Source organism: bacterium, from assembly GCA_021371935.1.
Classification (GTDB): domain Bacteria; phylum Armatimonadota; class UBA5829; order UBA5829; family UBA5829; genus UBA5829.
The window spans coordinates 173015-230685 of record JAJFVF010000002.1 but is presented as its reverse complement, the minus strand read 5'-3'; the positions used below and the strand labels follow the sequence as shown (position 1 = coordinate 230685).

Here is a 57671-nt window from a genome sequence, read left to right as displayed (position 1 = left end):
GATATCTGAGGGACATGCAAGAGCAGTCCTTTCGATAGAGTCTGAAGAAGAGCAGATAGAATGTGCTAAAAGGATCGCAGAGGGAAATCTTTCAGTCAGAGAAGCTGAGCGGCTTGTGCGTGAGTGGTCAAAATACAAATCTTCTCGCAGCATCAGAAATGTTTCACGTGAAACATTTCCCCCTGCCAAGGACCCTAATATTGCCGAAATTGAAACGCGACTTCGAGAGGCTCTGGGGACAAAAATTAATGTGGTGCGAAACAAGGACCGGGGTAGGATTGAAATTGAGTTTTATACTGACGATGATTTAGAGCGTATCATGCTTCTACTTTGTAACTCTTGATAATATTACAGAGATGATTTGTATTGCATCTCTGATATCTATTTAGTCAAAAAAAGAGGGAGGCTGATAAAGCCCCCCTTTTTTATAGCACTATGGATTAACTATTCTAATAGTCCCATCTGTTGTTTTTGTCTCACCATTGCATTCGACCACCACTTTTACCGGCACATCACCGATCGCTCCGAGCGGTGGTTTTGCCTTGAATGAAACCCCAGCATCACTACGAGCCGCTGCTCTAAAATCTCTCGTGTCAATGTCTCTCCACATTTCCCATCCGGTTGGGAAAACGATTTTTGCGACGCCTGATATTCCCTCACGGCGGTTGTTGTGTATTTTTACTCCAACAGTCACATCCTTTACGTCAGCACGCACATCCTTATTGGGAAGCTTTAAGTCGATATCAAACGGTTCGACAACATCAAAACTTACGAGAGCACTCCCCAGCCTTCCATTGCCGGATTTAACTTCAGCTCCCAATGCCCAGCTTCCAACGCTCATTCCCGACAATAGCTTAGTCCTATACTCATTCGCTATATGTTTGCCTGGCGGCAAATTATCAACACGAACCATCTCACTGCTAAGATATTTCCCAGACCTACCCTCACCAGCAATAATGAAGCTCTTCACATCAACCGTCTCATTGCCATTATTAGTTAAATGGAATTTAGCCACGATATCGTCACCGCGCGCAATTACGCTATCCCGCAAGTCAAAACCCAATTGCAATGGTTTAAGAGATGCTATTTTCTTAGACACTAATGTGCATTCTTTCGTGTCACCAAGCTCATTATTTGGGACCCAGCCTGTTTCGTCCGAACCAGCGTTCACAGCCAGCTGTAAACCTATATTGTTGCCCACATTCGGCCTAAAGCCATTAAGGAGCTTGACCGGAACCCTCATCTCTATGATATACGAGCCACTGGACTGGCTGCATTTCGCTTCAACCATTGAGGCATCTTGAGAAGAAACCGGCACTGCTATGGGCAATTTAGTATTTCGAGATTCATACCTACTGACTGCAACATTCATGCTTTCGTCAGAGCTACGTATAGTCCTAAACTCGAAATTGTCTTCGCCATGGAACCAGCCATCGTTGTAACAATCAACCACAACCAAAAAGTCCAAAGGTCTGCTCGATTTTACCGCCGCATATAAGTAATTTGAGTCCCAGTCAGCAAATGTGGTGGCATTCCAACCCTGCACAGAAAAGGTATAATAAGCATCCCATTCACCGTCATCTACAACTCCATCGATTGTTGGCGTTCGCCTGAAGATTTGTGTATCGGGATCAATTGCAGGAATATCATATTTAAACTCCGTCACATTTGCACCCTCCGCAGGCGCTGCGCTCATTGCCTCGTCAGCAAAAATCTGACCAATCGCTAAGCCAAACAGGACCATAATAGTCAGAGCCGTAATCTTGTTTCGCATTAATCTCCTCCTTTGAAAATGCGGGCATTTTCGTTCCCTTCGTGGCGAACACACAGCGCTGCGAAACAGTCGCGAGAGCGTTCATGCCGCAATTCTTAAAGCCATCCAGTATTTGTAGTGATTATAGAACAGGTTAATTATGCAGTCAACGAATACTATACATCTGGAAATAAAACGACAACTGAGAATCTGCAAAATTCCTCCTCCCGTGCTACACATTATCATTGTCTTGGTTGTGATTTTTTTATGATGTTTGCTACCGTCAGCCTTTCCACACACATTGTGTTTGTTTATGCACACTCGACTCGCTATATAACTTTAAGAGTCTATAGCAAATTTTTGGTTAGATCACACGATAACATGCCAAATATTAGATGTGAGCAACGCACCGTGTTCGTTGACAGTCATATAGAAATTATGATAGACTTTCGAGACTGGAAAAGGGTGCACGAAAGGAGCATTACACCTAATGCTGATACAGATTAAGGGCAAAAACTTCGAGGTAACTGATGCCCTTAAAGCATATGTCGAAAAAAAACTTCCAAAGCTCGAGAAATATTTTCATGACCTGAAGGGTGCTGTCATCATAATGAGTGTACAGCGCGGCCTGCATGTAGTTGAGGTCCAACTTGAAGGCGACGGTATTCTTCTCAGGGGTGAAGAGCGCCGTGGCACCGACATGTATGGTTCAATTGACCAAGTCATCGAAAAACTGGAATCCCGTGTCAAGAAGTATAAAGGCAAGCTCTACGATAAGACCATCTCCGAAGGCCCAAAGGAAAAGGAGACTATTCGTGAGGCAATTAGGTCTGAGGCTCTGGGTACGGAGGGCTATGAAGGTGAAACCGAAGAGCTGCCAATGGTGGTTCGCACAAAAAAATTCGCGATGAAGCCTATGACCCCGGAAGAAGCAGCTCAACAAATGGAATTGCTCCATCATGACTTCTTTGTCTTCAGGAATGCACAGACTGAAGATGTCAACGTAGTCTATAAGAGAAATGATGGAAACTACGGCCTTATAGAGCCGCTCTAAACAATTGACGCATGTAAATTGTACGTATCGGTCTGAATTTCGTATATTCAGAACACGTATCTCTGATGCAAGTTCAAGGCCGTGATTTACTTAGCTCGTATTATGCGCTTTGCGCATAATACGAGTCTCCGAGAGCATTATTCACATTTCTCGTGAATAATGCGTGTTAGGGCTTTTATCTATGAGAATATAAACACGCAAGCCATCCTGGTACGGCCTGGACGGCGGTTTTTGGTGTACGGAAGGTCAGGCGGGGACCATTCCCGTCATTAAAATAAGGGGAAAAGAAAATGATAGTTACTACCAAGCAACTCTTCGAGCAAGCCTACGGTAAGTACGCACTCGGCGCTTATAATATCAACAACGCCGAACAGACAATGGGCCTTTTCAAAGGCAACATGGACAGCAATGCGCCATTCATTATCCAGATATCCAAAGGCGCACGCTCATACACCAACAAGCTTATGCTCGAAGGTATGATCCGAGCCGCCGATCAGATATTTCCTGATGCAGTCTTTGCGGTCCATCTCGATCATGGCGACGAAGCAACTTGCTATGACTGCATTGAAAGCGGTTTCTATTCGTCAGTTATGATCGATGCCAGCCACGAATCATTCGAGGAAAATATAGCCGCCACCAAAAGAGTGGTCGACAAGGCCCATGCAAAGGGCATCAGTGTTGAAGCTGAACTTGGTCAGCTCGGTGGAGTTGAAGAAGATATCAGCGTAGACGAAGACAAAGCTCATCTTACTGATCCCAAGCAGGCAGCAGAGTTCATTGAGCGTTCCGGCTGTGACAGCCTTGCATGTGCAATCGGCACAAGCCACGGCGCATTCAAGTTCACCGGCGGCCAGGGTCTGCACTTTGAGGTCGTAGAGGCTATTCAGAAGTTGGTCCCAGGCTTCCCGCTTGTTTTGCATGGCTCCTCATCGGTCCCACAGGACGAGGTCGAGAGAATCAATGCTGCCGGCGGAGCCCTGAAGGGCGCGAAGGGCGTTGATCCTACACAGTATTTCCCAGCAGCAAAGCTCGGCGTGTGCAAAATCAACATTGATACTGACGGACGACTTGTCTGGACAAGAGTCTATCGAGAATTCTTCCGCGATAAGCCCGAAGTCTTCGATTTCAGACCAATCGGCAAGGTCTTTATGGAAGAATATGCCAAGTTCATCGCCAGCCGCAATGAACTGCTCGGCTCAGCTGGCCATCTCGAGGAAGTCCGGGCAGCACTAAAATAAAAACCGTATATCAAAGTGGGGAGCGGCAGTCTGAGGTGGCTGTGCTCTCCACTCCAAGCACTCGACGCGCATTTCCACAAGGGGCGGCACTTATATGATATCGACCGTTACGCTCAATCCGGCACTTGATAAAACCATTTACATATCTAAACTCATTCCAAATGACACCAACCGCGTCATCAGCATCGAGGTAGACGCAGGCGGCAAGGGAATAAATTGCAGCAGAATGCTCAATCGTCTCGGGGTTGAAAACCTGGCAGTGACGTATTTGGGCGGCGATACAGGCAATTTCATCCGTATGGTTCTCGAGAAAGCGGGCATCGATGTTGATGTTGTGCCGACCGCGCGACCCACTCGAACATGCATAGCCGTCGAAGAGTCCTCAAATGTTCCCCCAACCACATTCAATGAACGCGGCGGTCCGATCGAACACAGCGAACTGGTGGACATGATCGAAAAAGTAAAGGATATCTCACGAAAGAGCAAGTATGTCGTCTTCGGTGGAAGCGTTCCCACAGGAATAAACCAGGACGTATACAAGGTGTTGATCGAGATTGCTCAGGCTGGTGGAGCAAAAACCGTGCTGGATGCCGATGGTGAAGCATTGTCCGAAGGACTCAAGGCCAAGCCTTTTATGATCAAGCCGAACCGTGACGAAGCCGAGCGAATACTGGGCGTCAAGTTTGAGAGTATTGCAGACGCGGCTCGCGGCGCTCTTTCATTAGCTGAACGGGATATCGAGCTTGTGGTCATTTCATTGGGCAAACAGGGAGCTATTGCCTGCTATGAAAATGTAATCTATTACGCGGTTCCTCCTGAAATAAAAGTCCTCAGCACTATTGGTTCGGGGGATTCGCTGATCTCTGGAATGCTGTGGGCTTTGGAAAACGGCCAGAGTGTCCAAGATGCACTTAAAGCAGGCTGTGCAGCAGGTGCTGCAACCGCAATGAGCAGCGGCACCGATATAGGCAGTAAGGAAGATATTGATAACCTTATTGGAGAGGTTAAGGTAACAGTCGTCCAGCCTGCACCTCGTGACCAGTAAAACCACGAAATATTGCCTCCGCTACCCATTGACATATAGCGTTCTTGCGGCTAAATTGATTATGGGTGGGAAAGAACCAGGAGTGCGAACACGTGAAACTGGGTGAATTCAGAAAAATCGTGCTCTCGGAGTTTGGTGAAAACCTTGCGCACGCCACACCAGCCAATGTCCGAGAGTTTATGGACCGCATGGAGAGCGACCTGCTGCCCGACAGATTTTCCAATCGCATTGTGCTCAATGAGCCGTGCAACTCATACGAAGAGGTCATTCGCGACTTCTTTGCCCAGATATTGGAAATGCCTTCGGACGAAGCAATCGTCTCACTCTGGACACTGTCTCTGTACCTCGCTTTTTCAGCGATAGAGTCCCAATATGCCGATCGCTTTGCAACTCTTTTCCAAGACTCAGACTAGCCCGGATTATGCGGGAAGCGCATAACCCATGGCTCTGATAGCATTATTCGCACTCCTCGTGAATAATGCGCGCTAGATCCCAATCTTACCGCAATTAATTCTGGAAGGAATAGCCCGCCTTCGCGCCGAATCGAATGCATATGAATACTGTCGTATTAATAGTTGCAATTGTGGTTGGTGCAGGGATATAAGTTGCTATTATTGAAGAACTCCGCGAATGGTGGTTGAAAAATCGCGAACTCAAGCTAAAAGAAAAGCAACTAAGCGTAGATGAAAAGCTGCGTACAGACGATCTTAATGCGCGAATTATACACATGGACGATCTTGAAATTTCAGCAGCCGAGATAAATAGTCTCGTGGAAGAGGTGCGCCAGCTCAGGCAGGCAGTATCTCAGTTAAGACAAGAGGTTGATCAGTCTAGAAAACTAAATTTATAGATCGGGGAAGGGGATAATGTATTGAAAAGGATATTTGTAGTAATCATATTGTTATCGATCCTAATAGTCGCATTTGCCTCATGCGGACCAAAGAATGGAGCCGAAAACGTAACTGTTGCGTTTGTCACAAACAATGTCTCCGACTTCTGGAAAATTGCTCAGGCAGGTGCCCAGCAGGGCTCCACAGACTTCGAGTGCAAATGTCTGGTCCAGATGCCCGTGCAGGGAACCGCTGGTGAACAAAAGAGAATACTCGAAGACTTGATCGTAAAGGGCGTCTCGGGCATCGCAATTTCTCCGGTGAACCCTGAAAAGGTCGATATGCTCGATAAGGCTGCTGGTCAAGTGAACTTGATTTGTATGGACTCCGATGCACCTAAGAGCAAGAGGCTCTGCTACGTCGGCACCAGCAACTATGACGCCGGCAAAGTCGCAGGGACACAGCTTATGAAAGCGCTGCCAAACGGCGGGAAGGTAATGGTCTACGTGGGCACGATGGACGCCCAGAATGCGGCAGACCGTTATAAGGGTATAGTCGATGCTCTTAAGGAAGGCAAAAGTAAAATCAAAATCCTTTCCATTATGACCGATAATGCCGACCACGCCAAGGCTCGCAGAAATGTCGAAGACACGCTGGTCAAATACAGCGATATTGCAGGTCTTGTCGGTCTCTGGAGCTATAATGGCCCGGCTATATATAAAGCCGTAGAAAGCGCAGGTAAATCCGGCAAGGTCAAAATTGTCTGCTTCGATGAGGACCCTGCCACTCTTGAAGGCGTCAAGAAAGGCACAATATTTGCAACGGTAGTCCAGCAGCCATATAAGTTCGGCTATGAATCGGTACGCATTCTTGCTGCTCTTGCTCGGGGAGACAAGAATGTCATACCAAAGAATAAAATCGTCGATACGGGGGTTCAGGTCGTCGACAAGAGCAGCGTCGCCAAGTTTTCCGCGGACCTGAACAAAATCCTCGGCAAGAAATAACAATCCACCTGACTCGCTTATGAGAAAGCCTCCGGCAAAGATTACCGGAGGCTTTTTCCATATATCGTCTATTGGATTATTACCATGTCGTCTTGCGTCGGCAGAACCAGAGCCCTGAACAGACTCTCGTTGTTGTAATATGTCGAGCTGATTGCATTCATTACGACATATCCGCCCAATGCAGGCTTTGTCAGTGTGCCGCTGATTACTCTGACACCTATATTGCCTGAATCATCCTCACAGTTGCTGCCGTCATTTATATAAAAATAGTCAGAACCGACGTAAGTCACTTCACCGGCCACCCTTACAAGCATACCAACATTATTGAGCCCGACTGCTGACATAAAGACTCTTGAAGTTACGTGGCTGACAGTATCTGTAATCTTTCGATACTCCATTACTGCCTGCTGGCCGCCGAACACGCTGCCTCCCAAATCGGTATTCTTCATTACAAACGGTGCCAGTGTCGATGAAACACCTGCAACCTCAAACGACTCGGCATTGATACATCGTTCACCATCAACAGTGCCGACGGTGCCGGTTACAGTCAATAGGTCGGATATTGTTGGTGAAACCGATGAGACTATGCGTATTCCGCCAAGCCGATTTGCGTCTTCGACATATATATATGAACCGTTGCTGCATGTCACCACTGCATCCGATATCTCAACAAGCTCGCCATCGCCCAGAGACTTAGCTTTGATAATCTTTATTTTGTTCACAATCGTAAATGTTGAGTCTGATGCATCAGTGACACTCCCGCCAACCAGGCTTGCCCTGACCATATAATTATGACTGCCGGGCAGCCCGGTCGTATCCCATGTAAAAGAACCTGCCGAATATGCCAATGAGTCCGCGCCTGAAATCGGACGCCAGACACTGTCCAGACCTGTGGTATACTCCAGTTTTATCTTATCCGCTGCCTGCCATGTGCCCGAAGTCTGGAATTTGATCGTCACTCGCTCACCGGCTGTGTATTTTTCTCCTCCATTCGGCGAGGTGACGGCAATTGCTTTGGTGACAGTCGCGCTCGGGCCCATACATGCTTCACGAATCATTGAATAATGGTCAGCCTCAACGGGAATGAACGGTCCGAGAGCGACTATGCGTCCATGGCCAGGAACATCTCTATATACAGCATAAGCGTAAACAGAATTAGCCTGCCGCACGGATAACACTTTTGCGTCAGACGGCAGCTTGCCCGCTATCAACTGGACATGATAACCTCTGGACTGGATCACTTCTCCGACGGTATATCCCGATGTGATCGGGTCGGCAAGAGATATGAGCTGGTCGTCCACGCCCGCATTATAGTCCCAATATGTGCCGTAGCCGTTCGACCCGGCGCAGTCAGGCCATAGCAAACCCGTATACGCGCCGTAGCAGACTGATGTGTCCATCAGCACAATTGTCTTGCCGGTCGTAAACCAGTTGGATACGCTGGCCATATCGGCTGCAAGAGGACCGTTGTCTGGCAGGACCAGAGTGTCCTGACCTGCGAGGTCGGCCGCAGTTAAACTGGTCACAACTGTCACTTGGAACCGCTGGCTCGCATCAGTATTCAAAATTGAAACCAGGCTGGTATATGCATTGTTATTGCTGCCATAGAAGTAGGACGGCGCGGTTGCGCAGTCGAGGACTGCCACGTTCTTCTTTGAGGAGATGGCAAATGAGTAGTAGCCCGCCGTATTCGGGCTGCGGCTTGTGTTTTTGGATAGTGACGTATCCACTGCGATGATGTAATAACTTATCGTATCGCCCGCAGTTGTGCCGCCGGGTATCTGAGCTTCATAGACGCCCGAGCCCTGAGCCGTCATAACCAGTGCCGTGTCAGACCCACTGTTCTTATGATAATAGAGCGTGATGCTGCCTACGCCGGTATTGTCAGTCACAGTGGCGCTGACTGTGTATGGCCCAGTAGTGTCACCGGTGTTGCTCAGTGGCGTGTGGTCGATATCAGGAGCCTCATTGTCTGCGCGCACATCAAAACTGTAGAGTTCGGTGGGAGCAAGTGAAGGGCTCAACGCCTGCTGGCCGGTCGTATCGACAGCCTCGATATAATAGTAGACAGTCGTGCCGTCCGGCTGGGCTGGGATACTGGCTGTATAGCTGATTGCTCCGGTCTTGGTCATCACAATTGAGCTGAACGCAGTGCCGCCGGTGGTATTCCATTTGACCACGGGCATGCCGCTCACAAGTGTATTGCGCGCTTCTATATCAGCCTGGACAGTGTAATAGCCGGTGGTGACATCTGTATCGGTCAATTGAGTATGTGAAATGGTGGGACCGGTGGCGCATACGACCGACGGGTCTCCATAAAGATTGAACACGCAGTGGTTCATCCATATGCCGTTGGGCACATCAACCATCATCGCGTAGTGTGCATCTCCACATGCGAGACCGTTTGTAATGAGCTGCTTGGCATAATTGTATGTCATCGACGCATTGGAGTCGGTTGCTGTGTAGGTCGCCTCGCCCGGATAATACCAGGAAACCCTGGTCGCACAGTCTGTTGCGACAGCGCCGTTTTTGAGGAGCGCATATCCCAGGTTACTCGATGACTCCGGGTAGCCATTGAGACATGAGCACTGAAACACGATCGACGGATGATTGTTATCCAGATACGGAGCCTGTGTCGTGGTCATTATATAAGCAGCCGTCGTCGCATTGCCATGCGTCCACCAGAAATGGAACCCCGCATACTGCTTCCATGCAGATAGCACATTATCATAGCTGCAGGGTGTATAGTCGGGCGCAGGGCTCAGATTGTATGTATCATCATATACTCTGGTAGCCTCAAGATCACTAGGTTCGGCTATATCATCTTTTATTGCCTCCCCCAGATAATAGCCCGGCGTGCTGGAGTCTGAAGGTTTCATGCTCAGAAGCACGTTGCGTACCCAAGTCCCGCCGTAAGTGCCCGATTCATAGTCGATTATTTTTTGAAGTATTGAATCGAGTTCGGAGATGGTGCCATAGTATGGAATGCGGCCCACGATGATCTCGGGATAAATATCAATGCCGCCTGTGCCGAAGTCCTGGCCATCCTCACCGTAATATCCGTCACCGTCGAGGTCCCAGTTCCCCGTGAGGTCGGCATAGAAGTAATCGGACGGCGCTTCTTGGTATGTGCTGGAGTTGTGCCTTGGCCATAGCATCTTCATCGGCACTGCGCCAGTGCTTGGATTGGGATCTCCGATCAAAAGGACGTAGTGAATGCCTTTGGATAGATAATTGGCCTTCAGGTATGCTCTTATGTTATTTGCGGCCGTGTCTCCAGTGCCGCCGCCCCATGCACTCTGAGTGACCACTGCAACGCTGTAGCCGCGGTTGGTCTTGTGGTTTACGAATGCCTGCAGCTTGGAACTGGCCGAGACGACGTCCGTGGTAGTGAGGATTACATAATCAGTGATCGCCTGAGGCTCAGAGTCGTCGGTTGCGCCAAGCAGGTGCACATCTTTGGATGATGAAGTTGCATACCATTCACTGGCCTGGTCATAGTTGACCGCAAGAGCCGCCAGACTCTTTTCCGCCGTGGTATCCACCGGATATGCAGGCGCGGCGGAATAAGCCGAGACTGACGCAGTCAGATGGTAAGATATTTGTATCATGCCGTCGGTAATTTGTTCCAGGCGTTTGGTGGACGGGTTATAGGTGAAAGGATAGTATTTAATCCGCACAAGCCGCCACTGACGCATATTGCCGACACTTGACAGTTCAACATTTGATGCCGGATACCGGCAGTCTAGGCCATAAACCAGAGTGTTCCGGCCATTTTCTATCACCTTGCCTGTTCCCCAATCGGTGACGATCTTACCGTCGACACTCGTCATAACAGGCGGCGACGGTGCGACATCATATTCGCCATCGACCCGTGTCGATGTTACTACACTCAATAAGACAACAACCGACGAAGGATCGGCGCTAAGCGGGAGCAGCACATGCATTTCCTTACATGGAAGTGCGGGATTACCGGGGGAAGCAGAGACTGCATATTCGGGGATCGATATCCGGGTGCCGGAGAGAGTTTGTTGAAATGAGGCTGTGCATTCCGGCAGCGGCACCGATATCGTGTCCGCCCATACGGGCGACACACATGCCGCGAATGCGAACAGCGTAACCACCAGCTTGTACAACTGACCTTTATCCTCCTTTATCTTGGAAAACGGCCGTCCATGGTGCTTTATTGTTGTGCCGTATAGTGATAGAATATAGTCGAGCTGTCAATTAGTCAACATTATCTATATGCCCGGCAGTCTACTCAGCGTGATTGGCAGGCATTTACTGCGGATATTTTGACAGCAGGCGAGCATATTGTGGCTGTGTTTAGGTATACCGAGGAGCCTATAATGCATTTTTGACGAACAATTCGTGTTTGTGTCGCATTAGGACAACTCCCATTTGGCATCCCGAAACTTATGATGCTGCCAATGCCTCATCTATAAAAGAACAATTCGAGAATTCTTTTCCTGCTGCAGACAGGCATAAATATTGCAATAATCAAAAGGTGGATAAGCACAACACCAACTTTCTTTGTGGTAGGACTTGCCGTGCAGGTTCAATCTGTTTGGGAGCAAAAAATATTTTAATTTTTTTGAGATTGGGGCTAAAGATCCTGATGCAGGAGTCCAATAATCAATATTGAAGATAATATAGGCGATAAGGGCAAACTCTTCGAAAGAAGGGGACGCAAAGCCTTCGGGACTACATTCCGCGCATGTGGAACAAGTCGGCCGGGCTGCCGTTTCCAAGCTTCGGGTTTGCCTTTTTGTGTGTCTGACTAAGGTGATCTCCGAAGCAGTAGGGGGATCACAAAATGAAAATCTCTCAAGTAGAATCAGGCAAAGCAGCACTAAAAACCACTGCGCCGCAATCTCGCATATTGCCTAAGGACAGGCCAAGGGGACTGGTATCCACAAGAGCACAGGATGCAAAGAATCTGTCTCCTTTGGAGCAGGGGATGGCCGTGGCCGAAGCGGCTATGGCGGATGTCCCCGATATCCGGGAGGATATCGTCAACAAGCTGAAAGACCAGATTGCAAAGGGCGAGTATAAAATCGACGGCAAAGAAGTCGCTGAGATGATGATCAGACGTCTGGAAGCCGATAGAATAAGATAAGGCTCGCCTTGACACAAAATAGAACCAAAGGGTATAATCTCTACAGACTAAGATTTTATGAACGGCTAACAGTAAGTGGGTTTAGCAGATTTGGCTATGTAGCTAGCAATAATAGCAGCGTTGCCAAACCTTTCCCGCCGCTGAAAAACGCAGTGACGCGCAATTCCAGCCGAACGCTGTCGATGGAGGAGGGATTATGGTTGGCACAGGTTCAGGTAAAACCCAATGAAAGCCTGGATAGCGCTCTGAAGCGGTTCAAGAAAGTGCTTCAGCAGACTGGTGTTCTCAAAGAAGCCAGAGAGCATGAGCACTATGAAAAACCAAGCGATAAGCGCCGCAAGGCGGAAGCCGCAAGGCGTCGCAAATTGAGCCGAAAGAGCTAAGATTCAGGATTCTGGACTATGTCGCTAATTGATACGCTTCAACAGAATATGAAGCAGGCTCTAAAGAGTAAGGATGAATTGACACTGTCAACCATCCGGCTTATTCTATCATCGGTGAGCTATGCCCGGATCGCAAAGGGCAGCCAGCTCACCGATGATGAGGTTATCGGCGTAATTGTCAAAGAAGCAAAACAGCGCCGTGAGACAATAGAGTCGGCAATAAGCGGTGGGCGTAAAGATATTGCGGACCGTGAAAAAGCTGAACTCGACATTCTGCAAACTTACCTTCCCCAACAGCTTGACCAGACTGAAATCGAAACAATCGTCAGACAGATTGTTGCAGAGGTCGGCGCGACCGACATCAAGGACCGAGGCAAGGTTATGGGTCCATTGATGCAAAAAGTCAAAGGCCGAGCCGACGGAAAGCTCGTCAGCCAAATCGTCGAAAATGTGCTGCGAGGGTAAAATCCCTTTATTATGAAACCACACTTGCCTCGAATTAAGCGGAGCGCAAAGAAAAACTCAGACAAACCCGCCGGACGTCCACTCCTGGATTTTCAAAGGGCTGGGCTGGCAGTCGCCACAGTGCTGGTGCTCTCATTCCTGCTTTCCATACACCTGATGCCGGGCAAGGTTACGCTCAAGCTTAGAGACATTGCTCCAGAAACCATCTATGCGCACCGCACTGTACGTTATGTGGACTCAGCCGAAACAGCTCGACGAGTTAAAGCTGCCATCCGGAGTGTGGGTGCAGTCTATGACAGCATGCCAAATGCAAAAACCGATGCCATCAAATCGGTAAAAATTCTATTCGGCGCAGTCAACAGTGCAAGGTCCAAGCCCACCCAGAAACAGTCTATTGGGCATGCGCGAGAGAAGTTGGGTAAGGAACTTAACTCAAAACTATCCGACGAAACTATCAAACGGCTGCTTGATCTGAATGCTAAGTCAACTAAAGAGATCGAAGATGGCACAACACGGCTGGTCAGTATTGCCATGGACAGGCAGCTGCGTGCAGACCAGTCCGATATGCTGGCTGCCCGCCGCGATGTGGTTGGAGCGGCGAAGAGGATATTCAAAGATTCCTCCGCAGCAGCGCTTGCGGGGCAAGCTGCTGCTGCGTCACTCGAACCAAACAGAATATACAACAAAGAGCAGACCATGGCGCTCGGGAGACAGGCGGCAAAAAGTGTGGTGCCGGCCAATAAGATTATCACACGGGGAGAACCGGTCATAGAAAAAGGCGAGCAGGTCTCGCGCGAACACCTGGATAAGTTCGATGCCCTCAAACTCAGGCATCCAAAACTCGATTATGTTTCTGTGTTCTCATACACGCTGCTTATGATCCTGATGGTGTGGATCGTAGTCGCATATTTGTGGCGATATCACAACGATGTCTACTCCAACACAAAAGCGATGTGGCTGCTGGCGCTGATCGTTATGTTCAGCACTCTTGCCCTGCGGCTCGGTGGAAGCACCCTTGGCCTTAATCTCAGCCCCACACAGGTCGGTTATCTGGGAATCTTGTGGGTCGTGGCGGCGGGGATGTTTATCTCAGTGCTTATCAATCCGCAGGTATCCGTTGTCATAGTGGCAATGCTTTCGATAGTGCTCTCGCTGCTGCTAAACAACGAACTCAAATACGCAACCAGCGCGCTGGTCACCGCAATGGTCGGCATCTACAGCGTAGCCAATATCCGTGACCGCAATGATGTTATACGCGCAGGCGGGGCCATATCAGCTGTCGGAATCATGCTCGTATGGATCACCGGCGGAATAGCCAACGACCCACTGCAGACACTAATCGAAGGCACCATATGGGCAGGAGTGGTGGTGCCGCTGGTGGCGACCTCATTATTTTTCTTCGGAATTGCTCCATTGGAAAGGCCATTCGACAGGACAACGCACATCTCACTGCTGGAGTTGGCCGACACAAACAAGCCACTGCTACGCAGACTGGTGGTCGAAGCTCCGGGCACATATACTCACAGTATGATCGTTGGACACCTCGCCGAAGCCGCCGCAGAAAAGATAGGGGCAGACTCTCTGGTAGCGAGGGTGGCATCGTATTATCATGATATTGGCAAAATCTGTCGACCGCACTTTTTTATTGAAAATCAAAATATTGAGAACGTCCATGACCGCATGAACCCGACACTATCGGCACTGGTAATTACTTCACACATAAAAGATGGTCTGGAAATTGCTCAGGAGTTTCGAGTGCCCAGGGTCGTGCTGGACATAATTAACCAGCATCACGGCACCTCACTGGTGCAGTATTTCTATAACCAATATACCGGCGAACAGGAACCGTCGACTGCACTGGAGCAGCAGTTCAGATACCCTGGTCCCAAGCCGCAGACCAAGGAAGCCGCGGTGGTGATGCTGGCGGACTCGGTGGAGGCTGCTTCCCGCGGGCTTTCCAAACCAACACTCGCCAAGATCGAACTGCTGGTAAATAATATTGTGGCCGACAAGCTGCGTGACGGTCAGCTCGACGAATGCGAATTGACATTCAAAGACTTAAGCCGCATTACAGATTGCTTTGTGCGCGGCCTTACAAGTATCATGCATGCAAGGATAGATTATGCCGACGCTATGAGCGTCGAAGACAGAAAGCCCACTGCAGATGAAGATTCTGATTCAGAACTCACAGAAAATACCGGTGAAAGTGAGCCGGATGCGGAGCATAGCTCAAAAGCTGCTGAAAGCTGAGGGCTGCCCGTATAATACCGAAGTAAGCGTACTGCTCACTGATGACAAGCAGATTGCCGGGCTAAACAAGCAGTATCGCGACGTGGAAGGTCCCACAGATGTACTCAGCTTCTCCCAAATAGAAGGTGATGATGATTTCACTCAAGAAGTGGATGACGGAGTGCTGGGAGATGTCGTAATATCAGTGGAGAGGGCACTGGCGCAGTCCCAGGCGCAGGGCAATACCCTTGACGAAGAGATAGATATGCTCCTGGTCCACGGCATACTCCATCTATTGGGCTACGATCATGCCAAACCGGAAGAAGAAAAAGCTATGTTCGCCCGCCAAAACGAAATACTTCGGATTTAGTAGTGATTATTTGATATTGATTATTAGTTGCATAGGATTATAGATGAGACTTTTTAAAAACCCTGCCAATGGGTTCAAATATGCCATAGAAGGTGTGGTGCATGTATTTCGCACTCAGCGCCACATGCGTTTTCACTTTCTGACGCTGGTGCTGGTATTGGTTGTCAGCCTGGTATTCAAGCTCAGTCGCGAAGAAGTGATCATACTGCTTTTTACCATCAGCCTTGTGCTCATGGCCGAAATGTTTAATACGGCTATCGAGGCTGTGGTCGATTTGGTCACACAGACCTATCATCCTTTGGCGAAATTCGCAAAAGATATAGCGGCGGGCGCAGTTCTGATTACCACAATCAACGCGCTGGCGGTGGGTTTCCTGCTCTTTCCAGGTGGAGACAGACTTCAGATGATGGGCAGTGAGATAGGTCTGCACACACCTGACTGGACAACCATAATGGTAGTTACTTTCCTGCTGCTTGCTGTTATGATTACCATGTGGAAAGTGGCGGGTGGAAAGGGAAAACTGCTAAAAGGCGGAGTCGTCAGCGGCCACACAGCTATAGGGTTTTTCCTGGCAACAACCATAATGTTCATGACGCAAAAAATCGCCGTAGCAATTATGGCGTTTTTGTTGGCTGTATTAATTGCACAAAGTAGAGTTGAAGGAGGTATACATACCCTCAGGGAAGTAATAGCCGGAGCATTGCTTGCTACGGGAATTGCATGCGTAGTATATATTGTGCTCTCACCGGTCTTTCCATTGGGATAGAGGGTAACACACAAGTGGACGAAGACCCAAACCGTATTATTACACAGCTTGCACTGATAGCCATATTGGTGCTATTGAATGCGTTCTTTTCCGCTGCCGAAATCGCATTGGTTTCAGTCAGAAGAACGCGCATCAAACAACTCGCCGATGAGGGCGATGCTAAGGCGAAGGTCGTCCAGGCTCTACTGGACAAACCGACGAACTTCATGGCCACGATACAGATAGGGATCACACTTGTTGGATTCCTTGCCTCCGCGTTTGCCGCCGTGAACCTTTCAGACTATCCTGCACGATGGCTCAGCCTGCTGGGCATATCTTATGCGACTGCACGCGCCGTGTCGGTGTTTGTTATCACGATGTTGATAGGATTTTTCACCCTAGTACTGGGCGAAATCGCGCCAAAGAACCTGGCTATGCAGCGCGCAGAAAAATTTGCTCTTTCCGTGGCGGGGACGATCCGCTTGTTATCATACCTGATGCTGCCCGCTGTGAAAATAGTTGGATTTTTCGCCGACCTCGCCGTGCGACCGTTCGGTCTGCGCGCAACTTTCTCTGCGCCGGTCCTCACTGAAGAAGAACTCAAAATGCTGGTCGAGGCAGGTGAAGAAGAAGGCGTGATCGAGGTCGAAGAAAAGGAGATGATCCATTCCATCTTCGACTTCACCGACACAGTTGCACGTCAAGTAATGAAGCCGCGGACCGATATCCATGCAGCTCCCATCACCAGCACTCTCGATGAGCTGCTTGATATCATAACGACCACCGGACACTCGCGCATTCCCATTTATGAGGAAAACATAGACAATATTGTCGGCATTGTCCATGCCAAGGACCTGCTACCGATTCTGCGTCAGGATAAACGCCTGCTGGACATCAAAACAGTGATGCGTGAGGCTTATTATATTCCTGAAACCAAGGACGTAGATGAACTTCTGGCAGAGTTCAAGCGCGGTAATATCCAGATGGCTATCGTCAGAGACGAATATGGCGGGACAGCCGGCCTGGTGACAGTGGAAGATTTGTTGGAAGAGATTGTCGGCGAGATCAGAGATGAGTACGATGTCGAAGAACCGCTTATTCAGGTCATTGATGATGACCACGCAAAGGTAAGCGCCCGCATGAACATAGACGAACTCAACGATGAAATGAACCTCGAAATCCCCTTAAGTGAGGAATACGAGACAATCGGCGGGTTTGTTTTCGATCTTTTCGGCAGGCAGCCTACCGAAGGTGAGATGATAAGCTATGAAAACTTGGACTTCACGGTTGAAAAAATAGAAGGAGGCAGGCTCCACACTATCTGTGTGACCCGAACAGACAGACCCAAAGAGACCGATGAAGACCCTGCCACCGCCAACGGCAAACCCAAAAAAAATTAGTATTTGATATTTTATATTAAGTAATTGAAAGACCGGAGCCTGCTATAATCAGACTCCGGTCTTTTGTCTTATCAAGTATCGGCTAACCCACATTATGCGGCGGGCGCATAATCCGGGCTAATAGCTCTTGGAATATGACCAAGTGAAATATCCGCCATCCCAATAGCCGCCGGCAGTTTCATCCGGGTCACCGCCCGAACATATGGCATAATAATGCGCCACTTCCAGCGTATCGTCTGTTATGTGCAGAACATTTATACCGCCAAAATATGTCGCCGACCCATCATCATACACATCATAGCCTTCCCAGGTGTAATGCATGGTGTTGTGTGTGTGGCCGTGCAATATTGCAATAATGTTGTAGCCGTCTAAAACATCGGCAAGCGCATCACGAACTGCATAACTCCACCACTCTTCATCATCGTTGAGCGCATAGTGCAAAAAGAGGACGACCGGTGTTGTCGTGCCGATACTCGCCAGGTAGGACGCAAGCCAACTGCGAACAGTCGCATCCGGATAACGACCCAGCGCAACAAAACGAATACCATTGATGTTATATGCGTAATAGTTGTTGCCCTCACCTGAGACGCCGCCACCGTGGCGGGTATAGAGCTTATTTGCCACATAGGTCGAAGTGCCCAGTGTGTAACCACACCATCTCCAGTAGTCGTGATTGCCGCCCACGGAATAGCTCGGATACCTGCAGCGATTGTTGTCGCCCTGCACTCCATATTGCGGGAAGTTATAATCGAACCCATTCCATTGGTGTTCATAATCGCGATTGGTATACCACGCATCAAGGTCGCTGGCATAGGTTGTTCCCCAAGCACCGCCATCACACAAGTCGCCACAAACAATCAGTCCGGTTGGAGTTCCAATAGTCCCATATGGCCATGACATGCCCGGCATGTTATTCATTGCCTGAACGCATGCCCGGCTTCCGTTGCAGATCATCCCACCGATGTAATGAGTGTCCGACGTCTGCAACATGTAGAAATCAGTTGCCCCAACACCTGTAACGACAAACATACAGAGCAATACAACAAACAAAAAACACTTTCCGTAGTTCATTTCTCATTTCCCTCCTTTGATAATCAAACAATTGCATGTTTAGCACACATGCATTAAGCAGCATTATATACCAAAAGTAACTTATTGTGGAGTTTATATTAAATATATTTTATACTATTAAATATGATATATTTTGTTGTCTCATGGCTAAATATATGATACGCTCTCTAGTAAGTGAGGTTTTTGCCGTATAGACAACGGTACGATACATGACCGAATGGGCAATAATAAACATATGCCTCCAGGAATCTTTCCTGGAGGCATAAAAACAAAATATAAAATACTCAATATCAATTACTAAATCCGCGGCACTTCGACCTCTGAGACTGTGGACTCAACCACTCTGTCGTGTGTGAGGCCTTCTATCTCGGCCTCTGGGCGGAGGATCAGTCTATGTCTTAATACAGGTGCGGCGAGCTGCTTGATATCGTCCGGTATTACATATGACCTGCCACTCATTGCCGCAACTGCTTTCGAGCCGAGCAGCAGAAATATCGATGCTCTTGGGCTTGCGCCAAGGACCAGGTTGCGGTTTTCGCGGGTCTTGCGAACCAGCTTGGCTGTATAGTCCACAACCGGCTGCTCGACATTGACATCCGATACTATCTTGCGCAGATGCGATATCTGTTCTATATCGATCACAGGCTCTATACCGGCCTGCTCTATATTGACAGACCTGAAACCGGAGTTACATCGCGAGAGCATCTCTATCTCAGTCTCATACGCAGGGTATCCGACTATTGTCTTGAACATAAACCTGTCCAGCTGAGCCTCCGGCAAGGGGTATGTGCCCTCATACTCGATAGGGTTTTGAGTCGCAAAGACTGTAAATATCGGGTCGAGTGTATGGTTTTCGCCGTCTATGGTAACGCGCCGCTCCTGCATGGCTTCGAGTAGTGCTGCCTGAGTTTTGGGTGGTGTGCGGTTTATCTCATCAGCCAGGAGCAGGCCGGTAAACACAGGGCCTTTGCGCAGCTTGAAAGCGCCGGAAGAAGGATCGAACACGTTTGTGCCTATCACATCAGAAGGCATCAGGTCAGGGGTGAACTGAATGCGGTTGAAGTCTGCTTTTATAGCCAGTGACAGGGTGCGGACCATCAGTGTCTTTGCGATCCCGGGAACACCTTCAAGGAGCACATGCCCCTCGCACAAAAGCGCCACCAGCATCTGGTCGATCACTTCCCGCTGGCCGACCACCACCTTCGCCATCTCATTTCGCACTCTATCAGCCGTTTGTGTTACTGCAGAAACATTAATTTCCAATGCCAAGCTCCTTCTCCAGTCTACGGACTTCTACAGCTATATCGACAAGTTCTTCCTCGGTAAGGCTCTCTCCTGCCGGCAACCCTGTAAGCAGCTTTTCCGCTCTGCCAACAGTCTCGCTGCCCACTTCTTCGGACAGGCGGAAAACTATCCTGTCTGTTTTGTCATCTGCTGAGACTCCCAGTTTTGCACACAGGCTCTGCCTGAACGAATCGCACAGTATCCCTGCGGCCATATCTGACGCATGAGAGCGCCGGTAGAGCCTGGCCACGGACTCTACATATTCAAACCCGGGTCTCACATTTTCGTCAGTCGAAATGTTTCTCACTGCCCCAAACCGCCTGCCCCTGCTGTAGATGAGCAGGACCCCGGCAAATACAATGATCCAAATTGCGATCCATACTTGTCTGCTGATATATGACCAGAGAGGCTTGGAGTCTATAACGCCGTGGTGATACTCGTCGAACAAGATCAAATTACCTTTGGCAGTGTGTTTGTTTATGATATCAATAAGCTCGACTGCATTTTTGGAGTTGCGCATGCCCTTGTTTGTAATCATCTTCCGGGAAGGATATGCGTATATATAGCCTTTACCTTGTCTGTGTGTAGAGCCGAAAGATGCAGGAACACCATTCAGGTCATCTGCCAGGAAAATTACGACTCCACCGCGGCTGACCCATTTGGCAAGATACTCCTGCTCTTTATACGATATCCCCGAAGCAGTGGCGCTACTGGAAAACTTGCCATTTTGAGGTTGGACGACAATCAAAAGTCTTGTGTTGTCCGGCAGTTCGGTGTATGGCCTGGTAAGCCTGTCCGCATTGTATCCAGCCCGATTGAGGAGAGTGTGAAATGCTTTTACACCCATCGGGTCGGCATTATATGTTGTGCTGATCTTTGACTCTTCGCGCTTTTGCGGGTTTGCTATAAATATCCCGCCTATAACCAGCATTGCAAGCAGGACTATGATAATCATCGAATCTTTTTTCATACCGCCGCCTCGCACTTGATGCGCTCGTATACGGCCATAGCGTTAAGATAGTCAGTCTTGTCGCAGCTCTCGCGCCCATAGAATTTGCGGTCGAAGTCAGAAGTCAAAGGCCGGAGTTGATCGCGGATATCCGGTTTGCCGTTCTTGTCCAGCTCACCCAGATACTCCCAGTTTGTCCGGCTCTTCTCATACCTCAGCACGCCTATCTCATCCAAATGCGATATAGAGGCCAGATACACACACCGAAATGCCCCGCGCCAGTCACTCGAATCCGCCAGCTTTTGCGCCTCGGATATAAGCGGACGTGACGATAGGATATCATAGTCGCCCGAGTCTAGTTCAATACCACTCTCGACATTTGTCCTGATGCCGCGAGATATCCTGTTAATTATCAGAGCCAGCAGCGCAAAAAACGCTATTATAACAAGGCATGCGAATACAAACGATGTCAGCCTGCCCGCCTGCTCACTGTGCAGACTAATCGATCTGTAAAACCACGCGAAAAACTTGCCCGCCACATCTATGACCTTTTTCCAAAAGTCCTTCCACCATTTAGGCACACTATCTTTGGCGTAGACTCGATTGTATTCGGGCTGGGATAAAATTTGCTTGATTTGGCGGCTTATTACAGATGGATTGACAGTTTCCGTCTTGTTGGAAATGCCTTTGTTCTCTGATGCAATGGTATTTTGTGCAGTGCAAGACGAAGCGTACACAAACAGAAGCAGCATTAGTATGGCGGCAAGACGCTTCATTGTCCGACTCCACCGAAATTGTTGTCGAGCTTAGTCAAGAGCGCCTTCTTATCAAAGCCTTCTTGTCTGGCACGGATGTCATAATAAAGGAAGACATTTGTAAGTGTAAACACCGGAGCTATTAGCAGGCCAATAATAGATGTAATGACATGTCCCAATGTTGTATTCGTCAGCATATTATCCCCTGTGGATGATAGCATATGTCCAAATTGCAATAGTATGCAATAAGCTCCGCCGAACATAAATAAAATTGCTGCATACAGCCAAAACGCTTTTCCCATGCTGCCTTTCATAAGGTTCCAGCTTCTTGTGAGTGTTGCTCTGGCGCCGGTTCTTTCCAACACACATATCGGCACAATTAGTAGAAGGCGAATGCCTACGTAGATCATAAACGGAAAATATATCAGCATTGCCGGCATGCAAAAAACTAATTTTGAAATGTCTAGAGACACTACCCACATAAGCAACATACATAGGGCAAAAGGAATCGAATAAGCTCCCATAAGTGGCAATACAAGTGATGAGTGCAATATGTGTTGATAGCTTTTGATTACTGACACCTCTCTTGAAAGGCACGTCTCATAAACTGCGAAGACAAGGGCGGCACTCAAAATAGGGTTTCTTATAAAAGTAGACATGTAGGCTATAGTAGAATTGCATCCAACATCTGTAAGCGCATAGTATAAGATAAAATAAGGAACACTGACCACAGCGGATATTCCAGCAAGCAGCAAGAAATGAGATTTGTACAGAGTGATCGCTACAGTGAGTATCTCCATACTGCCCAATGGAAGAATTCGCGACTCTTCTGTCCTGACCTTGGTCATCAGTCCCGCTTCTCCGGTTCGACAGACGGATATGTCTGTTCCTGAGGCAGGCTGGTAATATCGTGCGCAGAGAGTTCGCGAGTCTTCTGATCGAGTTCATTTGCCAGAAGCTCCAGATCGAAGCCCTCTTTGCGGATCCGCACATCGTAGTAAAGCAGAATCATTACTATCGATGACACAGGCAGCAGCAGTGTGCTTACCACTGTGTTTAGAATTGCACTGATAGCCGTCATCCACCAATTCGGATCGGCTCCACCCCTTGAGCTGAAAGCAGCCAAAAGACTTACCGGACCCACCACTATCCCCTGTATCACCGCCACAACTATCCCGGCAATGGCAAGCAGGCCAAGCGCCTTCAGAGCATTGCCTTTCATCAAACGCCAGCTCCTGTCTATTGCCAACATAGCATGTTCAGACTCGATAAAAAATGCGGGCGACACAAGGGTGAACCTCAAACCCAACCATATAGGCAGAATAAACGCAGCAAAACCAGCTATTATTAGTATTGCTCCGATCCCGATTGCCATACCGGTCTTGAGCCAAGCCATCAGTGCCGCAGATGCTCCGATCATTAAAATCGGCAGCAGGCATGCGCCCAATATTGCAAGCCCCGTTATAACCGTTGCACCAATAAACCGCAATAACACACCCGGCCTCGAAACACGCCTGTAGCAATCAGAAATCGTCGTCTGTCTGTCAAGATACCTCTCCGATATCGCAAAAGTCAGCGCACCTGTGACCAATGGATTTATAACCACATAAAACAGCACACCTAATATCGCAATCCCCAACCAGTTATATGGGTTGAACATTGCTTCATCTTTCGGCTGAGGCAGAAGTGAGGATAAAAGAATATACGGCACATAAAGCACGGCGGAGATACCGATCAAGAGAGCAAAGTTGGTCTTGTAGAGGTCTACTGTCTCGTCCAGAATATCCGTAATGCCGAGCGGCCTGAGACGACGGTTTCGATTGTTCATTACAGCCTCCTTTACATAGCTCACAGCAGAAAGTGTAGAGCTAAGAGCCCGAAAAAGTTGCGTTCAGTTTCTCTGAAAACAACCTCCGTGCATTTTGTGTTGTAACTTCGGCCAGTTCCTCGATTGATATTCCCTTTAGCCGTGCCACTTCCTCTGCCACAATTCGCGCGTAAGCAGGTTCGTTGCGCTTGCCGCGCTTTGGTATAGGAGCCAGATAAGGGCAGTCGGTCTCAATCAGAATTCGATCAAGCGGGCAATATTTTACGACTTGCCGCTGCACTTCTGATGTCTTATATGTTACAGGCCCATCGACGCCTATATACAAGCCCAAATCGAGCACATGTCTTGCAAAGTCGACATCACCCGAGAAGTAGTGAAACACTCCTCCAATGATATTCGCTGCGTGTGACTTTATTACCTGCAATGCCTCTGGATTTGAATCGCGGCTGTGGACTACAATAGGCATTTCCAATTTTCCCGCAAGGTCAATCTGAGCTTCAAATGCTCTGAACTGGTCGGCTCGCGGGCTAAAGTCATAATGGAAGTCCAATCCCACTTCACCAATTGCTAAGACTTTATTGTGCTCCGAAAGTTCCATCAGCCTATTTGCCGTCTCATCATCGTAACTTTTTGAATCGTGAGGATGGACTCCCACAGTGGCAAATATGCAAGAATAACGCTCGGCAAGATACACAGCATCCACACTCGATGCCAGGTCATACCCACAGACGATTATTTCACCTATTTCCGCATCGTTTGCCCGTTCGATCACCTTGTCCAAATCTTCAGCAAACTTTGGATCATTCAAATGAGCATGAGTATCTATAATTTTAGATTGAGTATTGATTATTTTATATTGACTCATAGGTGTAAGAAAGATAAGTTTTTCAGAGATAACTCAAGCGAACGCGCCGAAATGCATGAAAACATGCGGGCAAATTCAAGGGTGCTCCATGAGCAGAAACATTCCTTTGCTCGATAACGTATTACTCTATAATATTATTATATAGAAAATTGTTGTGGTTGTAATAGGGGTTGTGGATACTGTGGAAAACACTTTTTTTCGTGCGGAATACAAGCTCAGGAATGTCTGTGGACAAAATACCGGTCGTGGCTGTTTCACGGTGACCGGAAAGTGGAGAAAGCATCAGTTACCAACAAATAATTAGTCCACATTACAATGAACAGTTTTTTCCACAGCTTGTTTACCTGTTGAGCTAACAGGTTTTCCCCATCTTGATTTGACGCTCAAGTTCCGCGACCATGGAATTGAAACCTTTATCCTCAGCCATCTTCTCTTCGATCTTTTTGCATGCATGAAGCACTGTCGAGTGATCTCTTCCGCCAAAAGCCTTGCCTATTGACGGCAGGGAATAATTGGTAAGCTCGCGGATAAGGTACATCGCGATCTGCCTGGGAACAACTATATCCGCGCTCCTGCATTTGCCTTTCAGATCGCTCAGTTCCACATTGAACTTCTTCGCAACCTCAAGCTGCACTTTCTGCGCATCAATCACCTGCGCCGCCTCTTCTCCAAAGTGCTTGCTCAGGACTTCCTGGGCAAGAGTGGGTGTGACCGAGGTTTTCATCAACGAAGCATATGCATGCAGTTGTATGAGCGCACTTTCCAGCCTTCTGACGTTGGAGGTTATGAGCTTCGCAATGTACAATATCACATCGTTGGAAAGTGTGATATTCTCATACTCGGCTTTTGTTTCCAATATAGCCATTCGGGTTTCAAGGTCCGGTGGAGCGATGTCGGCTATCATTCCACATTCAAAACGTGAGAGCAGCCGTGTATCCAGCTTAAGGTCCCTTGGCGCACGGTCGCTTGTGAGCACAATCTGTTTGCCCATCTCATATATAGCGTTATATGTATGGAAAAACTCTTCTTCGGTGCGTTCTTTTCCCACCAGGAACTGAATGTCGTCCACCAGCCAGACATCTATACTGCGATATTTGCGCCTAAATTCGGCGGCCTTGTGCTCACGCAGTGAGTTTACGTAGTGGTAAGTAAATGCTTCCCCAGACACATAGGCCACTTTCATTCCCGGGAAGTTGGTCATTGCCGACTGACCCAGAGCATGCATCAGATGCGTCTTGCCAAGTCCGGGTCCGCCATAGACGAAGAGCGGGTTATACATCTTGCCCGGGTTTTCGGCAATAGCCATAGCGCAGGCATGAGCAAGCCTGTTTGTGGGGCCGACAACAAAATTTTCGAAGTTATACTGGCTGTTGATAGGCAGCGAGATCGACTCATCTTCTTCTTTGGACTTGGGTTTTGGTTTTGTGGGCAGCTTTTCGGCGAGTATGGCAGGCTCATTGCTCTCAATAAGCTCGACACGCACGCTCAGCTTTGTGCCCAGATCGCTTTCGAGAATTTCCTTGATGTGTCCGATATGCTTGCTTTCCAGCCAATGTTTTGCAAACCGGCTGTTTGTGGCTATCTTTACCAACCCACCGTCAATAGACAGAGGTCGGGCAGTCTTTATCCAACTCTCGAAAGACGGCTTGTTGACCTGCATTTCCAGCACTTCCAATGCGTGCAGCCATGCATTCTGCAGTGCAAGAAAAGCATCATCTTCACCTAGTTGGAGCTGCTTATCGGTCAAACCATTCACCCATCTTGTGAGCTAAAAGTAGAAAGAAACGAGGTCTATAGTATCAGGGATTATAGCACTCGGCCAGGTAATTCATCAACACCATGAGCAAATTTTTTGTGTCCCAAAATTACCCAGCTTATATGCCTGAACTTGTTGCCACAAAATTGCGTAACAAATAGAGTATAGTCGTTATTATGGGAAGAATGTTTGAGTAATGCTCTAATCAGGAGTCAGATGCACGTGGATAATGAGAGCCTGGAAGCAGTACCGAAACGAGTGAGGGTCGGCCTTTATGTTATAAGATGGCTGATTATCATTGGGGTCCTTATTGAATCCCAACTGAAGTATGCAACTGTCCAAATTGAACGAGCAGAGATATTCTGGGCAGTGGTTGCAATAGCCGTTGGCACACTTATATTTCCTCTCACCATTGGAAGGCGTCTTGGCCGTGTATCCGACATCGTTGTTACGACAACCGATATTTTGTTCGTCACGGTGGTCGTATACTACAGCGGAGGTCTTGCCAGTCCGTTTTATCCACTCTATTATGTGACGCTTATCACGGCTGCCGTCACTTTCGGCACGCAAGGCTCGATGTTGAGCGCACTGGCAATAGGCATTGTTTCATTGTGTGTCCAGGCCTCACTGAAGCACTGGGCGCTTTCTGAATTTTTGTTGGTTGATGATATAACACAGACTTTTCCATATCTGTTTCTGATCGCCTTGATTACTGGTGCGCTGCGTGACCGCATCCAAGCTCTCGATTCAACGGCCTCGGAATTAATGGCACAGCAGGCAGCGATGGATCGAGAATTGGAAGTGGCAAGGCAAGTTCAACAGGCCCAGCTTCCACAGGAAATCCCTGAAATTAATGGCATGAAGATATCGGTGCTGTATAACCCGGCGCGGGAAGTCGGTGGGGATTTGTATGAATTCTTCCCTATTGAGAATGATCGACTTGGGATCGGCGTTGCTGATGTTGCGGGCAAGGGTGTCCCAGCCGCTCTCTTGATATCGGGTGCCAAGTATGGCATATACGAACACTACAATGAAAACCTGTCCAAAATGGCCGCAGACCTAAATTATCACCTTCTGTCTGTCACCACAAGTGAAACATTCGTAACCATGACCTATGGAATTCTGGCGGTAAATACTGGCCGGTTCCGCTATTTCAATGCAGGCCATATGCCCATTATGGTTGTAAAACCCGATGGTGGGGTTTTGAGCGGCATACAAGCAGATATCCCTTTGGGAGTGCTGGAAGCTGCAGAATATGCACAGCGTAGCATAACTTTGGAACCCGGAGATGTGCTTGTCCTCTACAGTGATGGAGTCACAGACGCCTTTTCAAAAACTGAAGGCCTGGAGATGTTCCAGGGCTTTTTGAAAGAAGTTGCCGGAAGCAGCATATCCAGTTGGGGAGAGCGTATGATGGAGTGTATAAAGGCGCCGGATCAAGTTGATGATATCACGATGGTAGCCATACACTTTATTTCCAAGTCGCAGCTTTCCTGACGCCTTCGGGCTTCTGGGCAGTTACAGGTATTCTCAAGGCAATCCAGAGTCCTACTGGTGATGTTGTCAGGCTGTTGGTGCCGAGAGACTTCGTCAACGATATGACCGACTTCACTCCCAGCCCATAGCCAGTGATGGGCATACCACGATGAATAACGGCGGAGCTTATTGGCTCCGCCGTTTTTTTACTGGTTTAGCCTCTCCTAAGGGCGGGAACAAGTAAACGCCGGCACTTTATGTCGGCAAGGGGCGAGTTCGGTCGGCATTTTCACCGTGGGCGTATTATCAGCTGGAGGGATAAATATGCGCCACACAGTAATTTGTGCAATGTGTCTGATCGTTCTTTTGTTTGCCCCATATTGCCCGGCTGATGCCGAGCGAGTCATGGGCGAGGTATATCAAGTCAGCAACGATGTTATTGTTGCCAGCTTCCCCGTTCCGGTCCATCCGCGAGCACTGATGACTATTCTGAAAGGCGATGGCGATAGTGTGGCAGGGCTGGCAATCGCCCAAAAATGCAACGGTGATGCTCCTCCTTATGACGTGACGGGAGCACTTTATTTCACGATGGATGCGGTTGCCGTCTCTGCAGGCAAGAAAGTGTATGTAAACTCCTTTAATGCGGGTGCGGCTCCCAGCAGTATTGATCCTCCCGCCGCAGTAAAACCTGCTCCGTTTTACAAACCGCCGTCAGATCAGGATTTAAAACTCTACTACTATGCAGCCGGACAGACAGTCGGCTACGGTGCATTCGGACTTGGTTATGAGCGTTCGGTAAGGCTCTATAAGGCTATTTCGCTTGAGTTGGACGGCGGCGTGACTGGAGTAGGAAACCTTGACAGTCAGAGTGGGGATAGTTTGAACGCGGATCAGTTGATCAAAAGCCTTAATGGTCGCCTGCGAGTTGACCTTTGCAAAGGCTTTGCCGTCTATACTGGTTATCGTTGGAACCAGGCGCGTGGTGACGATGAAAAATGGGAAACACTTGTCAAGCACCTGGGTGGCACAAAATTCGATGCAGCCTCGGACAATGAAAGAGGCATAGTCCAGTTCAAAGGCATGGAGTATGGCTTCATCGTGAGGCCTTTCAAACGTTTTTCTGTATCTGCAGGCTACATCCCGGAATATATCAGCGATTATGGCACACTTGGGGTAATCGGCAGGCCGGCATATTCAGGTGAAGTCAGGTTTGGAGGCGGCAGGGGTGCGGTCAGGTTTAGAGGCATAACCACCACGGACTACTGGCTTGCTGATATGGGTGTCACGATCAGGTAATTGGTAGTAGGGAACAAGAGATAGGAGAGATAGATGCAAACAGAAGAATTTCTGAAGAAAGTCAAGCAGCGTGCCGGCCTTATAGACAACAATAGTGCCAAACGTGCAAGCGAAGCAGTGTTCGAGACCTTGCGAGCACGTATTTCTCACGAAGGCGGCGATAACGTGGCAGCCCAGCTGCCAAAGGAACTCAAGGACCTTTGGGAAAGCAATGTGTTCGAGCATGTGCAGCGAAAAGTTATGGGCGGCGAACGTTTTGATTTAGGCGGGTTCTTGGCCAGCGTAGCCCAAAAACTCGGGCTTGACGACATTTCTCAGGCCGAGACCGTGACAAAGGCAGTCTTTATGTCTATGCACGAACAGATAACGCAGGGTGCGGCCCAGTCAATATCCCACCAGCTTCCGCAGGATATACGTATTTTTTGGGAATCATCGGTCGCTCAACAGACTTTTCCCTACGAATGGGAAGCACCTGTGGAGACAATGGAGCAGGAGACTATAGTTCTTGCTGAAACAGAGGAAGAAATCAAGGCTGGGCAAGAGACGTCTCCATCAGTTCATCCGCCTGCAATGGACAGGGTGACAATGGCTTCGGAGCATGCGGGTGTGCAAGGCCCCGCAAGCGTAGAGCACTATCGTTCTGATTCGCAGCTTGCCGAAGAAATAGGAGAAATGCTAGCAGAAAGTGATGAGCTGGACCCTGAGCATATTGAGGTCTTTGTCGAGAGAGGAAATGTCACATTGCGAGGCAGTGTCAAGACTTCTCAGGAACGCGAGGTTGCAATTGAGATAGCTTCGGAAGCTCTAGGGGTTGGGGAGATCCGCAGTGAGCTTGAAGTAATAAGCGAGAAAGCAGCCGGCGGCAGGTAGTGGTTAAAAAGCGCAGCAGTTGGATATAACGAATAGCGCCCGGCAGTTAATATCCGGGCGCTGTTTAGCCCGCATTATTCACGTTCCTCGTGAATGATGCTCTCGGAGACCCGGATTATGCGGGCAGTGTGTAATCCGGGTTAGTGATCCAAAATGCGGCGCAAGATCAAGTCAACACCAGATGAAAGCATATATCAACGTGCAGGCAGATGGGTGCTCACACTTACATTTGGTGTGCTTGCACTAGTTTTCTGGCCAACGGCAAATAATGCGAACCTGGCAAAGCCGGTTCTGCTTGTTGCAGGGCTGATAGCGATAAACTTTCTGCTTTTTGCAAGATATGCCAGAGGCGAACATATACATTTGGGCTATAGTGCGATTGACCTTTGCGTGGGCATTTATACACTTGTGTTGTGCACCTCCTGGATATACTCGGACTATCGCAGCCAGACCGTAATCGCAATGCGATCAGGCATACTGTACGCGATGCTTTACTTCACCACAAGACTCATTCTCACAGATGAACGCACCCGCGCAAAGCTGATATATACGCTGCTCTTGGGATGCACTGCTGTCTCGCTGGCAGGAATATATGAGAGGCTTGGCGGCTTGCCATGGGGCAACATGTCGGCTGTCTCTTCAACATGGTTTAACCCCACATACCTGGCGGCCTATCTTCTTACTGTAATGCCTCTTGCAGCCTGGGCGGCTTTTGAGAAGAGACATCCATTCCGTTCTGCGGGGATTGCGGCACTGCTCACCGGCGCGCCGGCACTGTTGTTTACTTCCACCGTAATCGCCTGGGTCGGCGTTGTGCCCATTCTTTTGGTCGCACTGGTTGGAGCATGGCCTTTGCTTGCTGCCGACAAAAAGAAAAAGCTCGCAGAGTTTGCGGTGGCGTGTGTTGTTCTTATCGGTGCATATCAATTTGCTTCATTGCACTGGTGTCCCACTCTCTCGCCCACTGGTGTGATTGCGAGAGCATTTTCCGCATCGGACGCAAGCAACAGCGAACGTCTTGGCCTGATGACGACTGCTTTGCATATTGGGTGCTGTAGTCCAATATTGGGAAAAGGAGCAGGGACTTTCGGCATCTATGCACCTCAGAATGCACCTCATTCCTGCTATGCAAACATCCTCAGGGACCCGTCAGTAAATGGCCCGGTCATTATTGCACATGCCCACAACGAGTTCCTGGAGGTATTTGCCGAGTTGGGTATAATTGGTCTGGTTGCATTTTTGTCGATGCCGATAGCCGCCGCATGGGCTATTTTGGTCCTACAAAAACAAAAAGACGTATCACTTAACGATAAGCGGCTTGCGATTGCGCTTTTGGCGGGTATGGTCGGTTTTTTGGCGGCGAATATGGTCGGCAGGTCTGCGAGAGTGCCGGGCGAAACGGCTTATTATTACATCTTGCTTGCCGTATTGGCTTCTATGCATGCGCAAAGTGAATTTTGGCGGCCGGTGAGAAAATCCAAGCGTACATTTCTGCTTGCAGCAATATCGGCGGTATGTGCACTGCTGCTGATAATCGGATGGTCGAGCCTGACTGAGCTAAGATCGAGCATATACCTTACCAGAGGTGAGGCGCTGCTCACCGATCCATATAACACAGCCGGATCTGCCGCGGCAGCGGAAGAGTTCAAAATTGCCTGCAGGCTGACTCCATTTGACCCAGGCGCATGCTACGAACTTGGAAATGCCCTTGCTGTATCTGGCCGGCATTACGAGGCTCTCGATGCATATAAAGTCGTTGAAAAGCTCTCTCCCGACTATGGCAGAGTACATTTCAACAAAGCCACAAGCCTTTATAACCTTGGCAGATATATCGAAGCAGAGCGTGAAATGACTATTGCTCACGAACAGGACGGCCTGCCAGACAGCCGTGCAAGACTCGATTACCTGAGAAGTCTATTTCACAAAAATAGCAGATGAAGCCAAATTACTCGGCAGCCGATTTTTCCTGTGTGGGCTGAAGTTGTTTGTTGAGATCAGACTTCATCTTGTCGATGCTCTCGAGTGCCTTCTTGATGATTCCGTCAGCCTCATTTAGACGTTTCAGGATGCTCTCTGCATTAACAGTCCCGACACTCAAAGCAGCCGCCACGGCATTCTTGCGTGTGAACGCACCAAGGACAATATTATCCTGCGCATCCACAAGCCCGGAGGGCGCTTTTAGTTTGGTGAGATTTTGCCAGGCTTCCTCTGATGCATTTTTGCCCGCAGCAGCAACTATTGCCTGATGTCCTGAATGAACCGACCGGCAGAGCGATGCAGCTTCCTTATCGGATGCGACAAGTGCGTCTACGACCTTGCTGCGGTAATCATCTATTTCACTAATCTGCAGTCGCACAGCCTTAGCGTTGCGTGTGAGCTTGTCAACATTAATCTCGACCTTGGGCACCGGCTTCGGATTTCGCAGAGGTGTTGTGACCGCCACACCGGTCAATACCAGCAGCATCAGCCCGCCGATCAATACGAATGAATTTCGAGACCTGTTTCTCTTCTTGACCGGTTTTGGGAGGTTTGGATTTGGGCGAAAAGTCTCGTCGTCGGGTTGCTCATCATTGATTTCTTCTGCCGACGTCTCGTAGCCCAGTTCTTCAACGCTCTTATAGACAGCCTCTTCGTCAGTTGTGTTTGATACTGCTTCAGGCTCAACCGAAAGTTCTGTCACAGGCACTGAGGCTATGGGTTCTATTACCGGCTCTTCCACCGGTTTGACGTCAGGTTCACTGTCCGTTACGGCAGCAGACTCGACAACCACCGGTTCAGGTTTAGCCTCTTCGGTCTGAGCACCTGTCATCTCCTCGAACATTTCCTCAGCCAATGACTTTGCCTGACGGCCGCCCTTCATTGGTTTTGGTGTCTGTTCGGCGTCGTCTTTGGGTGCTTCGATATCCGCTATTTCTTCAACAGGTTTTGTTTCAGTTGCCAGAGCGCTATTACCAATATTAGGCTCTATACGCTCCACCTTTTTCCCGATTGCGGACTCTATCTTTTCAGCTATTGCATCACATTTTGTGACCCGCTGATCGCCGCTGAAAACAATGACATTATCCGGCGGACCGGATACATTTGTCTTTGGTGTGCCGTCTGTCTGTATTTGAATGACTGCGCCCATTGGGCCTTTGCGCACATTAACATTTATGACATCGGCGTATGCATACTCGCCGACACTCAGTCCGTTAAGGGTGCCAGTTGCGGTCAGTCCTGCCTTGATTATAAGGATTCGGGAATTTGTAATTACGATGGCCTGGCCCTGGTCGCCAGTCTCCTGGGCAACAATTTCTTCCCCGTCCTGAAGCGCGGTGTCGCGCGCCTGGGCGAGGCGTTCGTCCATACCATCCTTGGGAGCGCCTTTGTCAGAGGCCATTACAGAGCTACCTCCGGTTCATACTATCGACTCATACTTATATTTCGGCGTGTTCCGCTCTCTCCTGTAGAGCATTTGAGCCTGCAATTATCAAAACCGGCATATTTGGCGATAGACGTCTTTCCGGGTATACTTGACTATATTTGCCACATCAGCCAAAGGAAGCGAACATTTTGAAACGTATAATCGATCTTTCATACAAAATAACGGCCGGTATGCCTGTCTACCCGGGCGACCCACAAGTCCGGTTTAACCGTGTACATACAATCAAGGATGGCGGATACAATGTCACCGAGGTTGTTATGGGGACGCATACCGGAACGCACATGGACGCACCTTCGCATTGCATTCACATCGATCGTGGAATAGACTCTCTAAGGCTTGAGGCAATGGTCGGCTGGGCTGAAGTACTGGACGTGGGGGAGAAGACTGACGGCTCAGAGATAACGTCTGCCGATCTGGACGCATATGCTGAAAGAGTCAGTGAAGGTTCAAGGGTGCTCATAAAGACCGGCTGGGGCAGACGTTTCGGCGATCCGAGTTTTTTCACCAGCTTTCCGGGACTGAGCGCGGGAGCGGCGCTGTGGCTGACGAAAAGAAAGATCTCGCTGCTTGCTCTTGAGCAGCCGTCGGTGCATCGCGAGAATCATTTAGAAATCCACAAGACACTGCTTTCAAATGGAGTTGTTCTGATCGAATCGGCTGCCAACATGGATCAAATCACTCAAGATAGAGTGTATATAACAGCTCTCGGGTTGCCTCTGGCCGGGCTTGACGGTTCGCCGATACGCATGATCGCAGTAGAGGGAATGAACTAGACCCTGCACAATATGCATATATCGTGTGAATGACGTGTGTTATCACGGGTAAACTATGCATGTAGCGGAGGGGTGAAATGGCAATTATAGTCTTGGTCATAATTCTGGCTCTGGTTGGCTTCGCAGACAGCCTCTATTTTGTAATGGTGCATTATGGATTCACTGATGCCGAACCCCCGGAAGTTCCATTATGTCCTGACGATGGGCACGGCACGTGTGCAACCGTGGCACGTTCGCCTCAGTCGGAATTTTTTGGCGTGCCCAGCAGCTTGTTCGGACTGGCGTTCTACGGGGCGGTACTTGCTGCGGCAGGAATGAGACTTATGTTCGGGTTCTGGCCTTTGCCGCAAATATTGGCGGCAGTATCGGTTGCATCTGCAGTCGTAAGCTTGTATCTTGCATATACTCTTGTCTTTCAAATACAGATACTGTGCCCGCTTTGTTTCACAGCCCACGCGATCAATCTCAGCCTGGCCACAATTTTTGTGATAATGTTAGTTCGGCATTAGCAAAAAGGGTTGACTTCCACCATACCTCGCGATATTCTGATACAAAACGCTTGATAATGGGAGCACTCTAGGAAATTGACAGGGAAAATGAGTTCGCGAGAGCGTGTGCAGTTGGTTTTACAGGGTGAACTGCCTGACCGATTGCCGTTTAATTTTTGGATGGATCGCGACAAAATGGCGGCGCTGGACAAGAAGTGGGGGGCTGATTTTAGACTCACTCACTATGGTGCAGATGTTGTTGAAGCATTTGCAATAATGAAGTTCTGGTCCTCCATTCCTATGAAGACTCACTTCGACGGAAAAACATCTTGGCAATTGGAGCCGATGGTAAGTTCGCTCAAGGAAGTGTCCGATTACCCGATGCCCGACCCGCTGGGGGCAGATTTGTTGGCCGATATTCAGGCCAAAAGAACCAAGTATCCCGACAAGGCAATATTTGCGATGCTGCTGCCTCCGTTTGCTGTAATCGAGCCTCTTCGTATGCCGGAAAACCTGTTTCTGGAACTCTACGACAGCGCCGACGAGATTCATCATATACTCAGCCGGGTGACGCCGGTTATGGTGGAAGCGGCAAAGCGAGTGTGCGCATCGGACATAGATGCGCTCTACCTTGCGCATGACATCTGCAGTCGCGATGGAGCAATGATATCTCCCAAGCATCTCAGGGAGTTTCATTTCGATTACATGAAGCCTATTATAGACGTAGCGCATGAGGCGAACAAAAAGGTCCTCTATCACTCAGACGGCTACATCTTGCCTGTGCTCGACATATATGTCGAGTATGGAATCGACGGCTGTAATCCCCTGGAGCCTCGCTATAATGATTTGAAAACGTTTGCGGACAAATTCGGAAACAAGCTGATGCTCTATGGCGGCGGAGACAACTGCGGTGTGATTCCTGATGGGACAGTGGAGCAGGTTCGAGAGCATGTCCGCAGCCGATTCGAGATAGCCGGGGTAAATGGCGGATATATTTTTTCGACCCACGATATTCCCGGTTACTGCCCACAGAAAAACCTTGATGCGATGATTGATGAGATCAAAAAGTGTATTTACTGATCCTATCATAACTGGACTAGCGACACCCATCTGTGAGATACTAAGGTAACAACGCAAAGAGGTCCAGCAATGTCCAAACCGATCATAATTCTGACAGCCGGAAGGCAGAACCTATATACGCCGCGCAAAGAGGTCCAGACCGTATGGGCCGGCTGTGATATTGACTATGTAAAGGCGGTCCTGCGCTCAGGCGGCGCGCCAATACTCATGCCGCACATTGCCGACAAGGAATCGATCCATAAATTGCTGGAAGCTGCCGATGGAATAATCTTCACCGGCGGGGGAGATGTCATATCGACAGCATATGGCGAGCAGCCTCATCCGAAAAGCGCTCTGCAGGACCCGGCCAGGGATGAGATGGAGTTCGAGGCGGTTCGGACGGCCATGGAGTTAGGTCTGCCGATACTGGGCATCTGTCGTGGGATTCAGGTCATCAATGTTGCCTTAGGTGGGTCATTGGTCCAGGATATTGCCTCTCAAGTCCCTGATTCAGTAAAACATTTTTCTGCAGGACTTGCTCCAATGCTTTTGCATGATGTGGCAATTGTGCCGGGTTCGCTTTTGGCCGGTATAGTCGGGTCCACGTCTATGGCGGTGAACAGTTGGCACCATCAATCCATAAAAGAGATTGGCAGGGGGCTTAAAGTCAACTGCCATGCGACTGATGGAGTGATTGAGGGCGTCGAGTCCGATGAAGGTAAACCGATACTTGCCATGCAGTGCCACCCGGAAGAAATCGCTGCCGATTATCCACTTTTCCAACGTTTCTTCGACTGGTTGATTGAGAATGCTTCAAAGCATGCCGACGGTTGACACCCAGCGCAGCCGTTCATATAATTACTGAGCATCAAATGACATCATCCAATGTTTCACTGATAATACCGCTCGTTGAAGCAGGACCTCTGCGCAGGGCAGGCAGGAAAGCGACCGACTTATCCAGGCTGATCGCAGCGCATTTTGTCGTCCCGAGAGGGTTTGTCATCAGCGCCGATGCATATCGCTGCCACCTATGGGCAAGCGGCGCACGTGAAATTGCCTCCACCCTGGCCGAAGCTGAAGACAGGGAAAAGATCCGCGAGGCCATCATCTCCGCCGAAATCCCGGCAGATGTGTGGCAGGCGATTGCGGATGCTTATCAGCGCTTGTCGCTGCAACTGGGTTTTGAGAATCCTGTGGTCGCAGTCAGGTCTTCGGCAATCGAGGATAGTCAGGCGCAGGTAAGTTTCCCCGGCGCATACGAAAGCATTTTGAACGTATCAGGCCAGGATGCTCTCAAAGCGGCGATCAAGCGTGTATGGGCATCGCTGTGGAGTGGTAAGGCAGCCGCATATCGAGCGCGCCACGCCATAACATCCGAGCCGGCTATGGCGATAATCATCCAGCAGATGATGGAAGGCAAATGGTCAGGCACTGCCCTGACTGCAGACCTGGTGACCGGCAACCGAAACCGTATCATAATTTCCTGCTCATCATCCGCAGATGCAGCCGACCTTTCGTGTTTCACAGTGGATTTACACAATCCGTCCGCCGTGGCAAGTGGTGATGACCTGGCAAACTCACCTGGAGAGAGTGTCATAACCCTGCTTGCTGAAAAGGCAATTGTAGTAGAAAAGACACTTGGCTCTTCTGTTGAGCTTGAATGGACATACGACCTGGACCAGCTGTGGTTCTTGCAGGCAAGACCGATGAGCAATATTCCTCCATACTTTCCCGACAATGGCGATGATGAGCATGATGGTGTGTGGAAAAGACTGGCATCATTTCCTGTGTCGAACTTTTCAAGACAGAGCCTGTTGGCGTCGGGGCAAGTCCGTGTTGTCAATGGATATGTCTACGAGCAGCAGCGCTGTGGACTAGACAATGCCGGCAGACAGATGGCTGAGGGTTTCAGGCTGCTTGAAGACTGGCAGACCAAAACAGGCAAGTCGCTAAAGAGACTTGACTTCTCAGGCGACACTGATTTGATCGCACGTGCCCAAAAGCTGGCCGGTGACGTGAGCAGCCTGCTAAAGTGGATGTCAGACGCAAGGCACTATGGATATCTGTTTGTTGAGCATCTTCGCCAAATAATCGATCAATGCGATATAGACACATTTAGCAGATTGTTAGGATGGCTGCCGGGAGATGCGATAATGCGTGATGCGCATCTGCAGGAGCTTGCAGATCAGTTCTGCTTTGCTCAGAAGTCCGGCAAGTTGGATGATCCATCGTGGCGCAAGAGCTACAAAGCAGATGTCGAGAGATTTGCCCTGGAATATGGCCACTCATTCACTTGTGTTGATGATGCATATGACATCGCTTCCTGGGAGAGTTGGATCGAAAACGGCGATACAGTCTTCAGAATGATTGCGGCCATGAGCCGTCGACAGGATTGCGCCAGCCTGATAACACTTCATTGTGCAACGGAAGATGATTACCGTCTAGCCGTAGCGGAGGCTCAAAAAGTGATAGGGGCGGCTAAAAAGGCTGGTTTTGAAAAAACTCTCCGCCTCACCAGAGGGTGGCTTTCACTCGGAAATGAGTGCGAAATCGCGCTTGCAAAAGCGGAAGCCCAGTTAAGACTTACGATTATCGAGCTTGGACGCAAACTGAAAAATGCAAATGTGATGGCAGACAAGCATGATGTATTTTATCTCATCCTATCAGAAATTGCCGAACTTATCGAACAGCAAGGTGCAAACCGCGAGAAAGAAATGGCAGCACTTGTGGCTCAGCGTAAGCATGACATCTGGCTTGAAGACCGGCTCAGTCCCCCTGATATTCTGCATGATGACGTGGAAACGGCTCCATCTCTTGCATCGGTATTTACTGGAACAAGCATTTGTTCTGGTTCTGTTACCGGCAGAGTGCGAAAAGCACTAAGTGTTGAAGATGCGGGCGAGATTGAGCACGGTGAGGTTCTTGTGGTTGAATCGCCAACCTTGGCATGGACTCCATTCCTTGCAACCGCTGGAGGGTTTATTGCTCAGGGAGAATGCCTGCAGCCGGGAGTCGAATCGGTGATGAGAACATATGGTGTTCCGTCCATAATTGGATGCAAAGGGGTGGTGGACGCGCTTCAAAACGGCGATCATGTGACTCTGGACTGCTCTGCGGGTGTGATTGAGATCAGTACCCGGTCATCCGCCGCGCGATCCGTATGACTTCAGCCAATAGCTCCGGGTTGTCAGAGCCGATCAGATATTGTTTCGAGCGAGTGGATGTGAGTTTGACCCCACGTTTTCCACAGAGACAATAGGTTTTCATCTGCCTGCAAAGGTGTATTTTCCAATCACCGATATTGACAAGCGGCGGGAGCCGATGAACGTCGACTTGCTCGATATCCTCCATCTTTAGTGTGAGCAGCGGGATATCAAATATTCCCAGTCGGACCTGCACACTTTTGGAGCTGACGCGTATTCTCAGCCCGCCAAGCAAGGCAATGCAAAACGACCCTATTATAACTGGCAGCACTTTCTCCGGGGTAAAGACCGCACCGGCATAAAACACGACGATAGTAATGGAGATAATGAAGTTAATCCAAACAGGGCTTTGGACCTCACGATAGGTCCAGTTTCTGCCCTCTTCAGTGGCTGCGCCAATGCGTCTTTCGATATCTTGTATATCTGAAGACTCTATGACCTCCACTTGTCTATCCACGACAATCATCCTTCTTACGTTTGAAGACCAATATCGCGACATCGTCGGCAAACTTTCCTCCGGCAAATGCAAGTGACCTGTCAACTATATGCTCAGCAATAGCTCTTGCAGTTGCATCATGAGCTTCTGACAAAGCCGTCATTATCCCCGATTCGCCGAAAAATTCGCGTTTTTTGTTGCGAGCCTCTATCAAACCGTCTGTGTATGCAACAAACACACCGCCCGGCTTAAGATCAAATCTTGCAAGTTCATATTTCGAGTCATCCCTTATTGCAAGAGCGTTGCCTCCGAGTTCCAGAAGATGACATTTGCCGTCGCAGACAATGGGATGGCAGTGCCCCGCGTTTACCAGGGACAGTCGTCCGCAAGGTTCGTATTTGACAGCCAGAGCCGTCGCAAAAAGGCCGGACTTGAGTTCGGAATCAGAGACACGGTTGACTCGGGTCATTGCATCTGCCAAATCAGCGTTTTCGCGCACAAAGCCTCTGAAGAGGGATCGCAGCATTACCGAATCTGCTGCAGCATCCAGCCCATGACCGGCGAGATCGCCTATTATGAACGCCGCTCCACCCCCGTCAAGAGTGAAAAAGTCCAGGAAGTCACCGCCCAGACGCGCCTTTTCTCGTGCGGAAATATATATATGAGCCACTTCAAGGTCAAAAGTCTTTTTCGGAATCTCCGCCAGCAGTCCCTCCTGCACAATACGGCCGACCTCAGCTTCCTCTATGAGTTCTTTTCTATATGATTCAAAGTAAGAGGTTGCCATTGCCGCCAGCGCAGCGTGCAGGAACTCGTCCATTGCTATGAACCATTCCTGTGTCTTCTCGCAGCGCTCTGTGAGCAGAAAAGGCGTATAGCTTTGTTCCAGAAAGTGGATGCTGACTATCAAACCTTGGAACGGATACCTATGCTTAGCCAGGTTTGTGCCGATATCTTCAAGTTCGGTAATACACAACTCAATTTCACGGCCAGCCATACGTGTAAGTATGACACTCAGGATTTTGTCGAAGAGGTTGCGTAAGTCACTCCGGCTGAATCCGGGTGGTTGCCATGCCCGGCTCTGCAAGCGCAGCCATTCATCAAGGATTTTGTTTTGCTGAGGCAATAGTTGCTCAGCAATTTCTTGAAGAGAGCTTTTGTTTGCTTCAGAGAATGATATAATGCGATATCCTGCGAGCCTATGTGTTTCCATTTTGCCTCGTTATCTTTGTGAACATTTATATTATGATACCACGAATGCATTGGTGATGTACGAATTGCGTCAGCTTTACAAGTCAGCCTAAACGCGCTAGAATAAGAGCAATAATTGAACATATAGGCGCGGGGAAGAGTAGGCGGTAAATGTCCGTAGAGAGGAAGCGGTCGGTGAAAGCTTCCGGCAGGTGCCGCTCGAACGTCGCCTCGCTTGCCGCGGGAAGAACGGATTTATTCCTATTAGAACCTGCCGGGTGTGCCCGTTACAGCAACATGAGCTTTGCTTGATTTAAGCAGAGAAATCAAGGTGGTATCACGAGTCCTGTCGTCCTTGTAGTGGGATGGCGGGGCTTTTTATTTGCTCAGAGGTGATCTGATGGTCGATGAAGAGCTGGACTATTATGAAGCCAGGTCATGGTTTTGGACGCGCACATTTGTCTGGATAGTACCCGCGATCATAATTACAGCAATTGGCCTGTATCTCTTTTGGAATTACTATAAACTGGTCGGCTCATCCTCGTTGAAGTTATGGGTATCGATTGGGGGAGGAGTCGGGACTGTACTAATCGGTCTTCTGGGAGCCAAAATTTCTCTGGAGTTTGTGTGGATGAGACTGGGACGTCTCTATGGCTATGTAATAAATGGACCGATATGCGCGGTGATATCGGGCATTGCGGCGTTCTTGCTGTGTGGGGCAATCCTGAGTACATTGCAAAACGATGCATATAACCCGATGTCTCAGGCAGAGGTTCAGACCACATATATGTTGATGCAGTTCGGCATAGGCGCATCTATGTTCTGGGGGTTTATATTCGGCAGTTGGTTTGCCATGAGGCGTGACAAATATTTTATTGAGCAGATATAGAGTAGGTAACAGAGCACAGGTACAGGCAACAGATAAGTAATTTATCCCTCCGGGTATCCTGCCTGGAGGGAAAGATACTGAGGAGTAGGCGATGAATGATAACATAAAACAGGCGGCAGAGCTGCCGAAAGTATACGACCCGACAAATGTCGAGAATAAATGGTATAAGTTCTGGCTGGACAAGAACTATTTCCATGCCGAGCCGGACGAGGGCAGGGATAAATACTGCATCACTATCCCGCCACCCAATGTCACCGGCTCGCTGCATATAGGCCATGCGCTCTGTTACAGCATCCAGGATGTCCTGACCCGATGGAAAAGGATGCAGGGGTTCAATACTCTCTGCCTGCCAGGCACCGACCATGCCGGCATCGGCACTCAGAACAAGGTGGAGCAGGCGCTTGCCAAGGAGGGTCTGACCCGTCATGATCTGGGTCGGGAGAAGTTCCTTGAGCGCGTATGGGCTTGGAAAAAAGAATACGGCGGCCAGATCATTCACCAGTTCAAGACTATGGGTTTCTCCTTCGACTGGGAGCGTGAGCGTTTTACGATGGACGCCGGATACACCGACGCTGTTCTGGAATCGTTCATCCGGCTCTTCGACAAGGGCTATATATATCGCGGCGCGCGAGTAATCAATTGGTGTCCGCGCTGCCACACAGCCATATCGGATATCGAGGTCGAATATGTTGAGCAGCACAGCCATCTCTGGCACCTGCGATATCCCCTCGAAGACGGTTCTGGATATGTCATAGTGGCGACCACTCGGCCTGAGACAATGCTGGGTGATACGGCAGTTGCCGTGAACCCAAGAGACGAGCGATATGCGGATATGGTAGGCAAGAATGTCAGGCTGCCACTTACTGACCGCTTGATCCCGATTGTAGCAGATGAGCATGTGGATATTGAGTTCGGAACAGGCGCTGTGAAGGTCACTCCCGCGCATGACCCCAATGACTTCGAGATAGGCATGCGCCACAAGCTGCAGCAGATTGTTGTGATAGGTCCCGACGGCTCGATGACCCAGGAAGCTGGAACGGATTACGAAGGTCTGGACAGGTTCAAGACCCGCCAGAAAGTGGTCGATGACTTGGACAAACTCGGTCTGCTCGATCACATAGAGGACTATTCGCACTCAGTAGGCACATGTGAGCGCTGCCACACCACAATCGAGCCTCTGCTCTCTGAGCAGTGGTTCTGCAAGATGAAAGAGCTTGCCGGTCCGGCTATAGATGTGGTGAAGCAAGGTAAGGTCAAGTTCCACCCGGATCGCTATGAGAAGATATTTATCGAGTGGATGGAGAACGTCCGCGACTGGTGCATATCCCGCCAGCTCTGGTGGGGTCACAGGATCCCGATCTATAAGTGCGACGAGTGCGGTGAGGTTGTCGCCGCCAGGAGCCAGTCGGATGCTATAAGCAAGCTCAAATGCGGCCACTCCGGCGTGACCCAGGATACGGACGTGCTCGACACATGGTTTTCATCTGCTCTCTGGCCTTTCGCGACAATGGGCTGGCCGAAGCAGACGCCGGAACTCGATTATTTCTATCCGACGGATGTGCTGGTGACCTCGCGCGAGATCATATACCTGTGGGTCGCAAGAATGATCTTTTCGGGCATGGAGTATTTGGGCGAGATTCCTTTTAAGGATGTGTATATCTACGCTACGGTGCTCAATGAAGAGGGCAAACGTATGAGCAAGTCGCTTGGGACGGGTGTTGACCCGCTCGATCTCATAGACAGATTCGGGGCGGACGCTCTCAGGTTCGCTCTGATTCAGCAGACAGGTATGAACCAGGACATCAAGTTCTCCGATAAGCGCGTGGAGGATACACGCAACTTCGGCAACAAGATTTGGAACGCCAGCCGGTTCGTGATTATGAACCTTGAGGACTATGATGGACAGAGTTTTGATAAGGATGCTCTCCGATTAGAGGACAGATGGATACTCTCTCGACTGAACCGTGTGATCGAGACAGTCAACTCCAGTCTGGTGACATACAACATGGACGTAGCCGCCCGCGCAATATATGAGTTCCTCTGGAGCGAGTATTGTGACTGGTATATAGAGCTGGCCAAGCCGAGGCTCAGGGACAGCGATGATCAGAAGCGTCAGGTACAGTCAGTTTTGTATTACGTGCTGGAATCCACTCTGCGGCTGCTGCACCCGATCATGCCTTTTATCACCGAGCAGATATGGCAGGCTCTGCCTCATGAGGGCGAGAGCATAATGCTTGCGCCGTATCCTGAAGCTGATTCGAGTATGTTTGATGGTGAGGCTGAAGCGCAGATGAATGCTGTTATGGACGGTACCAGGACTGCCAGAGAGCTGAAAGCGTCGAAGAATATTCCGATCCGTCAGTCGACTGTAATGGCGTTCCAGCCGTCCTCCGGCAGGGAGCTGACCGAGCATGAAAAGACTCTCATCGAGAGCCTCTCCGGCGCTGTGATCGAGCTGACTGACGTTCCTTGTGACCTTGAGAGCCATATAGCAGGGACTGTTCCAAACTTCGGGACGTTCTTTATGAGTGTTCCCAAACTCAGCGACGAAGAGTGCAAAGCGGAACTAGCCAGGATAGATAATGAATTGAAATCTATCGAAAAGGACCTATCCAGGTCGCAAGGCAAGCTCTCAAATGAAGGTTTCGTCTCAAAGGCTCCTGCTGCTATTATAGAGAAAGAAAAGAGGATAATAGCCGAACTCTCTGAAAAGAAACAAAAGCTGGAGGATAGGAAGAGGTCGTTGTCTTAGCTTCTATATATTATTAGCTTTGTCCCTCCAGGTAAGATTTTATCACTACAGGTATCTTACCTGGAGGGATTAGTAAGGAGAAGCCGCTGGCTTAATATCTGGCGGCTCTTAACTCTCCACCCTCCACTCTCAACTAAATGAAAGGAGGCAGGGCAGTGGTATTTACACGCTGCAAAACGTGAGTATCCGCAACAGCGGTGCACGGGTTGTATCAAGTGATTAATATTGGCCGCGACCACGCCCTGCCGATTGTTCCTCTCTGGACAAAGCGGTAATACAAGCATGCGTGATTGGGGGCCGCAGATCAAGGAGGAATATGCATGTCAGACTACAGACAGATGTGGACAGACTTGGGGATGGACCTCAAGCGCCACGATCAGCTTCTCGAAATCCTGGGAGGAGCCTACAGCCAGTATTTTCTATCGCAGCATAACCGCCCCGAGACGATGAAATACTTCGACTTCGTCGTCAGTGAAGCTCATGGTCTGCGCATTCAAGAGTTGAATGAACATCGAAAGGCCGGTGGAAAAGTGATAGGCGCGTTTTGCGTCTTTGTGCCGGAGGACATCGTGATAGCTGCCGGAGCTATCCAGGTCGGCCTGTGTGCGGGAGCCGATTTTGCCATACCGGATGCCGGCGGCCTTATTCCAGAGGGCGCCTGTCCGCTTATCAGGGCTTCGCTCGGTTTCAAAGTCAGCGACACATGCCCATATATCCAGTCTTCGGACCTGCTGGTGGGTGAGACAACATGCGACGGCAAGAAGAAAATGTATGAGGTTTTGGCCGAGTTTCATCCAATTTTTGTAATGGAGCTTCCGCAGACAAAATCTGATAAAGCACACGAGCTATTCCTGGCTGAGATTCGCAAGTTCAAAGACAAAATAGAAGTCTTTACCGGCAATAAAATCAGTTCCAGCGCACTTGCTGAAGCTACAAAGAAGATTGAAGCGAAGAAGCGTGCGATGCGCCGCTTCAATGCAGCCAGAGCCGCAGATCCGGTACCTATCTCGGGACGCGATGCTCTGCTGATAGAGCAGATCGCCTTCTACGATGATATGGATCGTTTTACTGCCAAGGTAAACGAGCTTGCAGACGAACTCGAAGCGCGAGTTGCGAAAGATGAGGGAGTATTCCCAAAAGGCACGCCACGAATTCTCTACTCGGGCACGCCACTGCCTCTGCCGGACTGGAAGATCGCGACCATAGTCGAGCAGGCAGGTGGGGTCATGGTGGGAGAAGAATCATGTGTTGGAAGCAGATATTACTCAACTACAACACCTGCCGATGACGACACTCTCGACGGGCAGCTAAAGGCCATATCCGAGAGGTTGATGCAGACTCATTGCGCATGCTTTACTCCTAACACGGAGCGTGCGACCGATATTACCCAGATGGCGCGCGATCTCAAGGCCGACGGTGTGATGCACTACTCGTTGGCATTCTGCCAGCCATACGCATTTGAGGCTATTAAGATCGAAAAATCTTTGCAGAAAGCCGGAATACCTATGCTAACATTGGAGTCCGACTTTTCGGCCAACGATGCCGGTCAGCTCCTGACCAGAGTGCAGGCATTTGTTGAGATGCTCAGTAACAAGTGATAGCGGTTGCCTTCAGGCAGCATAATGTCTGGAGGCATCCACAAAGAGATAATACTATATAGGCTTGGTTGCAATTGTAAAGTCACCAACGCCGGATTTAGCAAAACGCACAGATGCCGCGCCGAAATAACTGCTAACCTGCATAAAGGTTTCTTTGAGATTTTGAGCAATGCCCGAAGTGATGGCAAACTCAGCAAACGGCATCAGAGAGTTTATGTCACAGCCAAAACCTCGTATATCTGTAAAACCAATCTTTGCAAGTGCGTTCCCAAGTGATCTGAGTGAAAAATGATGTAGTTCGTAGTAGCACGAGTTCACAATACTCGTTTGCAGGCAGCGGAGAAGCTCGATTAAGCTGTGGTCTGCTAGCCATGTCGACCCCGACGCCTGAATGGAGTTAACGATCTGACGGATTTCGTTATTTTGAAGTATACTGTGATCGAACCATATGGCATACCGCGCTTCTCGGAGTGCCTTTGACTCGCAGACCAGATATGAAAGCAGATATTCAGATTCGGAAATCTCCACGCATACTTCCTCAGAGTTTGTGTCTACCTCATCATCATATTTCTCAAAGGTCATCGCCAGCTTTGCTCCCGGCTTTAAAACACGATATATCTCCGTCAGCCCTTTTATCGGGTCATCAGCCTGCTCGATTGAAGAAGCCGCCACCGCACCATCGAATGTATTGTCTGGAAATGCCAGGTCTTGTATGTCCATATTGCGAAACTCGCAGTTCGATATGCCAAGACGCTGTGCATTCCCTCGCTGCACTCCAACCCTTTTATCTGAAGGGTCGATACCAATAATCTTTGCACAGCGAGGCGCAATTATCAAACTCGGCCAACCATCACCAGGACCAACATCCATAATAACCCGATCTGTTCCGCATACAGCTACAGCGAAAGCCTCACAAATTGCCGTATCGCGCCAATGATAAGTGTTTTCAGGCGTTGGCTCCTGATAGATACCAACCAATTGACCTCCTGACTGGAGTTCGCTTCTGTCCGATATAAGTCTTGCGCTGGTTGTTTTGGTCGGTCTTAGGTTTTCTAATATCCAAGTCTCAGTAGGATTCATGCTGGACCTCCGGGTTTGTTACTGCAGGTACTATCGATCTTAATGCAGAAAATGCTAAACACGCCGAGCACTATTATTACAATTGCCGAGACCATAAATCCGGTCCGATAACCATATCCAGTAGCTACAGCGCCGAACCCGAGATAGATTACCACTGCCATAACCTCACTTAAAAAACCTTGAACGGACAGGACTGTTGCCCTTGCATCACTCTCGATGGCATACTGCAGTCTGCATTCGATATTTACCTCAATGACTATCCAAAGGAAGCATATGGCTGGAATGCTTATGACGCTGATCGGACACATATAATATGCCGCGACAAGGAGAATGAAACCGCACGAGCAGTACACAAAGAAAGAGGCTCTTTCTGAAAGCCATTTGACTTTGTGCGCAACAAGACCCGCAATAACCATTGCAGCGGATACCACGGAAGTGAGAATGGCAATTTCTTCTTTTTGCATACCCGCCGATTTATAAAAAAGGCTCCAGTACTCTTCCAGAGTTGGAAAGAAGACAACTGCAAAAGCGAGAAACGCAATAAGGCGTTTGGCAGTATGGTTTCTATATGTTTCCCGAACACCTTCCTTAAGAAGTGCGAGATAATGTACCTCTGCTGTTGATTCCGCTCGTTCTGCAGGATGAGTAAACAATATGGCTGCGAAGGAGATTGCGAGAGGAAATAGACCGGCCAGGATAACAATCCTGTAGCCGAAGTGTATCATCAATGCTGCCGATAGGCCTGATACGAGAACTGCAGTTGTAGACAGACTCTTAATGCGTCCGATAATGCGCGCATAGTCATCTTGCTCCTTGTAGTGTGATAATTCATCGAAGACAAATGCTTCAAATGATCCTGATGAAAATGCGCTGCGTATTCCCCAGCAAATAAAGCCTACAAGAAATCCCCAAAATGTAGGCAGGAGCATCCAACATATATATCCGCAGATTTTAGCGGCCTGTGCAAATAGCAAAATGTTCTTGCGGGAATATTTGTCTGCCAATGCACCGGAAGGTATTTCCAAGATGAATGTAACTGCGGACCATACAGCAAGCAGCACTGATATTTGGATGGCACTGAGACCATAATCACTGAACATCACCGCATAGAATGCATAGATGAAGATCAACTCATTGAAGAAGCTGTAGGTATATATTTGCCCAAGAAACAGCTTTAATTCGCTGCTCTGTTTCTTATTAATCATAGTGTCCTCTTTTCTGTAAAAATGAATAACCTTGCTGTGTTGCAGCACTCAACGATGAAAATCATTTCTACAGAACCTGGAGGACCACGAGGCGAACAAATATACCACCTGATATGCTCTATCAGGCGTTGAGGAACATCCGAAGATCAAGATCAAGGAGGAGATAATGCGCGATCAGTTATCAACATTGTGTCTGTGCTCCATATGTGATGTTCAATTATACACAGCGTCACTTCTTATCTGCAAGTAACAGAGCCTTTATGCTTTGAAATTTTCGCCCTATATTCTCGCCACAAGAAAATTGTATTGCAAAAGGTTTTTTTGCTATCCTGGTAAAGTTATACGCTGATCCTCACGAATGACCTTCCTGCATCCACCCGAATGACTCTTTGACCAGTCCTGTGGAGCGACTATCTCATTGAGCCTGTCGAGCTGGCCGATGGCCTTGAGGCGATCATAGATGAGCTGCCAGCCGCAGTCCTGGTCGGGTGAGACCTCGCACTTGCCGTTGCGTGCATTTCCACATGGACCGTTGAGCAGGCTCTTTGCGCATCGAGTGATCGGGCAGACTGCACCGTATTCACCCAATACACACTTGCCACAAGCCGCACACTTTTCAGTCCAGACGCCCTGTTCCTGCAAGATGCCGATGAACTTGGTATCCAGCCCGGCGTACACTGGAGTGTTCGGGAACCTTTCGGCCGTTGCCTGAACGCCTGCTCCGCAGGCCAGCGAGAGCACTGCGTCTACGTTCTGGACAGCCTCTATGGCGTCCTCGAAGAACTCGTTTTCGCACTGGCGCTCGATTGTCAGTTCTTGTATATCATGCTCCTGCTCATCGAGCTTGTATGCGATCCGCAGGGCAGAACTAATCATTCCGACCTCACGCTCGCCGCCGGCAAGACAGACAGTGACGCATGTACCACAGCCCAGCACCAGTATGCGCTTGTACTGCGCCAGGATATCTTTCAGTTCTTTAATATTTTTTCTTTGTGCAACGATCATTTTTATCTCCTAAGGCAACAGGCAATGGGCAACAGATGAAATGTTCCTGCCGAGCCGTAACTGCATTAGCGCTATTTTGTTGAGACGACTATTCTTTCCTTGGTTTCTGCATTGGCACGGAGCGGACTCGGCCCGAGTTTTTTAATCCGGTCGGCCATTATCCCGACTATTTCAGCAAACCTGGGTCCTTCAGCGGAGGAGAGATTGAACATCTCCAGCCTGTCTTTTTCTATTCCGGCTTCATCCAGCATCTCCCGGACAAGCTCGACGCGTCTTCGTGCTCGCAGGTTGCCTTCCTGGAAGTGACAACCGCCTTCGAGGCAGCCGGCCACGAGCACGCCATCGACACCCTTCTCAAATGCGGTCATGATATAGCCCGGGTCCACCTTGCCGGTGCACGGGAGCCTCAGTACACGCACATTTGCCGGATATTGCAGCCACATGGAACCTGCGAGGTCTGCAGCGGCATATGCGCAGTAATGACAGCACAGCGCCAGTATTTTTGGTTCAAAATTATCCATATGATCGAACTCTCAATTCTTAGTTCTCTAGTTATGTGCTAAGCAGCGCCTCAATAGCGGATTTCACCTGTTTGTCCATAAAATGATGCAGCTCAATGGCCTTGGCGGGGCATGCCGAAGCGCAGCTCCCGCAGCCCATACACTTAGCCGCCTGAATCTCGACCCGGTTCTTGCCGTTGACTTTGCTCACCTCAGGTGCGCCATATGGACAAACCTTCACGCATGTCAGACACGATACGCACTTTCTTGTGTCCACTACGCTCACCTGGCCGCCAACAGTCAGAGTCTTCTTTGATAATATTGTTGCGGCTCTTCCTGCTGCGGCCCTGCCCTGCTGAATGTTCTCTATTGTGCTCTTGGGTGAATGAGAACTTCCACAAAGGAATATACCTTCGGATGCGAAGTCCACAGGGCGCAGTTTTACATGCGCCTCCAGGAAGAAACCGTCCGCATTGAGTGGGAGCTTCGCCAGGTCAGATATCTCCTGATTTTCCACCGCAGGCGATGTGCCGACTGAAAGCAGCAGCATATTCACATCCAGACTTACTGGAGTGTTGAGCTCAGTCTCCATAAACTTGAGATTGAGCTTGTCGCCGCCAGCCACTTCCGGCGGGTTCTCAGGGTCATATCTCAGGAAAATAACACCCATCTCACGAGCCTTCTGGTAAAACAGCTCATTGAAGCCGTAAGTTCGCATATCTCTATAGAGTACGACCACTTTCGCGTCCGGCCGCATCTCCTTTATACGGATTGCGTTTTTGACTGCGTCAGTGCAGCAAGACCGGCTGCAAAACGGTCTCTGCTCATTTCGCGAGCCCACGCATTGGATCATAGCTACAGTAGGTCTGGCGGCCAGTTCACTCACCAGCGAGAACTTATTCTCAAGCTCACGCTGGGTCATGACACGCTTGTCCTGACCATAGAGATACTCAGTCGGCTTATACTCGCGTCCACCTGTTGCAACGATCATTGCGCCGTGCTCGATCTCTACCATTCCTTCGGGCGTCTTTACTTCACTGGTGAAATTGCCGACGAATCCATTGAGCTTTTCGACCTTCGACGATAGGAACGTTCTTATCATCGGATGCTTCTCGACATCGGCGATCAGCTTATCCCGTAGTTTACCTGAGGCAAGCCTTCCGCCGAGCTTATCTGATTTCTCTATCAGATTGACTAGGAAGCCCTGCTTTGCAAGGCTCAATGCCGAACTCATTCCACTGGATCCGCCACCGATCACTACAGCGGTCTGCACGACAGGCAGTTCCTCTGTTTCAAGACCAGTCAGCTTTGCCGATCTGCCGACAGCCATCCTGACCAGGTCGATGGCTTTGGCGGTCGCAGACTCAGGCTCCTTCGAGTGGACCCATGAACATTGGTCACGGATATTCGCCATATCCACCAGATACGGGTTGAGTTCGCATTCGCGGGCTGTCTCCCTGAAGAGCGCCTCATGGGTGCGAGGTGTGCACGATGCTACAATCAGACGGTTAAGGTTATACTCATCGATGATCTGTTTCATATAATCCTGAGTATTGTCCGCGCAGGCATACATCTGGTGGTCGGCAAAAGCGACAAACGGCATAGTCTTGGCCGCATCGACGACTTTCTCCACATCCACCACACTTGCGATGTTGATCCCGCAGTGGCAGATAAAGACGCCTATTCTGGGCACTTCGTCGATGACGTCGCGCTCTTTTGGATACTGTTTGTGCGTGACCAGTGTTCCACGGGCTGGCGAGAGTATCTCCATTGCCATGGCTGCAGCAGCACTCGCCTGAGTAACTGTCTCAGGAATGTCTTTAGGCTCCTGGAATGCACCGGCCACGAAGATTCCATCACGGCTGGTGGCTACTGTCGCAAACTCATCCGACTTACAGAACCCGCATTCATTTAGCTCAATTCCGACTGCTTTTGCAGTGCGCAGAGCCTCTTCGCTGGGTCTCATGCCTGTGGAGAGGATCACCATGTCGAACTCTTCATCGACCGGCTTGCCGTCTTTGAGATATGAAAGCCTTAAGCTCTTAGTATCCGGCATCTCAACTACACGCGATATCTGACTGCGCTCGAAGCGTACACCGCCAGTCTTGGCGCGCTCGTAGTATCTGTCAAAGTCCTTGCCGAATGCGCGGATGTCTGTGTAAAAGATAGTAGTCTCCAACCCCGGTGTATGGTCCTGCGCAACCACAGACTCTTTTACTGCTGCCATACAACAGACCGAAGAACAGTATGGCCGGTTGTTGGCTGCATCACGCGAGCCAACGCATTGAATGAAAGCTATCTTCTTGAGGTCTTTACCATCCGATATCCTCTGGAGGTGGCCTTGATACGGGCCTCCTGCAGAAAGCAGCCTTTCAAACTGGACATTGGTGACGACATTCGCATATCTACCGAACCCGAACTCTCCGCGCAGCCTGGCGTCGAACTCTTCGTAACCAGGAGCAAGCACGACTGCCCCGACCTCCAGCTCACGATAGGAGTCTTTCATATTGTGATCTATCGCTTTGACTAGACATGCTTTGACGCACTCGCCACATTCACAGCAGATTCCGCATGCCAGGCACCGGCTGGCTTCTTCAATCGCTTTTGCCTCGGAATATGAACCATCCGGTTGGTCCGGCTGAACACGCTTGCTCTTGAGACGCTTTTCACGGTTCTGGGCAAGTTCGAGTTCACGGTGCTTATCGTCTGTCCAGATACGGCTGTCGGCATCTCGCCCCTCGGCCATATCTTCGCCCTTGAGATATCTCTCTATCGAAACTGCGGCACGCTTGCCTGCAGCTACAGCTTCGCTCAAAGTCCCTGCACCTGCAACTACATCGCCACCCGCGAATACTCCGGGCTTATCGGTGGCAAGGGTCACACGGTCCACATTGAGCAGACCCCATTTGTTGACTCCAAGCTCACAGCCGGTCATAAAGTTCAGGTCCACCATCTGGCCTGTAGCAAGGATCGCATCATCACAGTCAATAATATGCTCGGAGTCCTCGACCGCAACAGGTCTGCGCCTGCCGGATGCATCGCGCTCGTCCGAGAGTTTCATATCCAAGCATTCGATGCCTGTGAGCTTGCCGTCTTTGCCCACGAACCGTTTGGGGTTGGTGAGGAAGACAAACTTAACTCCCTCTTTGATGGCGTCTTCAACCTCGACCGGGTCGGCGGGCATCTCGCGCTTGGTCCGGCGGTAGACAATTGTGACGTCCTTTGAGCCCAGGCGGACAGCTGCCCGCGCTATATCCATGGCCGCATTACCTGCGCCAATGACGGCAACTTTGCTGCCCAGCGAGACCTTTTCGCCCAGGTTCACCTGTTTGATAAACTCTATTCCTGGCCTTACGCTCCTAAGCTCTTCACCTTTTATTCCGAGATCAGTACTCTTTTGAGCGCCGACTGCTGCAAACACAGCCTTGTAACCATCATTAAGAAGACTGTCTATCGTTATATCTTTGCCGATAGGCGAATTGCACTTGAGTTCCACGCCCAGGTCAAGAATATCTTTGATCTGGCTGTCGAGCACATTACGCGGGAGGCGGAAATCAGGGATGCCTGCCCTCATCATACCACCCGGCATGCCCATAGCCTCATAAATCGTGACTGCATAGCCGTTTCTAGCCAGATAGTCTGCTGCAGCAAGACCCGCTGGCCCTGAGCCGATTATTGCCACCTTGGAGGCGTTGGGTGTCGGCTGTTGGGCGTCGGCTTTCTCCCCTTCTGGAGCATGCTCAATAGCGAAACGCTTGAGGTCTCTGATAGATATGGGTTCACCGTATCTTCCCTGCTGGCACTCGCTTTCGCAGGGTCTATGACAGACATAACCGCAGATAAGCGGAAGCGGGTTGTCCCGCTTGATAATCTCGGCTGCCTCTGCAAACTTACCTTTGGCGATGAGGGCGACATAAGCCTGCACGTTCTGGCCCATAGGGCAGGCGCTCACACATGGCGGCCTGTCTCGCTTTTCGATTACATACGCATTCGGCACTGCCTGGGCGGTCACTTTGTGGATCGCCGTGTGCCTAGAAAGGCCCCTGTTGAACGGGTCCGGCACATTTATCGGGCATACTTTTTCGCAGTCGCCGCAGGCACTGCACTTATTTATATCCACAAATCGCGCTCTCTGCTTGAGTTTGATCTTGAAATTGCCCGGTTTGCCGGAAAGCTCTTCCACTTGAGACTGAGGGATTATTTCGATATTGAGGTTTCGCGAACATTCAACCAGCTTCGGCGATATGATACAAGTGGCACAGTCGCCCGTTGGGAAGGTCTTATCGAGCTGAGCCATCTTGCCGCCGACTGTCGGCGACTTCTCAACCAGGTAGACCTTATAACCAGAGTTCGCAAGGTCCAGCGACGCTTGAATCCCGGCTATGCCGCCCCCAGCGACCATTACCGCCCCCACGGGGTCATTTTCCGATTTATTGATTGCCATAATCAGCCTCACTAATTGCGAAAGCGCAAAAAACACACAAATAATAGATATAAAATACTAAATATCAAATGGTAAAACTGGGGCTTACCATTAGTTTGTTTATTCCAAGCTCAGAGTCCGAAAGCCCGAGCGCCTTACCCAAGAGTTGGGTAAAGAAGAACACAGGCAGGTCAATCTTCTCGCCGGTCTCTTTTTCAATATCGGACTGGCGCAAATCCAGATTGCTCTGGCACAGAGGACACGCCACTGCTATGCAGTCTGCCCCACTCTTTTTCGCCATACGAAGTATGTCCCCTGCCAGGTGCTTTACGGTATCGGTGCGAGTGATCGAAAAGCTGGCGCCGCAGCACTCTGTCTTATATGGCCACTCAACAGGATCAGCCCCAATCGCTAAGAGAATGTCTTCCAGCACCTGCGGGTCTTCTGGATCATCCAAAATGCTGAGTTCTTTTGGCCTGGTGAGCAGGCAGCCATAATAGCATGCCACCTTAAGACCATCCAGGCTCTTGACCACGCTGTCCTTGATCTCCGGGATGCCATAGTCGTCGCGCAGCACTTGCAAAAAGTGTCTGACCCTCACTTTTCCAGCGTATTCTTTTCCAATAATCTCAGAGACTTGAGCACGAAGGTTTGCATCCTGAGCCAGGTCACGGCTGGCTGTCGCCAGTCTGCCGTAACATGATGCACAGCAGACGATCAGGTCGCTGCCGAGTTCCTGTGCTATAGCCAGGTTCCGAGCCGGAAGAGACGCAGCCAAAAGCGAATCTGTGGCATGCGCCGGGGTCGAACCGCAGCAGCTCCAGTCCGGCAGCTCATGCATCTGTATTCCTAAGGCTTTTGCTACCGCCAGGGTGGACATCTCAAAGTCGTGAGCGGTCGACTCCATGGAACAGCCCGGAAAGAATGAATACTTCATCATTTAGCCCTCCGTACACGATGCACCCGGTTGAATATAGTGGCGACCGCCTTGCGCGCCCGAGTGCGCGGCGGGAATATCTTCATCTTGCCTTTGGCGAGCATGGTCGGGAATTTGTTCAGATCGCTAAAGAAATCCCGCGTGCGCATCTTATAAAATCCCATCATGCCCATCTCGTAGACCCGCCCAAAGAGCTTCATCGACTTGAGCATCTCGTCATTAAAGGTCCTGATCTTCTCCAGATCCTGAGTCGGAGCGCTATTGGCCATCTCGCGAAGCCTGTCGACAAGCGCTGGAGTGTTGACCTTCATCGGGCAACGCGACACGCATGTATGGCACGACGCACATGTCCATATGGCCTTACTCGAAAGCAGTTCTTCTTCCATGCCCAGCAGTACCATCCGGTTCATCTGATGCGGGAGAATGTCTGTCTCCAGGCGCATCGTGCATCCCGCTGAGCATCGTCCGCACTGCAGACAGGACGCCAGGTTCAGCTCACCCTTGGGGTCGAGCTTCTCAAGCAGGCTCTGATCTATTTTTGTAATCGTTGCCGAGTTACTCATTTAAGTCCTCATCAAATAATCAATACAAAATCCGATATACTAAATTAGAACTATCCGCCCAGGCCGTCGTCTTCGTCATAGCCCGTTGCATCATCGTCTGCAAGACCCGCCGGAACAGCTTTGCGCGCAGGAGCGACCTTGCGATAGACCTGTTTGGGTTCTAGAGTTGTCCCGTCCACGGTGAGCAGACGGTCGACGGATATATCGAAGAGCCGCGCATTTTCTTCCAGATAAGGCTCAATCAACTCCCAATCGGCGTCGGTAAGCTCATAATACTCGCCGCCGTTGAGTTGCTCATCATCGAGAGTGCTGTGCGGATCACGGACATAGATAGCGCCGCCTGATGCCAGCGAGAACAGGTTCGAGCCTGAATATGGCGTATCGAGATCGATGATGTTGCCGTCGCTGTCCAGCTTCACGCCGTTCAGTATTACGAACCCGCCGCCAGTCAGCGGGTCACCGGCCATAAACGACTCAGCCAAGAAGTCCAGGCATGTGCCGTTTATGATCGCTCTCGGGCAGCCGACCGCGTTGATTAACGGTCTTCCCGCGGCATTGCCTCTGATGAATACGTCTCCGCCCTTTGCGCCATACATGAATGTCTGGCCGACGTCGCCGTGAATTACCAGCTTGCCGCCTCGCATGATCTGCGCGAGTTGATCCTGAGCATTGCCATGGACAACTATCACCGCGCCGTCAAGCCCCGATGCAAGGTAGTCACCGGTGCTGCCGTAAGCGTCGATCCGGCAGTCGATCGATCCAGGTCCCAAGCCTGCGCCAAGGAACCTCTGTCCGATATAGCTGTGGCAGATGAACCTCTTCCAGCCTTTTTCATAGGCTTCGTAGACAAGACGGGCGTCGCACTCATCGCCCTCCGGCGGGAAGTCATGACCGTTGACGATCAACACTTCCTCATCGCCAATCGGAGCCCTTACTGCGTCGCGTGTCTCCCAGTCTACGCGGACATATTTCGAACTGCCGCCGTTTACTATGGACGGCACCGACTCAAATATAGCCGTGAGCGTATTGATTACAGCTTCGACAATTCTTGCATGTCTGTTCAGGCCGGTGGGATAGCGGCGGTCGATCATAAGCGTTAAGCCATTGATTGCAGCGGGACGCTGGTCGTCGCTCTCGATGCTGGAGATAATAGAGCCGCACAGGCTCTTGAATTCTTCAAGGCTCATTCCAGCCGTAGCTTTCTTTAGCGCCTTAAAGAGCGACATCCCACTCTCATCAGCAAGCAGCGCCGGAATATTTGCAGATACTTCATCTATAGAAACAGGCTCACCTGTTTTTCGTTCTCCACTGTCTGCCTTGCGCTGCCTGCCGAACTTGTCTGCGCAGCTCAGTTTATATGATCCATCGTCCTTATGCTTGAGAGTGAAGACGAACGTTCCGCCGTCAGTATAACTGCCGCCGCGGGCGTTCCAATAATTGTCGGCTATCTTGCAAAACCGGCTGTCTTCGCGCGCCAGGCTGGCTAGAGTAGCATCAATAGCCTGCTTTTCTGAGCAAATTAGGCCGATCTGGACATCACCGTCCTGCAGAGCAAATACCTGCGGCCTGAGCATAGCCGTATCGGTGATACCAAGCAGTTGGAACGCATCGTTGTCGACATCATTTCTGGCGATAATAAAGAACCACGGGCCGTCCGGTGATGCATGGATGTGGTCCTGCTGGATCCGCTTATATACTTCCTGCTTCTCGCGCGGCAGCATATCGAAGTCGCGCTCACTGGTGGGTGCCAGGCCTTCGATGATATATTCCAACGGATACTTATAGACTCTGCTCCAGAGGTCAAAAACCAGAATAGAAACCTCTGTATCGGTCAAAAACAGCGGCTTGATATTTCTCTGAGCCAGATATTCGCACACCGAATAGTAGTTCGCGAAGTCGCCATTATGCACCAAGGCTTCATTCATTCCGCAGAACGGGTGCGCGCCGCCTGGGTGCCACACACGTCCGCGTGTAGGGTACCTCTGGTGAGCAATCCAAACATGCGCCTGGAAGTCTTCTAGCTGATAGTATGTTACGATCTGCTCGGCGTAACCGACGATCTTGAGAATCATCATGTTGCGGCCCTGGCTCATCACAAACGCCTGCTTATCGCCCATAGCAGCGTAATACTTATTGTTAAGCTCAAATGCGTTCTGGAAGAGGAACTCTTCCTCTATATCACGCTGGGATAAGCCATCAAGGCCGCGCTTTTGTGCAAAGGCAGCCAGCACGTCTTTCTTTGGTTTTACAAAGTAACGGCAGATCTCAGGCGGGCAGACCGGCAGCCCTTCGATATCCTGCCAGTTGTCGATGTGGCCGACCTGCTCGGCATGATGAATATCGAACATGGGATTAACATA

At 49.8% G+C, this 57671-nt stretch carries 47 protein-coding genes, 1 riboswitch and 1 other annotated feature (2 of these 49 running past the window's edge); of the genes, 26 read left to right on the top strand and 21 right to left on the bottom strand.

What is annotated here, in order from left to right:
* Positions 1-343: the 3' portion of a ParB/RepB/Spo0J family partition protein gene (locus tag LLG46_01100; protein MCE5321893.1), read on the top strand. It extends 527 nt beyond the left edge of the window; only the last 343 of its 870 coding nucleotides appear in the window; its start codon lies beyond the left edge, outside the window; its stop codon occupies positions 341-343.
* 90 nt (positions 344-433) lie between these two features.
* Here the strand turns inward: LLG46_01100 and LLG46_01095 are convergent, their stop codons facing one another.
* On the bottom strand, positions 434-1666 hold the full coding sequence (locus LLG46_01095; GenBank protein ID MCE5321892.1) for a hypothetical protein: 1233 nt from the start codon (positions 1664-1666) through the stop codon (positions 434-436).
* A 577-nt stretch (positions 1667-2243) separates the two neighbouring features.
* Here LLG46_01095 and raiA point away from each other — a divergent pair.
* The 6 genes from raiA to LLG46_01065 all read left to right on the top strand — a co-directional run bounded on the left by raiA (position 2244) and on the right by LLG46_01065 (position 6924).
* Positions 2244-2807 carry a ribosome-associated translation inhibitor RaiA gene (gene raiA / locus LLG46_01090; GenBank protein MCE5321891.1) on the top strand — a complete coding sequence of 188 codons (564 nt, stop codon included), beginning with the start codon at positions 2244-2246 and terminating at the stop codon, positions 2805-2807.
* Between the two features lie 290 nt (positions 2808-3097).
* On the top strand, positions 3098-4045 hold the full coding sequence (locus LLG46_01085) for a ketose-bisphosphate aldolase (protein ID MCE5321890.1): 948 nt from the start codon (positions 3098-3100) through the stop codon (positions 4043-4045).
* Positions 4046-4139: 94 nt separating this feature from the next.
* Positions 4140-5090, top strand: a complete 951-nt coding sequence (gene pfkB / locus LLG46_01080) for a 1-phosphofructokinase (protein MCE5321889.1) — start codon at positions 4140-4142, stop codon at positions 5088-5090.
* 92 nt (positions 5091-5182) lie between these two features.
* Entirely contained in the window at positions 5183-5503 is a 321-nt protein-coding gene (locus LLG46_01075) for a hypothetical protein (protein MCE5321888.1), read from the top strand.
* A gap of 224 nt (positions 5504-5727) precedes the next feature.
* Positions 5728-5940, top strand: coding sequence for a hypothetical protein (locus LLG46_01070; GenBank protein ID MCE5321887.1), 213 nt, complete (start codon positions 5728-5730; stop codon positions 5938-5940).
* 21 nt (positions 5941-5961) lie between these two features.
* Entirely contained in the window at positions 5962-6924 is a 963-nt protein-coding gene (locus LLG46_01065; GenBank protein ID MCE5321886.1) for a sugar-binding protein, read from the top strand.
* Positions 6925-6992: 68 nt separating this feature from the next.
* Here the strand turns inward: LLG46_01065 and LLG46_01060 are convergent, their stop codons facing one another.
* Positions 6993-11060 (bottom strand): hypothetical protein, encoded by a 4068-nt coding sequence (locus tag LLG46_01060; protein MCE5321885.1) that lies wholly within the window; start codon positions 11058-11060, stop codon positions 6993-6995.
* A gap of 518 nt (positions 11061-11578) precedes the next feature.
* A riboswitch (cyclic di-GMP riboswitch) is annotated at positions 11579-11670 on the top strand.
* Between the two features lie 70 nt (positions 11671-11740).
* On the opposite strand from LLG46_01060, the gene flgM reads away from it, so the two are divergent.
* The 7 genes from flgM to LLG46_01025 all read left to right on the top strand — a co-directional run bounded on the left by flgM (position 11741) and on the right by LLG46_01025 (position 17635).
* Entirely contained in the window at positions 11741-12043 is a 303-nt protein-coding gene (gene flgM, locus LLG46_01055) for a flagellar biosynthesis anti-sigma factor FlgM (protein ID MCE5321884.1), read from the top strand.
* A gap of 200 nt (positions 12044-12243) precedes the next feature.
* A complete protein-coding gene (gene rpsU / locus LLG46_01050) occupies positions 12244-12426 on the top strand; it encodes a 30S ribosomal protein S21 (GenBank protein ID MCE5321883.1) in 183 nt (60 codons plus the stop codon).
* 18 nt (positions 12427-12444) lie between these two features.
* Positions 12445-12891 (top strand): GatB/YqeY domain-containing protein, encoded by a 447-nt coding sequence (locus LLG46_01045; protein MCE5321882.1) that lies wholly within the window; start codon positions 12445-12447, stop codon positions 12889-12891.
* Between the two features lie 24 nt (positions 12892-12915).
* Positions 12916-15141 carry an HDIG domain-containing protein gene (locus LLG46_01040; GenBank protein MCE5321881.1) on the top strand — a complete coding sequence of 742 codons (2226 nt, stop codon included), beginning with the start codon at positions 12916-12918 and terminating at the stop codon, positions 15139-15141.
* Entirely contained in the window at positions 15056-15490 is a 435-nt protein-coding gene (gene ybeY, locus LLG46_01035) for an rRNA maturation RNase YbeY (protein ID MCE5321880.1), read from the top strand. The genes LLG46_01040 and ybeY overlap by 86 nt, the downstream gene beginning before the upstream one ends.
* A gap of 43 nt (positions 15491-15533) precedes the next feature.
* Positions 15534-16256, top strand: coding sequence for a diacylglycerol kinase (locus tag LLG46_01030; GenBank protein MCE5321879.1), 723 nt, complete (start codon positions 15534-15536; stop codon positions 16254-16256).
* Positions 16211-17635, top strand: coding sequence for a hemolysin family protein (locus tag LLG46_01025; protein ID MCE5321878.1), 1425 nt, complete (start codon positions 16211-16213; stop codon positions 17633-17635). The genes LLG46_01030 and LLG46_01025 overlap by 46 nt, the downstream gene beginning before the upstream one ends.
* A gap of 117 nt (positions 17636-17752) precedes the next feature.
* On the opposite strand, the gene LLG46_01020 is transcribed toward LLG46_01025, so the two are convergent.
* The 8 genes from LLG46_01020 to dnaA form a co-directional block, all read right to left on the bottom strand.
* Complete coding sequence (locus LLG46_01020) at positions 17753-18706, bottom strand: metallophosphoesterase (GenBank protein MCE5321877.1); 954 nt, start codon at positions 18704-18706, stop codon at positions 17753-17755.
* 297 nt (positions 18707-19003) lie between these two features.
* Positions 19004-19969, bottom strand: coding sequence for a MoxR family ATPase (locus LLG46_01015; protein MCE5321876.1), 966 nt, complete (start codon positions 19967-19969; stop codon positions 19004-19006).
* Complete coding sequence (locus tag LLG46_01010) at positions 19959-20960, bottom strand: DUF4350 domain-containing protein (protein MCE5321875.1); 1002 nt, start codon at positions 20958-20960, stop codon at positions 19959-19961. The genes LLG46_01015 and LLG46_01010 overlap by 11 nt, the downstream gene beginning before the upstream one ends.
* A complete protein-coding gene (locus LLG46_01005) occupies positions 20957-21715 on the bottom strand; it encodes a DUF4129 domain-containing protein (GenBank protein MCE5321874.1) in 759 nt (252 codons plus the stop codon). The genes LLG46_01010 and LLG46_01005 overlap by 4 nt, the downstream gene beginning before the upstream one ends.
* Positions 21712-22542 carry a glycerophosphoryl diester phosphodiesterase membrane domain-containing protein gene (locus tag LLG46_01000; protein MCE5321873.1) on the bottom strand — a complete coding sequence of 277 codons (831 nt, stop codon included), beginning with the start codon at positions 22540-22542 and terminating at the stop codon, positions 21712-21714. The genes LLG46_01005 and LLG46_01000 overlap by 4 nt, the downstream gene beginning before the upstream one ends.
* Positions 22542-23522, bottom strand: a complete 981-nt coding sequence (locus tag LLG46_00995; GenBank protein ID MCE5321872.1) for a glycerophosphoryl diester phosphodiesterase membrane domain-containing protein — start codon at positions 23520-23522, stop codon at positions 22542-22544. Before LLG46_00995 ends, LLG46_01000 begins: the two co-directional genes overlap by 1 nt.
* Positions 23523-23562: 40 nt before the next feature.
* Positions 23563-24387 carry a TatD family hydrolase gene (locus tag LLG46_00990; GenBank protein MCE5321871.1) on the bottom strand — a complete coding sequence of 275 codons (825 nt, stop codon included), beginning with the start codon at positions 24385-24387 and terminating at the stop codon, positions 23563-23565.
* A 352-nt stretch (positions 24388-24739) separates the two neighbouring features.
* Positions 24740-26134 carry a chromosomal replication initiator protein DnaA gene (gene dnaA, locus LLG46_00985; GenBank protein MCE5321870.1) on the bottom strand — a complete coding sequence of 465 codons (1395 nt, stop codon included), beginning with the start codon at positions 26132-26134 and terminating at the stop codon, positions 24740-24742.
* Positions 26135-26332: 198 nt separating this feature from the next.
* Between dnaA and LLG46_00980 the strand changes: the two genes are divergently transcribed.
* From LLG46_00980 to LLG46_00965, 4 genes are all read left to right on the top strand, one after another.
* On the top strand, positions 26333-27640 hold the full coding sequence (locus LLG46_00980; GenBank protein MCE5321869.1) for a SpoIIE family protein phosphatase: 1308 nt from the start codon (positions 26333-26335) through the stop codon (positions 27638-27640).
* Positions 27641-27943: 303 nt separating this feature from the next.
* Positions 27944-28915, top strand: coding sequence for a hypothetical protein (locus tag LLG46_00975; protein ID MCE5321868.1), 972 nt, complete (start codon positions 27944-27946; stop codon positions 28913-28915).
* A 33-nt stretch (positions 28916-28948) separates the two neighbouring features.
* Complete coding sequence (locus LLG46_00970; protein MCE5321867.1) at positions 28949-29785, top strand: DUF2267 domain-containing protein; 837 nt, start codon at positions 28949-28951, stop codon at positions 29783-29785.
* A 153-nt stretch (positions 29786-29938) separates the two neighbouring features.
* Positions 29939-31723, top strand: coding sequence for an O-antigen ligase family protein (locus LLG46_00965; protein ID MCE5321866.1), 1785 nt, complete (start codon positions 29939-29941; stop codon positions 31721-31723).
* A 7-nt stretch (positions 31724-31730) separates the two neighbouring features.
* Here the strand turns inward: LLG46_00965 and LLG46_00960 are convergent, their stop codons facing one another.
* Positions 31731-33164 carry a hypothetical protein gene (locus tag LLG46_00960; protein MCE5321865.1) on the bottom strand — a complete coding sequence of 478 codons (1434 nt, stop codon included), beginning with the start codon at positions 33162-33164 and terminating at the stop codon, positions 31731-31733.
* Positions 33165-33337: 173 nt separating this feature from the next.
* On the opposite strand from LLG46_00960, the gene LLG46_00955 reads away from it, so the two are divergent.
* From LLG46_00955 to LLG46_00935, 5 genes are all read left to right on the top strand, one after another.
* A complete protein-coding gene (locus LLG46_00955) occupies positions 33338-33982 on the top strand; it encodes a cyclase family protein (protein MCE5321864.1) in 645 nt (214 codons plus the stop codon).
* A gap of 77 nt (positions 33983-34059) precedes the next feature.
* Positions 34060-34491, top strand: coding sequence for a vitamin K epoxide reductase family protein (locus LLG46_00950; GenBank protein MCE5321863.1), 432 nt, complete (start codon positions 34060-34062; stop codon positions 34489-34491).
* 87 nt (positions 34492-34578) lie between these two features.
* A complete protein-coding gene (locus LLG46_00945) occupies positions 34579-35550 on the top strand; it encodes a hypothetical protein (protein MCE5321862.1) in 972 nt (323 codons plus the stop codon).
* Between the two features lie 69 nt (positions 35551-35619).
* Complete coding sequence (locus LLG46_00940) at positions 35620-36363, top strand: gamma-glutamyl-gamma-aminobutyrate hydrolase family protein (protein ID MCE5321861.1); 744 nt, start codon at positions 35620-35622, stop codon at positions 36361-36363.
* 38 nt (positions 36364-36401) lie between these two features.
* On the top strand, positions 36402-38693 hold the full coding sequence (locus LLG46_00935) for a hypothetical protein (GenBank protein ID MCE5321860.1): 2292 nt from the start codon (positions 36402-36404) through the stop codon (positions 38691-38693).
* Here the strand turns inward: LLG46_00935 and LLG46_00930 are convergent.
* Together LLG46_00930 and LLG46_00925 are read right to left on the bottom strand one after the other, a co-directional pair.
* Positions 38659-39189 carry a hypothetical protein gene (locus LLG46_00930; protein MCE5321859.1) on the bottom strand — a complete coding sequence of 177 codons (531 nt, stop codon included), beginning with the start codon at positions 39187-39189 and terminating at the stop codon, positions 38659-38661. The two genes, LLG46_00935 and LLG46_00930, sit on opposite strands and share 35 nt — an antisense overlap.
* Positions 39182-40381, bottom strand: coding sequence for a serine/threonine-protein phosphatase (locus tag LLG46_00925; GenBank protein MCE5321858.1), 1200 nt, complete (start codon positions 40379-40381; stop codon positions 39182-39184). Before LLG46_00925 ends, LLG46_00930 begins: the two co-directional genes overlap by 8 nt.
* A gap of 122 nt (positions 40382-40503) precedes the next feature.
* Positions 40504-40719: a binding site (T-box leader), on the top strand.
* Between the two features lie 40 nt (positions 40720-40759).
* Here LLG46_00925 and LLG46_00920 point away from each other — a divergent pair.
* The 3 genes from LLG46_00920 to LLG46_00910 all read left to right on the top strand — a co-directional run bounded on the left by LLG46_00920 (position 40760) and on the right by LLG46_00910 (position 45598).
* The gene (locus LLG46_00920; protein ID MCE5321857.1) at positions 40760-41248 is read left to right on the top strand and encodes a hypothetical protein; all 489 of its coding nucleotides are present in this window, start codon (positions 40760-40762) and stop codon (positions 41246-41248) included.
* A gap of 91 nt (positions 41249-41339) precedes the next feature.
* Complete coding sequence (locus tag LLG46_00915; protein MCE5321856.1) at positions 41340-44000, top strand: valine--tRNA ligase; 2661 nt, start codon at positions 41340-41342, stop codon at positions 43998-44000.
* 320 nt (positions 44001-44320) lie between these two features.
* Positions 44321-45598: a 2-hydroxyacyl-CoA dehydratase family protein gene (locus LLG46_00910; GenBank protein ID MCE5321855.1), complete on the top strand. Its 1278-nt coding sequence runs from the start codon at positions 44321-44323 to the stop codon at positions 45596-45598.
* Positions 45599-45652: 54 nt separating this feature from the next.
* On the opposite strand, the gene LLG46_00905 is transcribed toward LLG46_00910, so the two are convergent.
* From LLG46_00905 to LLG46_00870, 8 genes are all read right to left on the bottom strand, one after another.
* Positions 45653-46678 (bottom strand): class I SAM-dependent methyltransferase, encoded by a 1026-nt coding sequence (locus LLG46_00905; GenBank protein MCE5321854.1) that lies wholly within the window; start codon positions 46676-46678, stop codon positions 45653-45655.
* Positions 46675-47883, bottom strand: coding sequence for an MFS transporter (locus LLG46_00900; GenBank protein ID MCE5321853.1), 1209 nt, complete (start codon positions 47881-47883; stop codon positions 46675-46677). Before LLG46_00900 ends, LLG46_00905 begins: the two co-directional genes overlap by 4 nt.
* Positions 47884-48207: 324 nt before the next feature.
* Positions 48208-48888, bottom strand: a complete 681-nt coding sequence (locus LLG46_00895; GenBank protein MCE5321852.1) for a methylenetetrahydrofolate reductase C-terminal domain-containing protein — start codon at positions 48886-48888, stop codon at positions 48208-48210.
* 71 nt (positions 48889-48959) lie between these two features.
* Positions 48960-49409 (bottom strand): hydrogenase iron-sulfur subunit, encoded by a 450-nt coding sequence (locus tag LLG46_00890; protein ID MCE5321851.1) that lies wholly within the window; start codon positions 49407-49409, stop codon positions 48960-48962.
* 31 nt (positions 49410-49440) lie between these two features.
* Positions 49441-53832, bottom strand: coding sequence for an FAD-dependent oxidoreductase (locus LLG46_00885; protein MCE5321850.1), 4392 nt, complete (start codon positions 53830-53832; stop codon positions 49441-49443).
* Positions 53833-53896: 64 nt separating this feature from the next.
* Positions 53897-54751, bottom strand: a complete 855-nt coding sequence (locus LLG46_00880) for a CoB--CoM heterodisulfide reductase iron-sulfur subunit B family protein (GenBank protein MCE5321849.1) — start codon at positions 54749-54751, stop codon at positions 53897-53899.
* Complete coding sequence (locus tag LLG46_00875) at positions 54748-55311, bottom strand: 4Fe-4S dicluster domain-containing protein (protein MCE5321848.1); 564 nt, start codon at positions 55309-55311, stop codon at positions 54748-54750. The genes LLG46_00880 and LLG46_00875 overlap by 4 nt, the downstream gene beginning before the upstream one ends.
* Positions 55312-55361: 50 nt before the next feature.
* Positions 55362-57671 carry the 3' portion of a glutamate synthase gene (locus LLG46_00870; GenBank protein ID MCE5321847.1) on the bottom strand. The gene runs 318 nt beyond the window's last position, so the window shows 2310 of its 2628 coding nt (coding positions 319-2628); the start codon falls outside the window, past its right edge; the stop codon is at positions 55362-55364.

Coding starts and splice junctions, on each gene's coding strand:
- raiA (MCE5321891.1), top strand. CDS start 2,244: ATGCTGATACAGATTAAGGGCAAAAACTTCGAGGTAACTGATGCCCTT.
- LLG46_01085 (MCE5321890.1), top strand. CDS start 3,098: ATGATAGTTACTACCAAGCAACTCTTCGAGCAAGCCTACGGTAAGTAC.
- pfkB (MCE5321889.1), top strand. CDS start 4,140: ATGATATCGACCGTTACGCTCAATCCGGCACTTGATAAAACCATTTAC.
- flgM (MCE5321884.1), top strand. CDS start 11,741: ATGAAAATCTCTCAAGTAGAATCAGGCAAAGCAGCACTAAAAACCACT.
- LLG46_01045 (MCE5321882.1), top strand. CDS start 12,445: ATGTCGCTAATTGATACGCTTCAACAGAATATGAAGCAGGCTCTAAAG.
- ybeY (MCE5321880.1), top strand. CDS start 15,056: ATGAAGATTCTGATTCAGAACTCACAGAAAATACCGGTGAAAGTGAGC.
- LLG46_01030 (MCE5321879.1), top strand. CDS start 15,534: ATGAGACTTTTTAAAAACCCTGCCAATGGGTTCAAATATGCCATAGAA.
- LLG46_01025 (MCE5321878.1), top strand. CDS start 16,211: ATGCGTAGTATATATTGTGCTCTCACCGGTCTTTCCATTGGGATAGAG.
- LLG46_01020 (MCE5321877.1), bottom strand. CDS start 18,706: ATGAACTACGGAAAGTGTTTTTTGTTTGTTGTATTGCTCTGTATGTTT.
- LLG46_01010 (MCE5321875.1), bottom strand. CDS start 20,960: ATGAAAAAAGATTCGATGATTATCATAGTCCTGCTTGCAATGCTGGTT.
- LLG46_01005 (MCE5321874.1), bottom strand. CDS start 21,715: ATGAAGCGTCTTGCCGCCATACTAATGCTGCTTCTGTTTGTGTACGCT.
- LLG46_01000 (MCE5321873.1), bottom strand. CDS start 22,542: ATGACCAAGGTCAGGACAGAAGAGTCGCGAATTCTTCCATTGGGCAGT.
- LLG46_00995 (MCE5321872.1), bottom strand. CDS start 23,522: ATGAACAATCGAAACCGTCGTCTCAGGCCGCTCGGCATTACGGATATT.
- LLG46_00990 (MCE5321871.1), bottom strand. CDS start 24,387: ATGAGTCAATATAAAATAATCAATACTCAATCTAAAATTATAGATACT.
- LLG46_00975 (MCE5321868.1), top strand. CDS start 27,944: ATGCGCCACACAGTAATTTGTGCAATGTGTCTGATCGTTCTTTTGTTT.
- LLG46_00970 (MCE5321867.1), top strand. CDS start 28,949: ATGCAAACAGAAGAATTTCTGAAGAAAGTCAAGCAGCGTGCCGGCCTT.
- LLG46_00965 (MCE5321866.1), top strand. CDS start 29,939: ATGCGGCGCAAGATCAAGTCAACACCAGATGAAAGCATATATCAACGT.
- LLG46_00960 (MCE5321865.1), bottom strand. CDS start 33,164: ATGGCCTCTGACAAAGGCGCTCCCAAGGATGGTATGGACGAACGCCTC.
- LLG46_00950 (MCE5321863.1), top strand. CDS start 34,060: ATGGCAATTATAGTCTTGGTCATAATTCTGGCTCTGGTTGGCTTCGCA.
- LLG46_00945 (MCE5321862.1), top strand. CDS start 34,579: ATGAGTTCGCGAGAGCGTGTGCAGTTGGTTTTACAGGGTGAACTGCCT.
- LLG46_00940 (MCE5321861.1), top strand. CDS start 35,620: ATGTCCAAACCGATCATAATTCTGACAGCCGGAAGGCAGAACCTATAT.
- LLG46_00935 (MCE5321860.1), top strand. CDS start 36,402: ATGACATCATCCAATGTTTCACTGATAATACCGCTCGTTGAAGCAGGA.
- LLG46_00925 (MCE5321858.1), bottom strand. CDS start 40,381: ATGGAAACACATAGGCTCGCAGGATATCGCATTATATCATTCTCTGAA.
- LLG46_00920 (MCE5321857.1), top strand. CDS start 40,760: ATGGTCGATGAAGAGCTGGACTATTATGAAGCCAGGTCATGGTTTTGG.
- LLG46_00915 (MCE5321856.1), top strand. CDS start 41,340: ATGAATGATAACATAAAACAGGCGGCAGAGCTGCCGAAAGTATACGAC.
- LLG46_00910 (MCE5321855.1), top strand. CDS start 44,321: ATGTCAGACTACAGACAGATGTGGACAGACTTGGGGATGGACCTCAAG.
- LLG46_00905 (MCE5321854.1), bottom strand. CDS start 46,678: ATGAATCCTACTGAGACTTGGATATTAGAAAACCTAAGACCGACCAAA.
- LLG46_00900 (MCE5321853.1), bottom strand. CDS start 47,883: ATGATTAATAAGAAACAGAGCAGCGAATTAAAGCTGTTTCTTGGGCAA.
- LLG46_00895 (MCE5321852.1), bottom strand. CDS start 48,888: ATGATCGTTGCACAAAGAAAAAATATTAAAGAACTGAAAGATATCCTG.
- LLG46_00890 (MCE5321851.1), bottom strand. CDS start 49,409: ATGGATAATTTTGAACCAAAAATACTGGCGCTGTGCTGTCATTACTGC.
- LLG46_00885 (MCE5321850.1), bottom strand. CDS start 53,832: ATGGCAATCAATAAATCGGAAAATGACCCCGTGGGGGCGGTAATGGTC.
- LLG46_00880 (MCE5321849.1), bottom strand. CDS start 54,751: ATGATGAAGTATTCATTCTTTCCGGGCTGTTCCATGGAGTCGACCGCT.
- LLG46_00875 (MCE5321848.1), bottom strand. CDS start 55,311: ATGAGTAACTCGGCAACGATTACAAAAATAGATCAGAGCCTGCTTGAG.